The organism is Sulfitobacter sp. JL08 (assembly GCF_003352045.1).
Classification (GTDB): domain Bacteria; phylum Pseudomonadota; class Alphaproteobacteria; order Rhodobacterales; family Rhodobacteraceae; genus JL08.
The window spans coordinates 1,182,245-1,239,915 of the sequence record NZ_CP025815.1 but is presented as its reverse complement, the minus strand read 5'-3'; the positions used below and the strand labels follow the sequence as shown (position 1 = coordinate 1,239,915).

The following is a 57,671-nucleotide window of genomic DNA, read 5'->3' as shown; positions in this document are numbered from 1 at the left end:
TGATCATGATCAGCGGAATGTCCCGGCGCAGGCACATATCGGCAATTTTGACCGCCTCGTGGGCATAGGGCACCACCTCGATCATGATGACACAGGATGTCGTGGGGTTTTCGATAAACAATTCAGACCAGTTGCCGCTGCGCCCGTCGGCAAAGCGCACGCCGGGGCGCACGTATTTCAGGCGCGTGGCGAAATCCGTGGCCATGCCCTTGACCCCCTGAAAGCCGGTGACATTCACATGTTCCGCCGCCTCAACAACGTCCAGCGCGGCACGCCACTGATCCGTGACAGCCATCTGGTAGACTTCGATGATGGCATCCAGTTCCAGTTGCAACTGCGCATCCAGTTCTGATCCGGTGCCTTCGGGAATGGCGATCCGGCGGGCGCGCGGGCTGCTGGCGTCTTCGCCCGATTTGCGAAACTCGCTGTTTACGGCCGCTTTGAACGCCTTGAAATTCGCATAACCCAGGCGCCGCACGAACCGGCCCACCGTCATTTCGCTGACCCCTGCCCCGTTTGCCAGATCGGCAGCGGTTTCAAAGGGCAGGTTGTCAAAATTTCGTTCGACCCACAGGGCGACTTCGCTTTCCGCCTTGGACAGGTTGCGCGCGTTGGTGACACGTTCGCGGGCGGCCCCTTTGGGTTTGGTAATTCTGGCTGTCATGCCGCATCTCCCTGCAACCGCGGGATCGCATCAATCAGTTCGCGGGTATAGGCCTGTTCGGGCGCATCGAAAACGGCCCCTGTCGGACCCGCCTCGACGATTTCACCACGGCGCATCACTATCACCGAATTGCACAACCGCCGGATTACCGCCAGATCATGGCTGATAAAGATCATCGTCAGCCCCCGTTCCTTTTGCAGCTTTAACAGCAAATCCATGACCTGCGCCTGCAAGGTGACATCCAGCGCCGATGTGACCTCGTCCGCGATCAGTACGTGCGGATCAAAGGCCAGCGCCCGCGCGATTGCAACGCGCTGACATTGCCCGCCAGACAGTTGCGCCGGAAAGCGGCCGCCAAGATCGGGCGACAGATCGACCTGCAACATCAGATCCGCAACCCGGCCAGCCACGTCTTTGGGCGCGCACAAGCGATGGCGGCGCAGCGGTTCGGCGATGGCCGCCTGCACGGTCATGCGCGGGCTTAGCGCCTCATAGGGGTGCTGATAGATCAACTGAACCTTGCGCAGATATGCAACGCGCCCCGGCCCTGTGGGATGGGCCGGCTGGCCTTCGGACAGAACCGATCCGCGATAGGGTTTGACCAGTCCGACAAGCGAACGTACCAGCGTTGTCTTGCCCGATCCGCTTTCACCGACAATGCCAAGCGTTTCGCCGGTCCTGACCATGAAGTCGGCGTTCTTGACGGCGACGAACCCGCCTTCGCGCCCCGAAATCAAATCTGCCAGCGTCCGCCCGCCAAAGCGGATGCGGATATTGCGCGCCTCGATCAAGGGCGGGCCATCGGGCACCTGCACAGCCTCCTGCAACTGCAGACGGTCGGGATGCGAGGCGATCAGCTTTTTGGTATAGTCGTTTCGGGGCGCACGTATCACCTGCGCCACCGAACCACTTTCCATCAGCTTTGCGCGGCGCATGACCAGCACATCGTCACACACTTGCGCCACAGCCCCCAGATCATGGCTGACAAAGATCATCGACAGGTTCCTGTCGCGCCGCAGTTGCGCCAACAGGTCCAGCACGCTTTTCTGAACCGTTGCATCGAGCGCGGTTGTCGGTTCATCCGCCAGCAACAGATCGGGCTGGCAGGCCAGCGCGCCGGCGATCATCGCCCGCTGTTTCATGCCCCCCGACAACTGATGCGGATAGGCCCGCGCCCAGCGCTCGGGCTCGGGGATGCGCACCACATCCAGCAGGCGCAACACCTCCTGGCGAATGGCCTGCCCCTTCAGATCGGTATGCTTGTGCAAGGTTTCCGCCACCTGATCGCCGATCCGCATCAACGGATCCAGATGCGACGCCGGACTTTGAAAGATCATCGCGATACGTTTGCCGCGCACGGTGTTCAGTTCCGATTCGGGCAGGGTCAGTAAATCACGCCCTTCGAATGCGGCGCGCCCCGTGATGGTTGCCGTGGCGGGCAACAGCCGCAGCAATGCGCGGCACGTGACCGATTTGCCCGATCCGCTTTCGCCGACAATGCCCAGTGCCGCGCCGCGTTCCAGATCAAAGGAAACATTGTCCACCGCAACGGTCTGGCCAAAACGCACAGACAGGTCACGCACCTGCAACAACCGGGTCATCGTTCAATCCTTAACATGCGGGCCAACCCGTCACCGATCAGCGCAAAGCCGACACCGATCAGCACCATCGCCAGGCCGGGGAAAAAGCTGATCCACCATGCGGTCGAAATATAGGTCTGTCCTTCGGCGATCATGACACCCCATTCGGCCGCAGGGGGCGAAACGCCCATACCCAGAAATCCAAGGGCTGCCCCGAACAGAATTACCAGCGTTACGTCCGTCATCAGATAAACCACAATCGGTGAAAGGGAATTGGGCAGCACGTGGCGCAACAGGATATAGGGGTGCGAAAACCCCATCGTGCGCGCAGCCAGCACGAATTCCGCCTGCCGCAAAACCTGCGCTTCGGACCGGGCAAGGCGAGCATAGCCAACCCAACCAACCAGCGCCAGAGCGATGAAATAGTTCTCGATCCCCGGGCCCAGCACCGCCACGATTGACAGAACCAGAACGAAAAACGGGAACGGAACCGTGATGTCGACCACCCGCATCGCGATTGTATCGACCCAGCCGCCAAAATACCCCGCAACCAGCCCGATGGTCATGCCGATCAGCATCGGCGCGATGACCCCCAGCAGCCCGATATACAGCGCCAGCCGCGCGCCATAGACCACCCTGCTGTAGGTGTCGCGCCCCACATTGTCGGTGCCGAACCAGTGTTGCCCGTCCGGCGCTTTCAGGATCGCCTCGAAATTGATGGCGTAGGGATCATGGGTGGCCAGAAGCGGCGCGCTCAGCGCGATCAGGCACCAGACCAGCACAAGGATCACGCCGGTGACAAACATCGGTGACAGCCTCATGGCGTCACCCGCGGATCAATCAGGGCCGACAGCAGATCAACCGCCAGCATGACCAGAATGGTGGTCAGCGCGAATACCAAAGTGGCCCCCTGCACCACAAAATAGTCCCGCGCCAGAATGCTATCGACCATCAGTTTGCCCATGCCCGGCACGGCATAGACTGTTTCGACAATCACCGACCCACCCAGAAGATAGGCCACGATCACCGCAAACAGGTTCAGCGTGGGCAACAGGGAATTGGGAAATACATGGGTGCGGAAAAGCTGGCGATTGCCCAGCCCCTTGGACATGCCCGTTACCACGTAGTCGCGGTTCATTTCATCCAGCAGCGCCGATCGCAAGGTGCGCACCAGAATCGGCACAACCCAGATCATCGTCGACAGCGCAGGCAGGAACAGATGCAGGAAATGATCGGGGATCGTTTCGCCAAATCCGCTGACCGGAAACCAGCCCAGCGTAACACCAAAGAACCGCGCGAACAGCAAGGCCAGCCAGAACACCGGAATGGCAAGCCCCAGAACCCCCAACACGCGAATGATCTGATCGGCAAGCCCGTTCTGCCGCTTGGCCGACCAGACCGACAGCACGACAACCGGCGGCAGTGTCAGGACGATGGTGTAAAGAACCAGAAACAACGTCACCGGATAGTGTTGCGCAATCAGCTGCGACACCGGTACGCGGTAGCGCAGGGATGCGCCCAGATCACCGGTCAGCAGGTTCTTGAGATAAGTGAAATACTGCATCAGGATCGGTTCGTCCAAGCCGTATCTGTCGCGGATGATCGCGATGGTTTCGGGCGTTGCCCGGTCCCCCACCAGCAGCCGGATCGGATCGCCCGGCGTTGCCGCCATAAGCGTGAACGTAATGATGCTGACGCCCAGCAGAACCGGAATAGCCTGCACAAGTCTCAGGGCTATGAAACGCAAGGTATTCACTGGACATCCTCGGGGTGAAAGGTGTGGTACGGGCGGCCCGATCGACAGGGCCGCCCGGTGTCAGACGGGATCAGCCGTCTGTCAGTTCGGCCTCTTCCAGCGTCCATTGCAGCGCCGGCGTCAGGGTCAGACCCTTGACGCGATTCGAATAGGCGTTGGTGAAGGGCGAGTAATACAGCGGAATTTGCGACAATTCGCTGACCGAGATTTGCTGGATCTTGCTGTAAAGCTCGGCCCGCTTGGCTTCGTCGCGTTCGCGCAGTGCTAGATCGGTCAGCTTGTTCAGCTCTTCATTGTGATAGTTTGTATAATACGACTTACTACCACATGTGTCACACAGCGCCCAGCGCACGGCCAGATCGGGATCTTCGGTTTCGTTGTAATACCAAGATGTTGTGACCTGATAATCGCCTTCAGCCAGTTTGGACCACCACAGCCCCGCATCGACACGCTCCACCGTTGTCTTGAAACCGACCGCGTCCCACTGCGCCTTGAGCAAGGTCGCAATCTGTTCGGCAGAGGGCGTGATCATCATGGTGATTTCGGTGCCGACAAGACCCTCATCCTCCAGCAACTGGCGCGCTGCAGCGGGATCGTAGGCAGGGGGCTGCACGTTCGGGTCATAATAGTTCAGCGCATTGGACAAAGTGCTGTTGGCCACTTTTGCCTTGCCCAGTGTAACCGCCTTGGTGATCGCCTCTCGGTTCAGTGCCATTGCTGCGGCCTTGCGCACCGTCAGATTGTCAAACGGCGCCTTGTTGTGATTGGGCAGCACCAGATACAGCACGGTGGACGGTTCCAGCGGAACAGAAACGCCGTCTGTACTGTCAACTTCGTCAACCTGCGCCCACGGCACATAGCGGTTCACGTCGATCTCGCCCGCCATGATCATGGTGGCGCGCGCATTGTCGTCGCTGACTTCGATCAGTTCAGCGGCCTTGATCTTGGGCAGGCCTTCGCGCCAGTAGTTCGGGTTCGCGACCAGCGAAAGACGGTCATTCGGCTTCCATTCCTTGACCATATAGGGCCCCGATGCGACAGGATTGGCGGTGAACGCCTCTTCGCCACGCGCTTCCACGTCGTCCTTGCTGACGATGCCGGCATTGAAGATTTCAAGGTTCGACAGCATCGGCGCGCTGGGATGTTCCAGCGTCAGTTGCAGCGTGTCTTCGTCCAGCGCGACGAATTCCTTGACCGGCGCAAACCCTGCTGGATAGGCAGAGTTTTCATCCTTGCTGACACTGTTCAGGCTGAATGCCGCGTCTTCCGCGGTGATGTCGGTCCCGTCCGAAAACTTGGCATCGCGCAACTCGAACGTATAGGTCAGCCCGTCTTCGGAAATTTCCCAGTTTTCGGCAAGACCGGGTTGCAGTGTACCATCGGCCCCCTTGCGCAGCAGTCGGGTATAAAGCTGGCCATAGGCTTCGATATTGCCGGCCGCTGCCGAGATAATCGGATCAAGCACTGTGACCTTGTTGGGGGAAGCTATTCGGATGGCATCCTGAGCAGACAGTGCCGTTCCCGAAAGCATCAGCGCCATAGCGGCAGATATGATCTTTCTGGTGTTCATTTGTTTTTCTCCTGTTGGATTCCCTGATCGAGATGTTAGCAACCTATCATAATGTATGTGAAGTGTTATTTTTTCTACCAGAGCATTTTGCCGCCGTTCTGGCCAGTCCAAGCCAGACTGTTCCGGCAGGCTTGATGACCAAAAACGCAGTGTCAGGCGGATCAGTTTGCAAGGCGTCTGACGCAGCCGAAAAGCTCTGTGTTTTGGCAAACAGTAAGAGGCAATCTACCGACCTGCCCGCCACTGGCTGGCTTTCCAGAACAGCGAACGATAAGTCCGATACCGCATACATTGCCGAATTGACGCGTGACTTCCCGCCGAGTGTGCTATTTATGAAATTACTGTGGACAGGGTTCTTGAGGCGATCTGAATGTCGGTGATACGTCAGTTTTTGTTGGGCGCTCTGGTTCTGGGCGCCGCCCTGTTCATCTGGATCAGCTACGTCCCGGAAGCCCGGCCCTTTCTGGATCGCGTCGGGGTGCTTTCGCTTTTTGGGATCGAAGATGAACAGCCGCGCGGCGATCAGGCCGCTGACGCAATGCGCCCTGCTTTGGAGCCCGTTCGGGTAAAGGTATCGACGGTCACGGCAACGGTCAGCGCGGATGAAGTGACGGCCATCGGGGATGGCCGTGCCTTGCGCAGCGTGACGGTACGATCCGACACTGTGGGCAAGATAACAGACATTGCCCTGAAGGCAGGCAATCGCGTCGAGGAAGGCGCAGTGATGATCAGGCTGGAAAACGAAGCCGAGGCAATCGCGCTGGAACGCGCCCAGATCACTTTGGACAACGCGATTTCAGAAGCAGAACGCGTAAAGCAATTGCAACGAACCGGCGCCGTCACCGAAGTTCGGGCGCGCGAGGTTGAACTGGCCTTGCGGACGGCGGAACTGGCCCTCAGACAGGCCCAGTTCGATCTGGAACAACGCCGGATCGTCGCGCCAATTTCCGGTTGGGTCGGCCTGATCGACATAGAAGTCGGCGATCGGGTCACGGCGCAGGAAGCCCTGATATCGATCACCGATCGCTCTGAAATCCTGATCGACTTCAGAGTCCCGGAACGTGTGATCAGCGGCATCAAGATCGGGTTGCCGGTCAAAATCATGCCCTTGGGTTTGCGTGATGTGGTCTTGCAGGGCAAGATCAGCGCAATCGATACAATCGTAGATCGCGCCAGCCGGACCCTGCGCGTTCAGGCGCGTGTTGAAAACGCGGACGATCTGTTGCGGGTCGGTATGGCCTTCAAGGTCGGCCTGAGCTTTCCCGGAGAGACATTGTTGTCCGTTGATCCGCTTGCCCTGCAATGGTCCAGCGACGGCGCGTTTGTATGGGTTGTGCGTGACGGCAAGGCCCAGCCGGTGAATGTCACGATCCGGCAGCGTAACAGCGATCAGGTGCTGGTCGAGGGCCTGCTGACACCCGGTGAACCGGTGGTGACGGAAGGCGTGCAAAGCCTGCAACCGGGACGCGAGATTATTGTTAGCGACCAAAGCACTGCGCTTGGTGTCGCCTTGCCGTCCCAAACGCTTTAACGGGGGCGCGCCATGGCATCCTTTACCGGAAAAAGCACCGCCTTTGGTTCGGGAACCGCGCTTTTTGTGCGGCGTCCCATCCTTGCTTTCGTGTTGAACGCGCTGATTGTACTGGCCGGCGTCGCCGGGCTTTTTGGTGCCGAGATACGCGAACTTCCCAATGTTGGCCGACCCGTCGTAACCATAACAACGCCCTTCCCCGGCGCATCGCCTGAAACGGTGGATCAGGAACTGACCGGCCGCATTGAAGGGGCCGTCGGGCGGGTGTCCGGCGTGCGCACAATCTCGTCAAACTCCCGCTATGCCCGCAGCCGTGTTACGGTGGAGTTTGAAGAAAACGTTGAAATAGACGTGGCCGCCACCGACATTCGCGATGCCGTTTCGCGCATCGTGAACGATCTTCCCGACAATGCGGAAAACCCGCAGATCGTAAAGGCAGACGCCAACGCGGACCCGATCATGCGCATTGCCGTCACCTCGTCCGGGCGCTCACCGCAGGAACTGACGCAAATTGTCGAAGAACGGGTGCTGGACCGCCTGATCTCGATCAACGGGGTTGCCGACCTTCAGGTCTATGGTGATCGTCAGCCCATATTCCGCGTCGATATCGACCAGCTGGAAATGGCAAGCAGGGGCCTGACCCTTGCAGACATGCGAAATGCATTGTCGGACGTATCCTATGACGCGCCCGCCGGCGACCTGTCCAGCACGCAGCAATCGATCAACGTGCGGACCACGGCCACCGTCGCCACCGCCGAAGCATTCGAAGCGCTGAAGCTGGCCGAAGACGTCACGATTGGGGATGTTGCCCGCGTCACACTTGGCCCTGCGCCAAATGAAACGGTGCTGCGGGCAAATGGCAATCTGGGTCTGGGCATGGGTGTTATCAGACAGGCAACGTCAAACACGCTCGAAATCTCGGCAGCGGTGCGCAAGGTTGTTGCCGATCTGAACGAAACCCTGCCCGAGGACGTCAACATCTTCGTCACATCCGATGATGCGCTGTTTATCCAGGGGTCCATCGACGAGGTTTTGAAAACACTTGGCCTTGCGGTGCTGATTGTGGTTGCGGTGATCTTTGTGTTTCTTCGGGATGCGCGCGCCACGCTGATACCTGCCCTGACATTGCCTGTGGCCCTGATCGGAACTGTCGCTGCGATCTATCTGGTGGGTTTCTCGATCAACATCCTGACCCTGCTGGCTTTGGTTCTTGCCACTGGAATGGTGGTGGATGATGCCATTGTGGTTCTCGAAAACATCGTGCGTCGCCGTGCAGACGGGATGGGGCCGCGCGCCGCCGCCGTATTGGGGACACAGCAGGTGTTCTTCGCGGTTGTCACCACTACCGCGACCCTTGCGGCGGTTTTCATACCGTTATCTTTTCTTCCGGGGCAAGCCGGTGGCCTGTTCCGCGAATTCGGCTTTACCCTGGCGATTGCCGTCATGCTGTCTTCGGTTGTGGCCCTGTCGCTTTGCCCGGTACTGGCCAGCCGCCTGTTAACGCAGGACGCCGCCAAAAAACGCGGGCCACTGGTCTGGCTTGGTGACAGGCTGGTTGCGCTTTACGGGGCAAGCCTGCGCGCAGCGCTTGCAGCGCCTTTGGTCATTGTTCTTGTTGCCGCGCTGTTTGCGACCACTGCCGTTCTGGTTTCAAATGGCATCAAACAGGAACTTACCCCGGCAGAAGACCGCGCTGTGGCACTGTTGCGCGTGACTGCTCCACAGGGGGTATCCCTCGACTACACAACAAGAAAGATGCAGGAAATCGAAGACGCCGTGCAGCCGTTGCGCGCTTCGGGTGAAATTACCAATGTGTTCTCAATCACCGGTTTTGGCGCGGAAAACCGCGGCTTCATGGTGTTTACACTCGCAAAATGGGAAGAACGTGCCCGCGCCCAAAGCGAAATTGTCGCCGACATCAATGCAAAACTCCGCGAAATCATCGGCGTGCGGACATTCGCGATTCAGCCCAACAGTCTGGGCATCCGTGGCGCCGGGCGTGGCCTAAGCTTTGCGGTGACCGGTGACAGCTATGCCCAACTGGCCGAGGTGGCACAGCAACTGGTGAGCAGATTACAGCAGAACGAAGCCATGGGTCAGGTGCGGCTTGAGTACGAAACCACACAGCCGCAGATTTTCATCGAGATCAATCGCGCCCTCGCGTCGGATTTGGGAATCGACATTACCGGCCTGGGCGAGGCGTTGCGCGCGGTTCTGGATGGCAACAGCATCGGGTCGGTTTTTATCGATGACGCCAGCTTTGATGTGCAGATGCTTTCCACCAGCACACCGGTCAACGACCCCAATGATCTGGAGAACATATTCGTACAGACTGGCAGCGGCCTTATGGTTCCGATGTCCAGCTTTGTGAAACTGGAAGAACGTCCGGTGGCCCCAGAATTAAGCCGCGAAGGGCAAAACCGGTCGGTGGAAATATCTGCCGGGCTAACGCCGCGAATGTCGCTGGGCGATGCGATGGAAGAGGTGCGCCAAATCGCCGACGATCTCCTGGCCGAGGAAAACCGGATTGTGCCACTTGCCGAAGCCGCCACGCTGGACCAGACGAATTCGGGGCTTTTGCTGACATTCGGCTTTGCCATACTTGTCGTCCTGCTGGTTCTGGCGGCCCAGTTCGAAAGCTTTGTGTCAGCCGTTGTGGTCATGGCCACGGTGCCTATCGGGCTTGCCTGTGCGGCTTTTGCACTGCTGTTTACCGGCCTTAGCCTGAATGTCTACAGTCAGATCGGGCTTGTCATGCTGATCGGGATCATGGCCAAGAACGGCATCCTGATTGTCGAATTTGCCAACCAGTTGCGCGACAAGGGTCAGGATGTGCGCAGCGCGATCTATGATGCCTCTACGATCCGTCTTCGCCCCGTGATGATGACCATGACATCAACAGTTTTTGGCGGTGTCCCGTTGATCCTGTCATCCGGTGCGGGTGCGGAAGCGCGCGAGGCGCTGGGATGGGTCATCGTCGGTGGGCTGGGCCTGGCGACGATTTCAACCCTTTATCTGACACCGGTTGCCTATCTTTTGCTGGCCGGACTGTCCAAGCCGCGCAAGGCCGAAGAAGAGCGACTTGAAAGGGAACTGGGCGAAGCCGAGGCGATCTAGAGGGCGGCAAACTCGCGCATGTCCGATGCAATCCGCCGCATTGACGCAAAACCATGCCTGTCTGATGGTTTTGCTGCAGTTGACGCGGCGCATGACGCGGTCGGGAAATGCCCGTGCGTGCCGGACAATACACAGGAGCGGATATGAAAATTGCAAGTGTCACCTCGCCAGTGCGCGGCGGAACTGACGCGGTCCGGTTTGCCAACGTTTCAAGCCCCAGACATCTGTGTCGCGGACGACAGATCATCGATTTCATGCGCAACACCAGACGGGACGGGCGCGTTTGATGCGAACCGGAAAATCGTCGGGACCAGAGGATGTTTGGAACGCATTTTTGCGGATTTTTGCGCGCCCGATATCCGGCGTCATCGGTGCAGTTGCGCCGTTCAAATTGAAGACGCGATACCCGCCAAACTACTAACCTCTTGCAAATAAAGAAGTTTAAGAGCATCATTCAGAATCTGTATAAGACAACAAATTATTTTCGACCTGATATCGTTTTAGGGCTGGGGGGATCAGTTCTACTGACAACTCGGCCGCCTGCGAAAAAACCTGGGCACTTTCCTGCTTTAGGCGCAGATATACTGGAGTTTGTTGATGAAGAATTTTCGGCGTGTTTTTGGTTTGCTGTTTATCGGCGTCTTGAGTGCGGGCGCGGTACCCGTCTGGGCGCAGGCCATTGGAAAGGTGACAAGCGTTTCGCAGGGCGCGACCGTTACCCAGGCAAACGCAACCAAAAGGCTGGTGTCAAAGGCCGACATCATGGAAGGCGATTTGATCAGAACGGATGGCAGCGGCCAGGTGCAGATCGTTTTTGCAGACCGGACACGCGTTGTCGTCGGCCCCGCATCAGAACTTCAGATCGAAGAATTCACCCGATCCACCGGCGAAAAGGCCAGCCGGTTTGCTGTTCAGGCCGTGGGGGGTACATTTCGTTTTCTAACGGGTCGCAGCCCCAAGTCCGCTTATGAACTGCGCACACCGACCGCAACCATGGGTATTCGCGGGACCGAGTTCGATTTCGCAGTTGATAGCCGCCGTTTGACCAATCTGGTCACGTTTTCCGGCGAGGTCAGAATTTGCACCCGCACCAACTCGTGTGCACGGGTGTCCGGCGGGTGCGCGGTTGTAACCGCCAATCGTGGCCGCATTGTCCAGCCCGACACGCCAGAAAACAAAACCAGTTTGATAGTGGAAAACTTTCCGTTCATTCTTTCGCAGGAATCGCTGGCCAGCGATTACCGCGTACGCGTTGAATCCTGCGGCGAGGTCGGAAAAACAGTAACCACCCAGACAACCGTTCCACAAAAAAGCCGCGACCGTTTTGAAGGCGGCGGCGATCCGGATGCGCGCGGCGATACACGGGGCGGAGACGAACGAGGAGGCGGTTATGACGAGGGAGCCGACGAAAATTGACGCTTTCGGGTGGTTCTCTTTCGGTCGTTTTCTAGGTCATGAACAGAACGCCGTTTATCCTTGGGTTCGTGCTGCTGATTGGCCTGATGGTCATCCGGATTCTGGATCCCTATCCGGTCAAGGCCGGACGCGATTTCTACTTTGACAGCCTGCAACAGATAAAACCCCGAGCCTATCAGGATGTCGGAGTGCGCATTGTCGACATCGACGAAGCTTCCCTGCGCGAGTTGGGACAGTGGCCATGGCCACGCGATATGCTTGCCGATCTGGTCACGCAACTTCAATCCTACGGCGCTGCGGTTGTGGTGTTTGACGTGCTGTTTGTGGAAAAAGATCGGTACTCACCGTCCAATCTGCTTGAGCGGAACGCGTTTTCGGGGCTGACCTTGCCAGACGGGGCCCGCGAGAACCTGCTGCAAATTGATTTTGACGCGGTGTTTGCCGAAACCTTTGCGCACATTCCTGTCGTGTTGGGCACGGCGCAGACCCCCGAAACCGGAAAGCCAACCGAAACCGCAGTGGCCGAGGTGATCGAATTCGGCGAAAATCTGATTGATGTGCTGCCGCGGATGGGCGCATCAACTTCGATCATTCCGGTTCTGAAAGACGCCGCAGCCGGCATCGGCAGCGTCAGTGTGGAAGGCTATGGGCAGACCAGCGTTATTCGCACCGTCCCCCTGATCTGGAACGGCTCACAAGGCCCGATGCCCAGCCTCGCTTTGGAAGCGTTGCGTGTGGCGCTTGGTGAAACCTCCTATATTCTGTGGGGAACCGAAGGAACATTGGGCAGTGTTTCGGCCGTAGGTGTGGGCGAAATTGACATTCCGACACTGTTTGACGGCCAGATCTGGGTGAAATTCCGGCCATATCAACCCGACTTATATGTTTCAGCACATCAGGTGCTGGATGAAACATATGACCCCGCTCTTGCCGAAAAACTGCAAAATACGATTGTTTTTGTCGGGTCATCGGCGGCGGGTCTTCTCGATATCCGCGCCACTGCCCTTCGGCAAAGTGTTCCGGGTGTTTCGATCCACGCGCAGATCGTCGAACAGATTCTGCTGGGCACATATCTGAAACGCACCGACTGGATTCAGGGCGTCGAAATCCTCACCCTGATCCTGCTTGGCCTGATCGTTCTCTATCGCATGACATTGTCGGGGCCCATCTGGTCGTTTGTGACCGGTTTTTTCAGCGCCTTTATTGTGGTGATCGCCAGTTGGGTCGCTTACGCGACGCAGGGCATTCTGTTTGACGCGACATTTCCTCTGGTTGGGGGGTTCTTGGCGTTTGCCACCGTTGCGGGGTACCAGTTCGTAATCACGGACTATGACAAACGCCAGATCAGGCTCAGTTTCTCAAAATATGTTGCACCAACCGTTTTGGAGCAGATCGAAAAAAGCCGATACCAGCTTGAACTGGGGGGCATCACCAAGCCGGTGACTGTGATGTTTTGCGATATCCGTGATTTTACAACACTTTCGGAAACGGTAGAGGCATCGGACCTTGTTGCGCTGCTGAACGGCCTGTTTGACAAACTCAGCTTTGAAATCCTCGATCAGGAAGGCACGATCGACAAGTTCATCGGCGATTCCGTGATGGCCTTCTGGAACGCACCGATTGAAACGCCGGATCACGCTGCGCGCGCGTGCCGGGCGGCCATCCAGATGCGAACCGCGATCAAGGACTTCAATCAAAGCAAACCCGGTTCACCCATCCGGATCGCAATCGGCATCAACTCGGGGAACGCTTGTGTCGGCAACATCGGATCCCGCAAACGCTTTGATTATTCGGTCATTGGCGATACCGTGAACGTCGCCTCTCGTGTCGAAACCACGTGCCGTCATGTGGGCTTTGATATCGTGGCCACGGCCCGGACGGTGCAAATGGCACCCGACATCGCATGCCTTTATTCCGGCATTGTCGATCTGAAGGGAAAAACCGATCTGACCCGGATTTTCATCATTCTGGGGGACAGCACCTTCGCCCAGAGTGACCATTTCAAAAAGCTGAAAACCGACCATGACCTATTGGTGAAAGCCATATCTTCGGGTCTGGATCAGGCCACAATCGCGGACCGCCTTGATATCTGCATGTCGCACGCCAGGAACGCAGGTGTTGATCTGGTCGAATTCTATCAAAAAATTCCCGGCAGGTATGATGATTTCAGGGCTATCGAACAGGTTGAACCGCTACAGGAACGCGCCTGAATACGGCTGAATCAGGTAGAGATGCCTGAAAAACAATCGCGTTTTTTGTTTCCAAACCCGTGACGAACAGTTTCCGGCAAAGGGGAGCTACCGAGGCGCCTCGACAGCCAAAATCTCATTTTTCTATTTATATACAGATACTTGAATGGAAATCAAATGCACCAGACGGTTTCTGAGAATTCACTTTCGTTGTATCCAGACCTGCTATCTTTCCAATAACAGTAGAAAAACTCTGCATTTTCTGCTTAAGATTGTCCCGGACCTCTTGATAGCGTTCAGTGGTCCGAAACCCGTGGGGGCGGGCGATATGAAACGGATGTATTGGGTATTTTGTGCATGTTTGCTGCCAGCACCTTATGGTGTTTCGGCGGCTTTGCAGGTGTTCACGAACAAAGCTGACTTTCTTGCTGCGGCCGGACCGGATGCCGTGACCGAAGATTTTTCGACTGCGCCCTTGGGTACGATCTTTTCCGGCGAAACACCAATGCTTGGCACCCTTCGGTTCTCGTATGAGGGCGGGCCCGATGACGGCAACGGCGACCCGTTTAACGGGCAACCGCTGGTCAAGAACAACGGTGACGTCAACGGAACGCGCGAGTTCATGGGCGAAGTCAACGCAGACGGAACGCCATCAGGCCTGCATTATTTCATGTTTCCCGAAGCTATGTTCGCGTTCGGCGGCGATTTCGACGGTGCCGTCACCGGTTCTTTCCTGACGGTGTCCGCCGCAGGGCAGACGGTAAATCTTTCGACTTACCTGCCGCGGCCCGGCACAGGTTTTTTCGGGTTCACATCGTCAATACCTTTTGAATCGATCACGTTCGGAAGCCAAAAGTCGACAGGAAGCGAAGTGTTTCGCCTAGATGATGTTGTATACGCGCCACCAGAGCCTGAGCCCGAGGTATCGCCAGTGCCTTTGCCTGCAAGTTTCTGGTTCTTGTTCGCAGGCGCGGGATTGTTCGCGTCCATGCGCAAGTTTCGTTTGCAAAAAAATCCTTCAAGCCAGACCTGACGCTTCCAAAGCGATGGGCTTTGTCATGTAACACCGGCTTTGCTGTCGGGTGCCGCCCCCTGCCCGTTTCAACCCAACCTGCTATGACAGTGCCGCCCCGGCGGTTGCACGGACGGCAAGCGCCGTATTGATGCGCATCAAAATGTCCGTTCGCGGTTTGGATTAAACTTGCCGCATCACGAGAGGAGGACATCATGTTCAAAACTGTTCTTGTAGCAACCGACGGCTCTGACACGGCCAACCGCGCGCTTGACGCTGCCATTGATCAGGCGGTCAGGCAGGATGCACGACTTTACATCGTGCATGTACGACTGCACGGGCGCCCCGTTGAAGAGTTGGAGCATATGGCGGAAATCGAGCATATCGTTCCTGAATATGAGGCGCAGGCATCGTCGGGAACCGTTCCCTTTGGCGCGGCGTTGCGCAACCATATGTCGGATGCCGGGCATGAAGCACGCATTGTCGGGGAACTTGGCGAACTGATCCTCAAGCGGGCGAAACAGCGCGCCTTGGAAGCAGGTGTAAAGAAGGTCGATACGCTTTCCGAAGGGGGCGATTATGCCGATAGCATTCTTGACGCGATCGACGAAACCGGCGCAGATCTTGTCGTCCTCGGGCGGCGCGGCCTTGGAAAAGTCAGGCAATTTCTTATTGGCAGTGTGTCAAACAAGGTTGCACAACATGCCGGTTCGGCGGTTTTACTGATCCAGTGATCCGACGCCGCCCCCGGCGTTGTGACAGCGCAGGTGGTGAAAGGCAATGAAGGACCAAAAGGCAGCGTCAGAACAGACAACATTCTTTCACCGCGTGTTCGTGGATTTGGCGTTGCAAATGCGCTGGTCGTTTCTGCCGCCCCTGATGGTCTATTTTGCCGCTGGCGTTTCCGGCCTGACCTCGGTTGTGGGCGCCTTTTTCCTAAAGGAATACCTTGATCTTTCCGCGACCTTTGTCGCGGGTTTGACGTTCTGGGCGGGATTGCCATGGGTTCTGAAATTGCCGATGGGTCACGTCGTTGACCTGTTCTGGCGCTGGAAAGCGGTATTGATCCTGCTTGGTGCCGCGCTGATTGCGGCGTCCTTGCTGATCATGTTCGGGCTGGTATCACGCCCGGACGAGATGCGCGCGGTCTTTCCGCTTGAGACATGGTTTGTGATCGCCCTTTTGCTGGCTCCGTCAGGATATGCGATTCAGGATGTTGTTGCCGATGCCATGACGGTTGAGGCCGTGCCTTCGACCGACGGCAGCGGGCAGGCACATACCAAAACGCATCTGCGCGCGATGCATACAACGATGCAAACACTGGGCCGGATTGCGATCATCTCGGGTTTTGTTTCGGTGGCGGCAGTCAATATCTGGATCTTTTCGGACACCGAAACCCTGTCACGCGAAGCGCGGCTGGCACTTTATTCCAAGGTCTATCTGATTGCACTTGCGATTCCGGTCATATCGGTCAGCGGGATGTTTCTGCATATGCTGGTGCAACACAGACAGGCCGCGCGCGGATTACCTCAGGCCGGCCCCGAAGGCGAAACCGAAGCCAACTGGCAGATCCTTGGTGGTGGCCTTGCCTTTGTCGTTCTTAGCGTTCTGCTGGGCACTTCGGATTTTGCCTATGCGCAGGAAGCCATCTTTGTGACGTCGATGTCTGTCATTCTTTATCTTATCAGGCAACTGACCAAGGAACTCGAACCAGATGCCGCACGTGTTCTGATCGGCACCGCCACAATCATCTTCGTGTTCCGCGCCGTGCCCCTGCCCGGGCCGGGGCTTACGTGGTTCGAGATCGATGAGTTGGGTTTTGACGAACAGTTCCTGTCGATCCTGTCGCTGATCACCTCGCTGCTGGCACTGCTGGGTCTGCTGGTTCTGCGACCGCTGATGGCGGACCGGTCGATCGCCTATATCATTGTGTTGCTCACGATTGCGGCGGGGGTTCTTTCGTTGCCGAATATTGGCCTGTATTACGGAGTGCATGAATGGACGGCAGCGCACACCGGCGGGGTCGTGGATGCCCGGTTTATTGCAATCCTTGATACCGCGATTGAATCGCCACTGGGGCAAATCGCGATGGTGCCGATGCTGGCATGGATCGCGCGAAATGCACCACCGGAATTGAAGGCCACATTCTTTGCGGTCATAGCCTCGTTCACCAACATGGCATTGTCTGCATCCAGCCTTGGTACCAAGTATCTGAACAAGGTTTTTGTCGTTACACGCGCCTCGGTTGATCCTGTTACCGGCGCGCAGATTTCTGTGGCGGACTATTCCCAGTTGGGTCATCTGCTGATCGTTGTAGGGGTGATCACCGTCGCCGTGCCGCTGCTTGTCGTGCTGGTGGTGCAATCATCTGCGTACCGCACGTCGGAATAGAGACCTTGCATTCATCGTCGGCACTGGCAGCATAAAACCGGGGTTTGCGCTGGCATTCCTGGGCTAGGCTGCTCAGAAACTGGGCAGTGAAAAACGGTAGGTCAGGCCCAGTTCCACGCTTGTCGCACGAAACCCGTTTGCACCGTTGGTCTGGCTGATCTGGCCGCGCAGGGCATAATCCTTGTTCAGCCCATAATAAAGTCCCGCACCGGCCCTCAAAAGCGCACCCTCGACATTGGCGCCGGCCTGCAATTCACCAAAGAACTGAATTCTGTTTGTGCTGGAATACTTGCTTTGCAAACCGATACCCGCCAGCACCTCACCATATCCCGGATAGCCCCGGTAGGCCTCATAGGAAATGCTTGCTCTGATCGGCACATAGAAATGATCGCTCAGTATCCGGTCGGTCTGGATTGCGATCAGGTTAAGGTTACTGCGCGACGCGCCATTGACCGACATGTCGAACTTTGTCTCGTGTGACACACTGAACCGGTATCCTGCATACGTGCCCTCAACCGGATAGCTGGCGTTTTCAATCTGGTCCTCGGCGCGGAAATGATAATTCAGCGTTGCACCAAAAGTAAGGTTTTCCGAGGTGCCATCAGGCGCCATCAGATATCCGGCAGTCAGGCCGATGCCCCAGTTTTTGTTCAGCATATATTCGGCAGTTGCCTTTGGATAAACCAGCAACCCCGACCCAGTGTCGATCAGGGAAGGCGCATAGCCGCCAGACCCGATCCCGATCTGCCCATAAAGGTTCACGCGCGGAGAGATTGCAATACGGGTGCCAACCCCGCCGACAACCTGATTGTACAACGGCAACCCGTCATAGCCTACGCCGAAAGCAAAATACCAATAGCTGTTCTTTGTCACGAAACGCGAAAACTGCAGATCGACCGCGTGAATTCTGCCCTTGTAAGACCCTTCGGGATCGATCTGCGAATAATTGTCCAGCCCCATCGACAGCATGTGTTCAGGCGCGCGACCGGCAGCCTCGCTGCTGCCGGATGGCCCCGACTGAACGAATGTTTCACCTGAACGCGCATAAGGTCCGGTTCTGTAAGAGAACGGCATTTGCAGGAAGAAATTGATCTGGGTGTCATCGATAGAAGATTCAAAAAACTTCATCCGCGAAATGTTTGCACCGGCCGAGAATGTTTTGAAGTCATAGCCAAGCCCCAGATACCCCCGTGTGAACCCACCTGTTCCGGAAAGCTGCACGCTTTGATCAACACTCTTGCCGCCGCCCCCGCCCCCGAAGGACAGACCACCATTTACAAACAGATTGCCGAAAATCTTGCGCTGGCCATGTACAAGAACATCAAAGGCCATGAAGCCGCCATATTCGCCCTTTGACACCGGCGCATAGCCTCCTACGCCCAGGTAAAGCCAGTCGTTGATCGGTTTGAGGACATGATATCCGATCAAATCAATCGCTTCGTTATCAGGCAGATCGATATCCTGATAGTTAAGAACAAACAGACCACCTTGCCGGGTAAGATCGGCTTCGGCAGGACGCGCCTTGACCGGTTCCTGGTAGGCCGTTGTGGCAGAAGGGGCGGTTTCTGCTGATGCGTGGCAAGGGATGACAATGCTTGCCACGAGGGCATTCAGCACAAGTGCATAAAAGGTGGAGTACTTCTTTGCGATCAAAGCGTGCTCTGTCTATCAAGAGATATGTTCTGTTTTGATAACATCTGCCCCCGCCGCGGTCAGTAACAGTTTTTCGGAAGGCAGGTATCACACAGTCCCCGCCTGCCTGAAAACGCGAATGGCGCACCGGACGATGCAAGGGTACGTGCCCTTGAACGCGCGCCAAGGCTGCCGCCATGAAGCGGCAAAAACATGTACGAATTGTGAACCCGTTTGAGTAAAATCAATCTTGCCCGCCAGAGCGAAAGTAGAATTTCTGCCATGGAATTGGTGACACGGATATTTGCCGATCGCGCGGACGCAGGGCGGCGATTGGCCGAACTCTTGTCAGATATGGAACTGGATCATCCAGTGATCTATGCGCTGCCGCGGGGCGGTGTGCCCGTGGCTGTCGAGATCGCGAAAAGCATGAATGCGCCGCTTGATTTGCTGTTAGTCCGCAAGATCGGCGCACCGCGTAATCCCGAAGTTGCTCTTGGCGCGCTGGTAGAGGGCGGCGACGAACAGATTGTGATCAACGAAGATGTCCAGCGTTTGTCCGGTGCGGATGAAGCATACATCGCGCGGGCCGCGGCCGACCAGAGGGCCGAGCTTGAGCGGCGCAAGGCGCGGTATCTGCAAGGCCGCACGCGCCCGAATCCCAATGGCCGGACTGTTGTCGTCGTCGATGACGGTCTGGCAACCGGCGCCACCATGAAAGCGGCACTGATCGGGTTGAAGCGCTCTGATCCGACGCGGGTCGTGGTGGCCTTGCCGGTCGCGCCCAAACAGGCATTGGAAGACATTGAGGATAAGGCAGACGACATCATTTGCATTTATCCCGTTACATCTTTTCAGGGTGTCGGCGGTTACTATCGGGATTTTCACCAGTTGTCAGACGATGAAACCGTCAGGCTGTTGAATTCGGTTGAAACAAGCTGAACAGGGCATTGACGCCGATCAATCAGGCATCCGCGCCGGGGACTATTATCAGAGCAAGACGCATCCAGCAAAGGAGACACAGATGGAAATCTCGGACGCAATGCATGTAAACGCCGATTGGGTCGATGCGGACACACCGATCAGCGAAATCGCGAAAATGATGGAAAAAGGCGATATCGGCGCCGTTCCCGTCGGCAAGGACGACAAGCTGATTGGCATGGTCACGGACCGCGATATTACCCTGCGGGTTGTGGCTGCCGGGCGCGATCCGAAAAAGACCACGGCGCAAGACGTGATGACCAAGGGCATTGTCTATTGCCGGACCAAAGAAACCGTCGAAGACGCAATCCACCTGATGGATCAAAGGAAATTGCGCCGCCTGCCCGTGCTGGACGACAACAAACGGCTGGTCGGGATGCTTAGCCTTGGCGATATAGCACATGCCGTAAGCCGCGATCTGTCAGGTGAATTGTTGCAGGCCGTATCTGATCATCACGCCTGACATGTCAGGATCATCGGCTTGCACGCCTGAAAACTGTTTTTGACTGACGGACCCACTCATCCGGACGCTGCTGGTGCACATTGTCTTACCATCCGGTTGAAGCGCCATTTGGGTGTTTTCAGACCAATTCGAACCAGTCTCAGTTCTCTTCGGAATACGTGAACTTACCCAGAGCAAAGCTGACGCCACTCGGAAAGAGCGGCGCATCGATTGAGTTTGAAAGTGTTGCGATCACCCGTTGAAACCGCCCCGCATAGCGGACGTTGCATCCAACGCAAAGCGAATGACCGGTCCGAGCCCAGAGTGGATTGCGCAAATTACTTGCTCTTTGGAAAACATCCTGTAACGACTGGCAAAGATGGAATGATGGATCACGCAGATGCCAGAGGTCGCTCGAACTGCCTACCAAATGATCTCGGGCATGACTCCAGTTTTGCAACCCGGCAATTTCGTCTTTGTCACAACACAGGATCCCGCATTGGTCACGACGCTGTTTCCGCATGCCATTGCTACGGTGAAGGAAGACGAGGGAATGTCGATGGTGATCCCTGTTGAATTAGCAAAAAAATCAAACCTGAATGCCGATCACCCAATGAGATGCATTACGCTCAATGTGTACTCTTCATTGGAAGGGATCGGGCTTACGGCGGCGGTCTCTGCTGCTCTGGGAGACAACGGCATTCCGTGCAACATGGTGGCTGCGTTCCATCACGATCACGTGTTTTTACCCGCTGAACTGTGTGATCAGGCAATGATGACCCTGATCGCTTTGCAGAATTCGGTGGCTGGGCATGTGTCTTCAAAAGACGGTTGAAGCGCGATCCGGATTCATCGCGGAACAGCGGCTCCGTCCGCAAAGCAGCTATTGGTACAACCGCGGCGCGCGCCGTTTGCGCGCCCGTTGCGCACAAGCCGGTGGTGTCAGACTAATTCGAACCAGTCTCAGGTTGCCGCCAAATGCCGGAACCTATGCGGAACAAAGCTGGCGCCACTCGGCAAGAGCGGCGCTTCGGTTGATCTTGAAATGGTCTCTGCTGTAGAGGGCGCGCTCCTGATTGAAATGGTTGTAAACGGTAGAATGAACAGCAGCGAATTTTTGCAGACATCGCATCTGTCGAAAGCGGAGCATTGCGCGTTCTCGGCGTCGAAACGGCAGATGAGAGTTCTCCGCCCTGTTGTTCAGCCAGCGCCCCGTTTCCTGCTTATCTACTGCGCCAATTTCTTTTAGTGCAGCACCGTATGATCGCAGCCTGTCGGTTACGATCACTTCGGGACTACCGTGCTTACGCATTGCTTTCTTTAAGAATTTCAGAGCAGCCTTCTTGTCGCGGGTCTTCGTGACGTAGCTTTCGAGAACTTCGCCTTCGTGATCGACGGCTCGCCAAAGGTAGTGCCGCTCGCCGTTGATCTTCACAAACATCTCGTCCAGATGCCAACGCCAGTTGCTTGATTTCATGCCGGCAATTCGGCGTTTTCGGATCTCGGAAGCAAACATCGGGCCGAACCGATGCCACCAATATCTCACCGCTTCGTGGCTCACGTCGATGCCGCGTTCATGCAGCAAGTCTTCCACATTTCGAAGGGACAGAGGAAAACGGACGTACATCATCACAGCCAAGCGGATGATCTCGGGGCTAGTTTTAAAGTAACGAAATGGATCAGGTTTGGTCATGTCCGGAAGGTACGAAACCGCCCTGCCCGGCTCAAGCTAATTTGCTCTGACAGTACCATGTCGGGTGTCCCTAGGTCTGCAACGGAACTTGACCGTCAGTTCCGCAATGCAGAGGTCAAGTTTTCGTCGTGTTTGAAGTTTGCTCGAGATAGGTCAGACATAATCAATGTGATGAAGATCAGTGCCGAGCCAACCCATCCGTTGGCGCTAGGGGTGCCTTTCTTTCTGCTCCGGTCTCTGGAGCATGCGGGGCTTTTCATTGACAGAATGCAGCGGTCAAGAGCGCCTATCCCGGATCAGCATCGCCCCCTGACGGGCAAACTCATCGACGAGAATATCTAGATCCGCGCGCGTGGTGCGGTGATTGTTGATTGCAGCGCGCAGGCAGTGACGACTTTGCACCGTCGTGTCCGAAACAGCCGCGACACCGGACTCCTGCATTCGCACCATGATTTCGGTGTTCAACATCTTAAGTGCCGCCTCGTCCAACCCACTTGGGTCATACCGAAAGCAGACGATGTTGATTTCTGTTGGAAAGCAAATGCTTAGATTGGTAGTCGCCTCGATCCGCTCTGTCAGATATCGAGCGTGGCCGAGATCCTGTTCAATAAGGCGACCGAACTTGGCGACCCCATGTTCCTCCAGCGCCATCCATACCTTAAGTGCTCGAAACCCGCGTGACGTCTGGAGGCCGAAGTCGTGCAACCAAGCCCCTGACGCAATGCCGCGTGGTGCATTTTCTAGATATTCCGGTGTAACCGTAAAGCTGCCGAAATGCGCGTCGGCATCCCGCACCAGAGCGCAGCCCACCTCGAAGGGCGCATGCAGCCACTTGTGCGGATCAAGGGCGATGGAGTCTGCCCGCGCGATCCCGCGTACGAGCGCCTTGCCTTTGGGCGCGATGGTCAGCAGCGCGCCAATGCAGCCGTCCACATGCAGCCACAGGCCCTCTTCGGCACAGAGGTCGGCGATGGCTTCCAGATCGTCGATGGCACCGGTATTGACCGTGCCAGCCGTCGCGATCACGCACGCGGGCTGGAACCCCGCCGCCCTGTCCGCGATGATCGCATCGCGCAGGGCCGCAATGTCCATCCGGCAAGCACCGTCGGAAGGCACGCGGCGCAACGCTTGGTTGCCCAGTCCCATCGCTTCCACCGCGATCTGGTGGCACGAATGGATCTGGTCAGAGCCGTAGAACCGCATCGGGGCCTTGAGCGCCCCCACGCCCAACTCGCGCATGTCGATGCCGGACATCTGGTTACGCGCCACGGTCAATCCAATGAGGTTTGCCATCGACCCGCCAGAAACGAGCGTACCACTCGCCGTCGCCGGGTAGCCCATCATCTCTTTCATCCAGTTGACGACCTGTTTGTCGATCTCGGCAGCGGCATGGTCACCACCCCCAAGGTTCGAGCCAAGGATTGCGGCGAGGAAATCACCCAATGCGCCAGTGAAATTGCTTGCCCCCATGTACCACATCCAGAAGCGCGGATGGATATTGCCCATCGGATAAGGCAACATGTTGGTGACAAGGTCCTGATAAACGTCCGCCAGTGGTCTGCCCTTTTGCGGCATAGCACAACGGAACCTGGCGCGGACCTCGGGCGGCATGTCCTGCCATAATGGGCGGTCGCGCAGGTCACGCGTATAGTCAACCGCATCCCCAACAATACGCAGGGCAAGACCCCTGAGCGTTTCCCAATCGGCAGGGTCGAGGGTTTCCTCTCGGGGGTTGTTCACTTCTTTCACAATTGTCCCCTTGGTCCAATTGCCCGAACTTAATGGCCGTCAGCCATGACTGTCAGGACGCTTTGGGATCGGGTCGCACGACGACGGTTGCCGCAATTGGCAAGAAGTCGTCGCCTGGCATTCCGACCCGCCGGGCGTGTTCGCGGATCGCGTCGCCGTCGACCGCTTCGTAGATACAGCAGGTGCCCAGTCGCCCGTCAGCTTCGTTGACGACATAGGACCGGATCCAGCGCACCTTGTCGGACATTTCCTCGTCGCCGATCTTGCCCGAGATTGCGGCGGTCTTTTCAAGTTCTGCGGTGTCGGCCCAGGCGCTGCTGCGCCGGATCATGTAAAGTTGCATCACGTTTCTCCTTCTTAGGGTGTGCTTGGATTGCAGATCAATTCATCGGATCCTGTGCCTCGATTGGGGCCATGACGTGCCACAGCGGCGTGTCGCCCCACATAATGTAGGGGCCACCCGCGTAGGGGTCATTCGACAGATTTGCCACCATTTCCTTGGTGGGAAACAACAGCATTAGGTGCGGGCCTTCCTCGATCCACATGCCGCCATCGTTCTGATCCGTGGCCATGGGATTATCGTTGTTGACCATCGCATCTCCAGCCAGCATGTAAGACACCCCGACAACGTCAGTGGAGAAATCTCCACCGGTCGATACGGCATCCATCCAAGCCATCCAAACGGCGTCGTTGCACATCGGGTGCGTGTCATCAGGGATCAGTGGAACGCCAGGAAAACAGACCCAGCCGTTTGTGCCTTCCTGTAACAGTGTCCCGTCGAGGTCCCGGAAAGTGGCTTGTTCGGAAATGTTGGTCGGCGCGGCTGTCATGGCCCGCGCAATTTTGTCTGCAGTCGTTTCTGCCTGTACGGCGGGTGCCATAACGGAGGCGACTGCGGCCAAGAGCGCGCTTTTCATGGAAAATTGGTTCATTCGAAACATGGTAAGTACTCCTTTTTGCGATACGATTGAAAAAGATGTCATTGCGCTGCCAACTGATAACCGGGCGTCGAACGCGATAGCGCATTCTCCTCATCTGTCATGTCCTCGGGGATCGCGTCGAACAGCGGTGTCGTGATGTAGCGTTCGCCCGTGTCGGGCAGCATGCACAGGATCACGGTGCCCGGCGCCGCCCGTTCAGCGATTTGCATGGCTACGGCGAAGGTTGATCCGCCAGAGATGCCGGTCAGGATACCTTCGCGCTGCGCAAGTTTCTGCGCCCATGCGACGCCGTCGGGACCGGCCACGGGGATCAATTCGTCATAAAGCTTGTCGTCCACCGCTTCTTGCAAGACATGAGGAATGAAGTCTGGAGTCCATCCCTGAATTGGGTGTGGCTCAAATGCCGGATGGCTTGCCGCTGGTGAGTTGTCGGAATTTCGCGCCTGCGCTTGGCCACTGCCCAAAAGCTGTGCATTGGCAGGTTCAGACAGAACGATTTTTGTCTCTGGCCGTTCGCAGCGCAGAACGCGCCCCACGCCCGTCAGGGTGCCGCCTGTACCATATCCGCTGACCCAATAGTCCAACCGCTGGCCGTCAAAATCGGCAATGATCTCGCGAGCGGTCGTGTTTTCGTGGATGCGGGCATTTGCCCCGGTTTCGAATTGGCGGGCGAGGAACCAGCCGTTCGCATCAGCAAGTTCGACAGCCTTGCGATACATGCCGAAGCCCTTCTCGCCGCGCGGGGTCAGCACGACCTTCGCACCCATCATCCGCATCAGCTTGCGGCGCTCAACCGAAAAGCTGTCGGCCATAGTCACCACCAGCGGATAGCCCTTTGCCGCGCAAACCATAGCCAACCCGATACCGGTATTTCCCGACGTTGCCTCGACCACAGTCTGGCCCGGTTTCAGGCTTCCGTCCTTCTCGGCCTCTTCAATGATACTCAGAGCCAGGCGGTCCTTGATTGATCCCGCCGGGTTAAAGGCCTCTGCCTTGACGTAGAGGTCGACCCAGTTTGGCGCGAGCGAATTTATGCGGATCACAGGTGTATCACCGATGGTTTCTAAGACTGACGCGTAGAGCCTGCCGCGCCCTTGCGTTGTCCGGTTGGTCATTGAATCCATTGTCTTCTCCGTTCTGCTTTTATCGATTGCGGTGATGCCGCCTGGCGCAATTCAGTTCATTTCGCGCTTCGACAGCTGCCGACCTGCGCAAGTGGATCATTTGATCCTGAGGCAATCTTTTTGGCCAAGCTTGACGGATATCTGAAGAATTCCTGTAGAAAGCGCCAATTTTGCTGTATGACTAGCCATGACTTGGACATTTGGAGATTTCAAAATTGATCCTGAGCGATTTGAGCTCAGCTTGTCAGGACAGCCGGTAGCGCTTGAACCGCAGGTGCTGTCGTTGGTGATCCACCTTGTCCGGCACCGCGATCGGCTGGTGACAAAGGACGAGATTGTTGCCGCTATTTGGCAAGGCCGGGCGGTCTCGGACGCAAGTATTTCCAGCCGTATCCGCTCGGCTCGTCAGGCCCTAGGTGACAGCGGTGAAAACCAGGCTGTGATCCGCACCGTGCATGGTCGTGGGTTCCGCTTCGTCGCCGATGTCATCGTCACGCGGCCCGCAACTGTGGCATCCGATGTCCCAGCCTCCCATACGCCGGTTCATCCGGGCGGGCGTCCCTCAATCGCGGTGCTGCCATTCAAGCCGCTCGGCATGTTACCGGAACTTGCTATCTTGGGCGATGCGATCCCGCACGAGATTATCGATGCGCTGTCGCGGCTGCGTTGGCTGGCGGTTATTGCTCGCGGGTCGTCCTTCCGCTTCCGGCAGGACAACGCGGATATGGATCTGGTGTCAACCGCGCTTACGGCACGCTATGTCCTGTCAGGCATCATCGAAAATGCGAACCAAAACGTTACAGTTACTCTGGAACTGACGGACACCAGCTCCCGCGAGATTGTCTGGGCCGACCGGCTGGTGGCGCCCGTCGATGAAATCGGCGACCTGAGGGCGCGTATCGTGGCGCATCTCGTTGCTGCGCTCGAGACGTACATTCCCTTGAACGAGGCGCGACTGGCGGGGCTGCGTGATCTTGAAAGCCTGGATGCCTGGGCCAGCTATCATGTGGGCCTCGGTCATCTCTACCGCTTCACAGCCGCCGATACGGCGCTTGCGCAGTCCTGTTTCGAACGGGCAGTCAAAGCGGATCCGCAATTTGCCCGCGCGCACGCCGGCCTGTCCTTCACCAGCTTTCTTGACGCTTTCTTGCGCCTGATCCCTGATACGTCGTCGGCGGCCCGCAACGCGCGGCTCCACGCGGAGCGTAGTTTGGAACTGGACGCCCTTGACCCGTTCGCGAACTTCACGATGGGCCGCTCCTTCTGGCTGACGGACGAGCCAGAAGTCGCTGCAGACTGGCTGTCGCGGGCAACGACGCTCAATCCCAACTATGCACAAGGCTTCTACGCCGCGGCGTTTACAGCGATGCTGACGGGCAATGCGCCAGTGACGTTCGCAGCTCTGGACACCTCGTTGGAACTAAGTCCGCTTGATCCACTGCTCTACGGCATCCACGGCGTCCGCGCGCAAATGCTGATACAGAAGGAAGACCATCAGGCCGCGGCTCATTGGGCCGACCGCGCGGCCACTACGCCCGGTGCGCACTACCTGATCGCCATGATCGCACTTTCTGCGAACAGCTTGGCTGGCCGTCATGACCAGGCGGCCCGATGGCGACAGAAGGTCCGCCAACTGAAACCCGACGCGACTGCCGAAGACTATTTTTCGGCCTTCCCGACGCGCGATACAGCATCACGTACGCGTGTCGCAGCCGAATTGAGCCGACAAGGTTTCTGAATGCCGCCATCATCCTGCGATCTACTTCCAAGTAATTGATATTACTGAAAACTATTGCCGCCCTCAGCCAAAGCGCAAGCCTTCCCAAGTCCGTTTCTGACCGCCATCGCGGTCGTTAGTGCACCACGCAGAATCAAGGCTGTTACTTCCCGCATTGTCCAATTCATGTGCAATCCTTAGTGAAGGTCTCCAAAGGGGAGCAAAGCTGCCCTGTGTGCACTTTTGGCGAATGGGCGCTATGTCCGCAACTCAGTCATAGCACCATTTTCCGCGAGCGTCTGATCTCGCGCGAAGCGGCCGTCCGAGGCTGAAACTTTGGTTTTTCTTGTCCGAACGGCTGCTCAAAGGCGGTTAGCTGTCATCTGAGAGAAACTCTCGAAGGACCGTTCCGAGCCCGAAGCCGCCGGATTGAAATCGTGTGCTTCGCCGGTGCAGCAAGCTGAGTTCCTTGATCGATCCGAGAGCTTCGCAGCAAAGTAATCACAGAAGCGGACGTTCGTCACTAACGCAGTGAAGATCCAAATGCCTACAATCGAGTTGCAGACTATGCATGAATGCCTCTGTGTCGCTTGGCTTTGCCAATATTGAGGGGGTGCCACCGGCATATCCGGGAAATCCCTGCTCTTGCGAAAGGTATTGTGAAAGCAGAGGCCCCAAGTTTCACGCTTGCAGGACCATAAGACGCACAGCTTCCGGCCCGATGGCTTCCAATGTGTGGGTGGAGCTTGCAGCCTGCGGAAGTCGGAAAATTTCTCCAGGTCCAAGAAGTGTCTCTTCGTTTTCTGGCGCCGATATACGCAATGAGCCGCTCAGAACCACGGCTAACTGATCTTGATCGGGTGTCTATTGCACACAATTGGCTGGTTTGTGCGCATGTAACCCATTGGATATTGGTTATGCCTTAGTTTCGTGCACTGTGAGTTCTCTCAGCAACTCAAACTTCACGCGGTTCGCACTAACCTGCCGATAGAAAGATATTAGATATGCGGTTGGCCCGTGAAGCCTGCTTAATCCCGTGGTTGCCGCAACCACCGTGCCAACGTCTGTGCGCCCATTCAACACGAGAACCCCCCCGATGGTGTTTTCAGACCAATTCGAACCAGTCTCAGTTCACTTCGGAATGCGTGAACTTACCCAGAGCAAAGCTGACGCCACTCGGTAAGAGCGGCGCATCGATTGAGTTTGAAATTGTTGCGTGAAAAAAGGTGTCGCTCCTGGTTGAAGTGGTTGTGGACGGAAGAATGAACTGCGGCGAATTTCTGTAGACATCGGGCCAAATCTGTTCCACCAGAACCGAACCGTTTCGTGGCTGATCTCGATCCCGCGCTCATGCAGGAGGTCTTCGACGTTGCGGAGTGAGAGCGGAAATCGAACGTACATCATGACCGCCAGGCGGATGATCTCAGGGCTGGTCTTGAAGTAGCGGAATGGGGAGCGTTTTGTCATCCCACGAAGCTACGGAACCACCCTGCCCGCCTCAAGCCAGTTTCTTCTGACAATGCCTCACGAACATCTCGTCAAGATGCCAGCGCCACTTGCTCGATTTCATCCCCTCAATCCGTCGCTTTCGGATCTCGGACGCAAACATCGGGCCGAACCGGTGCCACCAGTATCTCACCGCTTCGTGACTGACATCGACGCCGCGTTCATGGAGCAGATCTTCCACGTTGCGAAGGGACAGCGGGAAACGGACGTACAGCATTACCGCCAGGCGGATAATCTCACGGCTCGTTTTGAAGTACCGAAATGGATCAGGTTTGGTTATCCGACGAGGCTACAAAACCGCCCTGCCCGTCTCAAGCGATTTTGCTCTGACAATGCCTTCGACAGACAGGCGGCACAGCTGGATGGCGTTGAGTTGTTGGTCGGGGACCGCCGGCAATAATGCGGCAAGGCCAATATGTGGACAGCATGCCACGGACGTTCGGGGTGACGCGAGATATTTAGGGTATCGCGCCGACTGGGCGTTATCGGGCATTTGCCAATGCGAGCCGCGCTTAAGCCGCTGGCAGACGCCGCCGCTCCCACAGGAAGGCCATCATGGCGAGCAGTGAGCCCAAGGCTGCCAGTGCGCCGGCGGCGGACACTTCGGGGACGGCGGCCACCACATAGTTGACGCCACCAACGGCATCGAGATCAAAGCCAGTACAGCAGCCACCCGCGAGGCCTTCTCCATTGCCGTCTATCTTAATGAAACGGGCCTCCGAAAGAGAAGATCCGCTCAGATCATATGACCGAGCAAACGAAAAGTCGGTTCCCCAAGATTCATCCCCATTAAGATCTACGACAGCCGCCGCCTCACTAGCAGTTACATCGTAGTAATTTTCCCCATCCAGACTTACGAATACGCTAATCAAACTGAACTCAGCCCCGCCCCAATTCGCTTCATAAACATTGAAATCACCACCATCTCCATCGATGATCCTGTTGTCACCAAAGTCATATTCGACAATTTGGCCACCAATACCTACCATGCCAACAAAGTCTTGATTAACCACAGAATTTGGTTCCCCAGTGAATAAACTGTCAACAAACCCGGTGGTGTTATAATTCAGTGTATCTGTAAATAAAAGTGAATCGGGCGAAGTTGCTGTTTGAGCAACCGCCACCCCCGCGCCCAACCAGATACTTACCGCCAACGACGCGCTGAAAATTCCAAACTTCTTCAATGTTCTGACTCAATAATTCTGACTTACTCTAACACTTAAAACTATGGTCTTCCTAACCCTATTTGGAAAACCTAGCCAATCAAAGAGATATCCCGTGAATTCAGCATTGTAGCGGGCAGCTATATGTTTTTAGCGGCGGGTCACCCTAAAACTCGCGCCAATGCAGGCATTGATTTAATGAGTAGTAACTCCGGAGGCAGCAGCGAGGTAGAGCAGCGCAATCTTGGTATTCGAGCTAAGCTCAGACAGCGACCCGCCGACGCTCCCACAGGAAAGCCATCAGAGTCAATAGCGTGCCAAGGGCGGCGAAGCTACCTGCTGAACTAACCTCGGGAACCGATTGCGCAAGTGCCCAATTTCCGGATTGTAGTACATTAGCCTGTGTTTCAGCCTCTTCCCCCGAAATTTCATCATAAGTGTAGAAATAAACTTCATCCTGGGGGACGCCACCAAGTGGGGCAGAAGATGAATATAAGTAATTTTGAGTTGAACTGGTGTTAGGTATGTTGGGGGAAACCCCGAACGGCAAAGTGCTCTCGAGATAAATCTCCCATTCGTCGATATTACCGCCAGCCGTTCCAACCGAGAAGGTTAAAACATCCGAGTCCGATGACGTAAAACTACTCTCACCGACGCTGAAGGAGTAACTCGTTATAGCAGAACTGATATCTGTTAGACCACTCGTTTCATCCAACGGGTTAGCCATGGTAAAACTACCGGACAGGTAATCGCTAAAAGAATAACCCACGTCGATATCAGGGTCGTTGACGATGTTAGTTAAAGGGAGACCGGTGTATTCATATGTGGAAGCATGCGCTTCACTGGTCAGACCGGTAGTTGCCGCTGCAAAGACTGTGAATAAAATATATTTCATGAACTGTGATGCCCCGCTGAAGATCTTACGCTAAAATGCTCGATCTGCGTTTCATACAACAACCACCGATACTGGAGATAGGATCAGGCACTGCCTTCACGCGGAAAAATCGTTCACTTGTCCGCCTACAGTATCAGAAAAAATAGTATCTGGAAACAATCTCGTTTGGAGCATCAAATATGCGCCGAAAGGTGGAGGAGCCATTCATCCGATCCGCACAACCGCAGATCTTATTCGCTCTTAGTGCTGCTCTGAAGCGATCGGTTGTAAAGTCTGCAACCGGTCCATAGTTAGGTTTTCAGGCAGGGTCTGCTCAGGTTCGAAGCCGCGTTTCATGCCGTTACTAATTTGCAGGTCTCGAGCCTTGCGGAAACTGCCGGTGTGGGAGGCTCAAACCGGCTACTCACTTGGACCGCGTGTGTTCATAACTTCGAAGCACGGCTCAGAGATGCGACCGTCAGGGCCTGGGCAAACCCGCTTGCGCCATGCAGGCTTGAGCAGCAGGCACTGCCACTTCGGAGATTTTCCCCGCCATCGCCATGCCCGTCAGACAGGGTAGCGTGGCTCGAAACTCTATCGCCGGACAGCCCATGTTGTTGTAGCGCATAACGGCGTTGTTCAGGGTGGTCATCGCTGCTCGGTTTGCCTCGCGGTCACCCCTGTTCGCATTCTCCAGGAGATCAAACCACGCAGACTCTGCCCGTGGATTTTCAGCGCCGCTAGATAATCCGTGCGTTGAAAACTTGCGGGTGTCGTTTATCAAAAAACTTTTTGCGTCCGTCGCCGCTCCCAAAGGAACGCCATCAAGGCCAGCAGAGAGCCGAAAGCTCCCAGTGCGCCAGTCGCGCTAACTTCCGGGACAGACACCAACTCACTGGCCAACGTATAATTCACGCCGCCAACGGCATCGAGATCGAAGCCATTATTATTATCAACACCTCCCGCAGGAGTGTTCGAATTTCCGTCTACAACGTTTCCGTCTATCCGAATGTAGCGAGCCTCTAGCAGGCCACTCAAATCATATGACCTCGCATTATTTGGGTCACCGTGATCTTCATCACCAACGATTTCTACGGCAGCGGCTTCGGTCGAAGTGAGATCAACGTAGCTTATACCATCAAGGCTCGCAGAGACTTTAATGTAGGTATTTGTATTGCTGAACTCTGGATATCCAAGCCTCACTTCGTACACATTAAAGTCGCCACCAGGGCCATTGACAATCCTGTTCAAACCGAAATCATACACAACGATTTCACTGCCAATGCCTACATAACCAGAAACGCCGCCTTCGGCTGTAGTAGCGTCAGGTGCTCCGGTGAACAAGCTATCAACAAATCCGGTGGTGTTTAAACTCAGCGTATCTGTCGTTAAAAGATTTACACCGCTCGTTAAATTCGTTTGGGACGAAGCTGCTGTTCCGATCAAAAACGGACAAAGGAAAAGCGCAGCTAAATGGAATTTTCTTGGCATAGAAATTCTACGATTCCAAACGGTTCTAATTAGTAAAATAAATGAAACACTCGATCGATGAGCTGGAACTCTCAGATACCAACAAATTTGCGCATTCACTCAAAAGCTAGCAGTTGCAACACGGTTCCACAATGGCTCTCTGCATTAAGGCGGTGAAAGATCTCGGCCTTCCGTGATGTCTGGCACCGCAATCTTGGTGTTCGAGCATCAGTTCTGACCACGATCCACCGCCGCGCCTACACGAACGCCGGCTGTCTTGAGCGGGCGGACTGACTGCGCCCGGATCTCTGTTAGGCGTTATCGGGCATTTGCAGCTGACGCCGTGCCTCGGAGCAGGTGCTTTATCAGTTGCGGTTGCCGACACAACGGTCGCCCGAGCAGTTAGGGCTCCTTCTTTAACACCAGAGGCCGAAAAAAATTCGGGGCTTGCGGCGAGCACAGCGCCTGGCTCCTCAAGCGAAAGCCCGCCAGATCGACCCCTGCAGGACCCCCGGGATCCCAGGGCCAGCGCCGATATACCGCCTCCCCACGCCTCTCAGTCCCGCGTGCCGGTGTGCGATGCCTCGCATCAGGTCGCAGCTTTGACAAAAGTTGTCTCAACAGGTATCATTTTTTCTGCCCTAAGGCGGGCTTCAGTCAAGGGGGGCTTTTCATTAAATTACTTCTTCTACCGCTGACCGCCTGCGTGATCTGCGCGGCATCACTGGCTTCAGCGCAGTCTTATTCTCTAACCGTGACACTCGATAATCCGGACCCCGATGCTGATGACCGCTTCGGACACAGTGTCGCGATTGACGGCGGTATAGCGGTGGTCGGGGCGGATCTCGACGACACGATCGTTCCGGACGCGGGATCTGTTTATGTCTTTGATGTGACGAACGGCAATCTGCTCAACACGCTGAATGACCCGAATCCAAGCCCCTCAAAAGACTATTTTGGCTCAAGCGTCGCCGTGTATGGCGACACCGTCGTGGTCGGCGCATATGCGGACGACGCTGGACAGACTTTTACGAGCAACGACATAATCTTCCCCAATAGCAGCTACGATTCCGGCGCGGCTTATCTTTATGACCTCAACACCGAAGGGACCACCGAACCCACCACAGAACTGGAGCATCCGGACCCGCAGGCCTCTGACCGTTTCGGTAGCAGCGTCGCAACAACGGACACCTACGCTGTAATCGGGGATTGGCAAGATGACATCAATATCCCAGGTGTAGGTGATTACAACGACGGGTCTGCCTATGTCTTTGACGTGGCGACCGGAAACCGTTTGTTCAGGCTGGACAACCCGACCCCTGAGAGCGGAGACTTCTTTGGCGCCTCTGTAGCCATCTCAGGCAATATTGCCGTGGTGGGCGCCTATAGTGATGACACTGGCGCGACCAACGCAGGATCTGCCTACATTTTCGACGTGACGACCGGGGTTCTTTTACAAACACTCAGTAATCCTACCCCGGGCGCATTTGATGGATTTGGGGGCAGCGTCTCGATCTCCGGAAACACGGTCCTTATCGGCGCACGCGGCGCCGGAGAAGCCTATGTTTACGAACTCGATCCGAATAACCTCACGCAGAGTACACTCATCGCAACTCTCATCAATCCTGGTGCAGACGAAACTGACTTGTTCGGGTCCACTGTCGCGGTGTCTGGCGACATCGCGGTTGTCGGCGCAGAAGGAGACGACACGGGAGCGCTTGATGCCGGATCAGTGTATATTTTCGACGTCGCAACTGGAGATCTTTTGCAAACACTCAACAACCCGGATCCGGATGTAGCAGACTTGTTTGGAACCAGTGTTGCGGCCTCCGGAGACACAATAATTGTCGGCGCTCAGACGGACATCTCCCGTTCAGACGGTGCCGGTACTGCCTACATTTACTCGTCGGCGGTCGTCAGCGTCCCAGAAGTCAGCGCCACCGGAGCACTGGCGGCTTTTGGTTCTCTGCTGGCAATGATGGCATTTCTCTGGGAGAGGCGCAGGTTGGCCGATCTTGTTGGCTGATCTCCACTTGTACAGCAAGCGGTAGACACCTCGAACATAGCGCCCTGCAGAACTTACTTTCGGGCATCTATTCACTTGCTGAACACAAACCACCCTGTTTTACGCCAAAAACAGAGTGCGCAGCGTCCAAAACGCGTTCTGCTGCATCAAAGTCTCATCTGAAAATTCTGAACAGTTGTATAATATGCCCTGAAACTGCCTCGTCCGGCGCGGGATTTACCACCTGACAGCTCCGGGATATCTCGCATCCGTCGCTTTATCTCTTTTTTCTTTGAGCCTGACCAAAATTTACGGCTTTGTGGACCGAGGGGGATAAAAATGAAACATTGGCAAATGGTCATGGCTGCGGTCGCGGTTGCATCTTCCACCTGACGGTGTGCTGCTCAGACCTACTCCCTCGACGAAACGCCTGTCCAAACCTCACCGTCATCACAGAAGTTTTCGGGCGTTTGCCAATGTTGTGATCACTCATTACGTTGATTGCAGACGCCGCCGTTCCCACAGGAATGCCATCATCGCGAGCAGTGAGGCAATTGCAGCAAGACTGCCTGTTGTAGTGACTTCGGGGACGGCCGTCACGCCCTGTTGGCTTACGGTAACAGCGCCAGAAACATAAGAAGTTTGGTACCCAAGAAACGGATGGGCAATCCCGTCTCTCGAGAGGTTATCAAGAGAGGGATTAGCTGTCGTGAAGTCGTTAATTTCGATGTAGAAATCTTGAGTGACTGATAAACCCGGATCCCCCGCGAAAATCGCCAGAGTATCAATTGTGGCACCATATTGATAATTGATTGCAGTAAACGAAGGAATGAAAGGATCGCCTCCAACCCCCGTGGACGTCAAAGTGTTTATTAAAAGACCGCTACTGGTTAAACCGATGTCTCCCGTGAAATCGTTGGTTATCGAAAAATCAAAATTCACATTAAGCAACTGTCCGCCGGACCAGTTGCCAAAAACATCATAAGTACTTGCCTGAGCATTCACAGGTGCGCCTAAAACCATAGCGCACAGCACGTGTCCAATAATATTTTTCATAGCCCGCCCCCCCCCGGGGGGAATAAATAGCCAAAAATAGGCTCCGCATTAGCCCTAACAGAGATGTGATGATTGAGCGAGTGAATTCGTGACCGTTTAGTAAGTTGGGTAAACAGTAAATTTGCTGCGCTGAAAGAAATCTTGTCGCGGAAAAGGCGTGATAGCGCATCCGCCTGAGCGGAACTGGGGGCGGTGGGTCAAATGACAGCCATTTGTGCCTAGTCTGGGCAAGAAAGCCGCCCTTCAATGCCCATTAGAGCTAAGCTAAAAGTCCGCACCCCGGTCATCGCAGCAATTTTCGCCACAGGCTGCTCTGAGCCGAAGCTTCCGTTGATGTCATTCCTGTTTAAAGGTCCAGAGTCGGGCGAAAACTGTCTATGTGGGATGCGCAAACCGGCTACTCAATTGGATCATGTCTGTCTGTCACTTCGCAGCACGGCTCAGAAATACAGCCGTCAGGGCCTTGGCAGACCCGCCTGAGCCATGCAGGCTTGCGCAGCAGGCCCTGCCCCTTCAGTGATTTCCCCCGCCATCGCCATGCCCGTCAGACAGTCAAGCGTGGCTTCAAGCTCGGTCGATGGACACCCCATGTTGTTGTAGAGCGTAACCGCATTGTTCAGGGTGGTCATCGCCTCACGGTTCGCCTCGCGGTCCCCTTTGTTTGCATTCTCAAGCAGACCGAACCAGGCAGAGACGGTCATGGGGCCAAGAATGGCGCAACGCGTACGATCGCCCGCATTTTGTGCGGAGGCTTGAAGAGTTGCAGCCATAAGCGCCGCAGAAGACGCGAGAACAAGAAATTGAAGGGTACGCATGTGTAAGGACCTCGTAATGAATGGTGTGAACATCCTGCTAACAGATATGCCTTGAAACCTGAACGTTTGGAAGAGATCGTGTGCTTTCAATTGCATTTCTTCAGGTACCCGGAGTTTGCCCAAGCACCAAATCGCGACACAAAGCCTCAAATGACGGCCCAGTTGTCCATGACCAGCGCATAGAGGCCAATCAAACCGTTTGCGACAGCATGGGCGACGACAGCGTCCCAGACACGTCCGCTGCGCAGCACCAGAGCGCCAAAAACCAGCCCGGCGACAAAGGCCAGAACAATATTTCCATGCAGCATCGCAAAGAGAGCGGATGACGCGATCAGCGCAATCGCTGTTCCGTATCTGCCGCCAAAATTCAGACGGTTCAGCAGATACCCCCTGAAAAACACCTCCTCGATCACCGGCACAAGGATCGTGGTCCCAAAGAGACGCGCGACGATCCACACGAGCAGCGCCGTGCCCGTCAGCCCCGGCACGATGTCCGCCAGAGCGGCACTCTCGCCCCATTGCCCGGCGAGCCACATAGCTGCAATGGCGGCACCTGCAAACACAGCCAGCGGATCGAGACGCCAGGACACACCCGCCGGTATGCAACGCGCAAAGGCAAGCAGCACGGCAAGCGTGACCAGCACCCTGTAAGGATACCCCACAGCAGGCACCTCGAACAAAGCACCCACAACCAGAGACGAAAACAGAAAGACCGTAAACGGCAGGATCTGTGCGGAAATCTGATCTTCAAAGAGGGACGGCTTACGGATTGCAGTCTTGCGCGCCCCGCCCTTCTGAAACCATGGAATGCGATCCACGGCGAATATCAGGGCGCCCGTGAGCAAGGTGAAACTGATCCAGCCCGCATAACTGTGGAACCCGTCGACCGCCAGGTCCGGAGAGATGTATTCGCCAATCATCATGAGAATGGCAATTCTGAGCGCATTGAACGTCCAGCTCAGCGCGGCAACCAACGGGAGCACGGCGATCGCACGTTTTACATTCAGCTCCTTGCGCATCCAGATGATGTACGCGGCCATCGCGCTTGAGGAAAAGGCGATCCCTGAAACACCAGCGCAGGAGGACGCGATACTGACAACGAATTTATCAATTCCAAGAATAATCCCGCCGTCCCAGAGCACCGGCTGACCAAACAGTCTCAGGAAGGTTGACGTCAGCCGGATCGTGGCATCCTGCAGAAAGGACTCAACCCAGAGCGTTTCGCCCACGAAGACGTCGAGTTGCGGCAAAGCACTGAGACCAAGAATAACCGCAATCACCTTCCAGTTAAGAAGGTTCCGAATTTCGCGGGCGGGCAGCAACCACAGCAAAAGCCCGGACACAAAAGCGATGGTTCCCGTGAGCCAGGAGAGAAGGACAACAACCGACACCGCGCCAGATGAGATGTCCGTCCGTGTTAGAAAATAGGGCAGCAGGATCAGGGCAAACCCAAGAACATTGAAAACCAGCCAGGCATTGGGCTGTTCAAAACTGGAGACTTTTGCTGCAAACTCGGAAACGGAAACACGCTCCGGTGCCAGAAGTCGCACAAAACCTGCAATAATCGCAAAGAGCAGGATCATCCCCGGAGCCTTGGAAAGCGACGTACATGCCGGCTGTGAGCCGAGGGCCGCCAGGCAAAAACTCGTATCGGCCGGCCGTTCGATCAGGCCGGCCAGGTCAAACCGATAGACGAACACGAGCAGTATGGCTTCGATCAACAGGAGCGCCGCAGCAAAAGCCAGGCGGCTATGGGGCCACAAGCGATCTGTCGTAGCTTTTTTATCTGCAGAAACTTTCATAACCATAGCTACGGGTACAGCATCACACAGCGAAACTGTACTAAAAAACAAGGCTGTGATGTGACCGATACATCGATCAAAACGGCTATGCCGCCTTATATGGCCGCCAGCGGCGCCCTGCTTTGGGAAATTTCAATGCCGTAACCACCAAGGCGTGACGGGGCCTGCTCACAAGCAAACAGGATCTCGTGAAAACAAGACGTTCCCAGAACGTCATGCAATCAGCAGGCATCGCCGCAGTTGATTTTGGCGGCCAAATTTTGGGCAAAGGCAAGCAGTTCGTCAGAATGTCGTAAAAATTCGTTTTGGATCAGGGGAGTGACGTGCTAGCGTTCAAAATTGAACAGTCATGTTAAGTCGATTGTGGATATTCAGAAGCAGTGACCAAGTGCCGCTCGCGGGCAGCATTCATGCGGTAGCCGTGCTCCGGACCATATCAGGTGTCTGAACGGCAAGACCTGCTGCGCGAAGAAATGCGCTTCCGCATCCTGCGCCACGTTGAAACCAATCCAGAAATCTCTCAACGTGAATTGGCAAAACTGATCGGCGTGAGCTTGGGTAGCCTCAATTATACGCTCGGCGCCCTCATTGATGTGGGGTTCGTGAAACTGGCAAACTTCAGCGCCTCCAACAACAAGCGCGGCTATGCCTATATGCTGACGCCGAGGGGTCTGTCGGAAAAAACCACCCTCACCCGTCGCTTTCTGCGCCGCAAGCGGGAAGAATACGCGGCTTTGAGGGCGGAGATCGAAGCTCTGCAACAGGAAGTCTCGGACGACCATGCCAGCGCGCCACGACGTGGTTGAAGGTTTGCGTTATCGGGCGTTTGCGTCGCCGGGCGATGTTCCCGTCTATAAAAAGCAACGGGAAACCGGTTTGCGTTTTCGGGCGCTCGATAGCGACATTATTTACTACTTGGCAGGTGTGCCATTATTCCGGACACCTTATACGCCGCAAGACCGGTGGGCCAAAAATAATGCATATGTTCGATAATGGTTCTGTACCTGACCTCAGAGGCGTTTTTTACGATACGTCGAAAAAAGACGCCCTGATTGCGGCGCGTAAAGAACCTCTGAGCAGAATAGAATGAAATATAATATGAAACGGACCGTTCTTGTGACTGGCGGCGGGGGATACATAGGCGCGCACGCCTGCAAGGCTCTGGCTGAAGCTGGATATGAGCCCGTTACCTATGACAATCTTTCATATGGCCATCGAGAGCATGTTCTCTGGGGACCTTTTGAATACGGGGACATTTTGGATCGTGAACGACTGGATGCCGTGTTTGAGAAGCATAAACCTGACGCTGTAATGCACTTTGCAGCCTTCGCATATGTAGGTGAATCGGTCACGAACCCGGAGAAGTACTACCGAAACAATGTGGCAGGCAGCCTTTCAATTCTTGAAGCGATGATCCGCCACGGTGTGAAGGACATCGTGTTTTCCAGTACCTGTGCGACCTATGGTATCCCTGAAAACCTACCTATTTCGGAAGACAGCCCGCAAAAGCCGATCAATCCCTATGGGCGATCAAAACTGATGGTCGAAGAGATGCTCGCAGACTTTGGGCGGGCGCACAGACTTCGATGGATTGCACTGCGGTATTTCAACGCGGCGGGCGCGGATGAGGAGGGCGACATTGGAGAGGCTCACGACCCTGAAACGCACCTAATTCCACTGGTCCTCGACGCTGCATCCGGCAAACGGCCCTCGGTCACTGTCTTTGGCACCGATTACGACACGCCGGATGGCACCTGCGTGCGGGATTACAAACATGTCGCTGACCTGGCCTCAGCGCATGTCCTAGCGCTTAAGGCTATCCAAGAAGGGATGGCGCCGCGTGCATTCAACCTTGGGAACGGATCTGGCTATTCTGTGCGCGAAGTGATTGAAGAGGCAGAACGGATCACAGGTCGAGCAATTTCCACCGAGTGGGGTGCGCGGCGGGAGGGAGATCCGGCACGTCTAATCGCCAGTGCAACAGATGCGCGAGAAATCCTTGGCTGGGTATCTGCGCGCCCCGGGCTGAATCAGATGGTTGGGACTGCGTGGACTTGGCATTGTAAGAACAACTTGAGTGCGGCGGCTCATTTGTCAAAAGACACCGCGTCGTGAAGACTTACGCGCTTTTGGCGGATGCCTGGGGAGGCCACGGTGGGATAGCTGTGTTCAATCGAGATCTCGTGACCGCCCTACTTGATGAAAATCCGGAAGCCTCGGTGACGGCGGCGCCCCGCGTTATTAGTCACAGTATTGGAGATCTTCCAGACCGTCTTTCCTATCGGGTGGGTGCTGCAAGCGGTACCGCAGCTTTTGTGCGTACTCTCCTCACGGACATGCCTGCGATCGTGCGATCTGACATGATCTACTGCGCACATGTCAACCTCGCACCAATCGCTTGGGTCTTGGGGCGTTTGTCACGACGCCCGGTACTTTGTGCGCTCTATGGTTATGAAGCCTGGAGTTCTCCCAGTCGAAAAATCGCTGATTGGGCCGTCAGAAGGATGGACCGCTATTACGCCATCAGTTCCTTTACACGCGATCGCTTCGTTGCATGGTCTGGTGTTCCACTAGACAGGATTGAACTCTTGCCGAATGCGATCCACCTCGATCATTACGCGCCCGGTCCTAAAGACAAGGGACTTGCCACGAAACTGGGGCTCGAGGGCGCCAGTCCTGTCTTGATGACCTTCGGACGACTTGTCTCACGCGAGCGGGCGAAAGGCTTCGACGAGGTTCTCGACATCTTGCCTCGTCTGCTAAAGCGCTTCCCGCAATTAATATATGTCATTGCGGGAGATGGGGATGATCGTGAGCGACTTGAAGCGCGCGTGGTCGACGAGGAGCTTGTGAGCCACGTCGTGTTCACGGGTCTGGTGGACGAGCAAGATAAAGCCGATCTCTACAGGTTGGCGGATCTCTATGTAATGCCAAGCCGCGGCGAAGGGTTCGGCTTCGTTTTTCTCGAAGCGCTCGCTAGTGGTATCCCGGTGATCGCAAGCACTATTGACGGCAGCCGAGACGCCGTACGCAATGGAGAACTCGGCAGGATGGTGGACCCCGACGACCCCGATGCGCTCTTTGCGTCCATTTCCGATGCCCTCGCGGAAAACCGGCGGGGAGACGTCCCCGAAGGCCTATCCCATTTTTCCTTTCATCGTTTTGTCGAACGTGTGCACGCTCTCGCAGGGAGAACCTTGGCAGGATGAGCCAAAAAACGGCTTTGATTTGCGGAATTTCAGGTCAGGACGGAGCCTACCTTGCACAGCTTCTTCTGCAACGTGGGTATCGCGTGGTGGGAACGTCTCGAGATGCCTCGAACAATCGGTTCTCAAATCTTCATGCACTGGGTATTTCAGACCAAGTTGAAACGATTTCAATGAGCCATGTGGACTTCCGCTCCGTTGCGCAGGCGATCAAAACTGCGGAGCCCGATGAAGTCTACAATCTCGCAGGCCAAAGTTCTGTCGGTTTATCTTTCCAACAACCCGTTGAAACTCTCGACAGCATTGCCGTCGGAACGATCAATCTTCTCGAAGCATTGCGTTTCACCAACTCAAGCGCACGGATCTATCAAGCTAGTTCCAGCGAATGCTTCGGAAACACGGAAGGCCAAGCTGCAGACGAGGATACACCTTTCCACCCTCGGAGCCCCTACGCCACGGCAAAGGCGGCGGCGCACTGGACGGTCGCGAACTATCGTGACGCGTACGGACTGCATGCATGTTCCGGCATCCTGTTCAATCACGAGTCGCCACTCCGACCTGAACGTTTCGTGACACGCAAAATTATTTGCGGTGTTGTCCGAATTGCACGAGATGGCGGGGGCGAACTGCATCTCGGGGCGCTTTCCATCGCGCGCGACTGGGGCTGGGCGCCAGAATACGTTGAAGCCATGTGGCGCATGCTTCAAAGCGACACACCCCGCGACTACGTGATTGCAACGGGCCAAAGTCACAGCCTACGCGACTTCTGTCATGCGGCCTTCGCCGAGCTCGATCTTGAGATGGAAAATCACGTTGTGAGCGACGCAAGCCTGCTGCGCCCCTCAGAGATTTCCGTAAGCACGGGCAATCCCGATCGTGCGACCCGAGAATTAGGTTGGACTGCTAAAACCGACATGGCAGGTGTCATCCAAAAATTGATCGCGGCAGAGCGGACAATCCCATCCTGATGGCCAAAGAAGACGAAGTAGAATCTGTGGTTGATATACCTTTGGCACCGTCCGACGCTTCGTCCGACCACCAAGTGACTTGGACGAGGATCATCGAGCCTGATCGCGCTTTTCTCGCGATCCCTTTTCGAGAAATCTGGCAGTATCGCGATCTACTTTTGTTGCTGGTGCGCCGCGACTTTGTCGCGCTCTACAAACAGACGATCCTCGGACCAATTTGGTTTGTTTTGCAGCCAGTGATGATGACGATTGTCTTCACGATCGTTTTCGGAAATATCGCTCAGATATCTACGGACGGACTGCCTCAGGTTTTGTTCTACTTGGCAGGCGTCACCATGTGGACCTATTTTCAGGACAGCCTCATCAAAACTTCTGAGACTTTTACTTTAAACGCAAACATCTTTGGCAAGGTCTATTTCCCGCGCATTATTGTGCCGCTCTCAGTCGTTGTTTCGGGGCTTTTGAAGTTCGCAGTCCAGTTCACAATCTTCCTCGCCTTCGCTGTTTACTATACCGTTTCGGTTCCGGAGGTGGCACCAAATGCCGCCATACTTCTACTCCCACTTCTTCTTCTTCTGATGGGCGTCTTGGGCCTGAGTATTGGGATGATCATCTCTGCTTTGACCACCAAGTACCGCGATCTGCGGTTTCTCATGACCTTTGGGGTGCAACTCCTCATGTATGCTACTCCAGTAATCTACCCTGTCTCGGCAATCCCCGAGGCTTATCGTTCATATATTCTTGCGAACCCGATTACTCCCATCATCGAGACGTTCCGCTACGCGTTCACAGGAGCCGGCACGGTCGATGTTATGCATCTGACTTATTCTTGCTCCTTTGCAGTGGTCGCTCTCTGCGTCGCTTTGGTGATTTTCAATCAGGTCGAGAAGAATTTCATGGATACCGTTTGATGCCCACTCCGGCTCTACGTGTCGAGAATGTCTCGAAAATGTACCGCCTTGGGGAGGTAGGGACAGGCACCCTGTCGCACGACTTAAACCGGCTTTGGGCCAGAATTCGGGGTCAAGAGGACCCTCTTTCCAAGATTGGTGCAGTGAATGACCGCACGGCGGCCGGGACGCAGGACTCCATCTGGGCACTTCGCAACATCGACTTCGAGGTCAAACAGGGTGAAATCGTTGGTATCATCGGGCGAAACGGCGCAGGAAAGTCGACGCTCTTGAAACTCCTTTCTCGTGTCACAGCTCCCACAGAGGGGCGCATATATATCAACGGACGCATAGCCAGCCTGTTGGAAGTTGGAACAGGCTTCCATCCCGAACTTACTGGACGGGAGAACATTTTCCTGAACGGTGCGATCTTGGGAATGACTAAGGCTGAGATCCGGCTCCGCTTCGATGAGATTGTCGAATTCTCGGGCTGTGCTAAGTATATAGATACACCTGTGAAGCGCTACTCCTCTGGTATGCATGTGCGCCTTGCCTTTGCTGTAGCAGCTCATCTGGAGACGGATATCCTGATCGTGGACGAAGTCCTGGCCGTGGGGGATGCGGAGTTTCAGTCGAAGTGCCTTGGCAAAATGAGAGATCTCAGTTCGTCTGGACACCGCACCGTGTTCTTTGTGAGCCACAATATGGCCGCAGTCCGTCAGCTTTGTCCAAGGTCCATCCTGATGGACAAGGGCACCGTGGTGAATATCGGCGAGACGAACGCGATCATCGAGCAATACATGACGATGGGCAGTGAGGCGGATCGGTCGGTGACGTGGCCGCAAGACAAGGCCCCAAGCGGGGATGGTATCCGCCTCAACGGTATTTTCGTGAAGAACTCCAAGGGCCGGACCGAAGGCGCACTCCCAAGCGACGAAGATATCTTCATCGAGATCAAATACACCCTCACCAAGGAAGTGCGCGACCTGCGGGTGGGTGTGAGCCTCTACAACGCAGAAGGCACGCTGATCTTTGTTTCCAGCGACTACACCGCAGGCGGCAGCGGTTCAGCTCGCGCTCCGGGTCAATACCTGAGCCGAATGCGTTTGCCCGGCAGCTTGCTGATCGAGGGGCGGTATGTAGCAGAAATCAACGCTGAAATTCCGAGGTTGGCTGATTTGGTCAACGGCCCGAGTTGTTCATTCGAGATCGACGAAATGGTCCACGATGGATGGGGCCCTAAGCGCGCCGCACGGCTTCCGGGGATCATACACCCGAAACTCGAATGGACCGTGGCAGGAAACTGACTTGTCCGCAGCCCGCAATAAATTCGGCCCTCGACCTGTTAGAGCCGCTCGCAAAGCCATCCGCATGGTCCGATCGGCACTGTACAGCCTGATCAAACGCATCCCCGCATTCCATTTCCTTGGAGCATACGAACCCAAGCAGGCGCCGATCACCCTTTCCGTTTGGTTTTTCCAGAAGGTGCTCGGGTTCAATCGCAAGGCTTATTGGGGAGTTCATTTCTCAAGCAAGGTTGTACAACCACAGAACATCGTTGTCGGATGCGATAGCAATCCAGGCATTGAGCCGGGGTGCTACATTCAGGGCATCGGACCGCTCGTAATCGGGGACTACACTCAAATCGCCGCGAATACGTCGATCATTACAAGCAACCATGATGTCTATAACCTTGACGCGGCCGTGCAGGGTTCCGTGGCAATCGGATCCTACTGCTGGATTGGTTCGAATTGCGTGATACTTCCGGATGTCACGCTGGGGGATTTCACCATCGTGGGAGCAGGAGCGGTGGTTACCAAGTCCTTCCCCGAAGGGCACTGTATCATCGCCGGCAACCCCGCCCGAAAGCTCCGCGATCTCGACCCTGCTCTGTGCGTCCCTAAGACCTCCGAAAATGCCTATATCGGCTATCTACGGGCGCAAGACTTCGACCAATATCGCCGCGACTGCCTTTGGATCTAACCCAATGACCCAAACCCAGTCCCAGTCCGCCTGCACCCGTTGTATCATGACGATGGTGGACGATCCGCAGACAACCTTCAACGAAGAAGGGCTGTGCAACCATTGCCAATCCTTCGATGTGGCCTTCGCCCGCGTTCCCAAGACAACGGAGGAAAGCGCGGTTCTCCTTGCGCCGATCATTGCAGAAATGAAGGCGGCGGGCCAAGGAAAGCCCTATGATTGCCTCCTCGGTATCTCCGGCGGCGTGGACAGCACTTATATAGCGCTCTTGCTCAAGCGCCTCGGCCTCCGCCCCCTTTGTGTCCATTTCGACAATGGCTGGAACACGGAACTGGCAGTTCAGAACATCGATCGAGTCGTGACCACGCTGGATTACGATCTCGAAACCTATGTCATCGATTGGGACGATTTTCGCGAGTTGCAACTGGCCTATCTCCGCGCAGGCGTCATCGACATTGAGGCGCTCTCGGATCATGCAATCTATGGCGCGCTCTACGAATTGGCGATCCGCAACGGAATCGGGCACATCATTAGCGGTGTGAACGTGGCTACGGAGCAGTTCCTACCCGGCCACTGGATCTACGACAAGATGGACGATGCAAACATCCGCGACATTTACCGCAAGCACGGGGGTGGCAGACCTCTGCGCAATTATCCATTCCTCGACGCGCGCCAGCGCCGCCGCATTCGATCCGCCGGGATCAAGATCGTCGAGATCCTTAATGTGATACCCTTTGATGTCCAAGAGGCCCGTGCCGATATAATCCGCGAATTAGGCTGGGTGCCTTATGATGGCAAACATCACGAGAGCATCTTCACCCGCTTCTATCAAGGCTACATCCTACCTAGGAAGTTTGGCGTAGATAAGCGCAAGGCGCATCTTTCGAACCTGGTTTGCTCCGGTATGTTGACCCGCGAAGAAGCGCTCTTCGAATTCCAGCAGGACATCTATCCACCCGATCAGGCCCGTGACGATCTGGAGTTTGTGTGCAAGAAACTACGTCTGTCGGTCGAAGAGTTTGAAGTGTTGATGAAAGAGCCACCGCGCCGCCACCTCGATTTCGAAAACTACCGCTGGTTCTTCTCCCGCTACCCACTCGCCAAACCGCTCCTGCCTCTGTGGCGTCGCTACAAGGCATGGAAGTCGGCGTGACCATGCCCTCCACCGTAGCCCTCTGCATGCCCGCTTTCAACCGCGAGCACCTTGTCGCCGAAACGCTCGACAGCGTCCTTGCGCAGACATGGCCCCACTGGGAATTGCGGGTGGTGGACGATGGTTCCACTGATCGCACCAAGGACATCATCGCGGAATATGCCGCTCGTGATCCCCGCATCATCCTGACCGACCGCACGACCCAGCCCAAAGGGGCCTGCACCTGCCGCAACGAAGGGGTGATCGCGACCAGCGCCGAATATGTGATGTTCCTCGACACCGACGACATCATCGAGCCATTCTGTCTGGAAAACCGAGTCCGCGTGATGGACGCTTCGCCAGACCTGACATTCGGGATTTTCCCCAGCCTGATGTTTGAGAAAATCCCCGGCGATCTGCGAGTGTGGTGGAACATCGACAAGCCCGATACTGACGAGTTGACCCGGCAGTTCCGCCAGGACGCTATCGCCCAAGGCACCGGCATCCTCTTCCGCCGCCAAGCCTTCATTGATATCGGAATGTGGGACCCCGAACTGCTGATGTGGCAGGACATAGACCTCTTCTTCCGCGCCTACATTCAAGGCTATGCATACGGAAAATTCTTCGATCTGCCGCCTGATCTGCACAACCGAACGAACCATGGTAGCTTGAGCCGCAAGGACTTCTTTACCCCCGCCAAACAAGAGAGCCGCGCCACCGTGCTGCGCCGCGCTGTGGCTCTCCTGCGCGAGAACGGGATGAATGCGCGCATCCCCCAAGCTCGTTTCATGGCGGCTGAAGTAATCTCTGGCGCGGCGCGGTCAGGTCAGATGCCACTTGCACGTCAAATGCTCGACTGGGCCAGCCGCGAAGGCGTCCTGACCGCCCGCGAAGCTAGCAACCTGCGCATCGTCGTGCTGGCCCACTGGACCCGCGCCACGCGTCTTGGTCCTGTGCGGAGACGCGTCGAAGCCCTGCTGCGGCCATTCGACACCAAAGCCACACTCGGCCGCCTACCCTACACACCAACAGCCTGAACCGGACCTCCCTATGACTGACCGTATCGCCGCCATTGTTCCCGCCGCCGGACAAGGCTCCCGTCTTTTCCCCTTCCCCTGCCCCAAGGAACTCTTCCCCGTTGGCTATCAGGACCTCAACGTCGATGGCACGATAGAAAAGCGCCCCAAGGTGGTGAGCCAGTATCTCCTCGAACACCTCGTTGAAGCGGGCGCACAACAGGTGTTCTTCATCCTCGGGAACGGTAAATGGGACTTGATGCGCTACTATGGTGACGGCTCGCGGTTTGACACTAACATCAGCTATCTCTTTCAGGAAGAGCTGCACGGAATGCCGTATGCTATCGACCTCGCACGCGCGTGGCTCGACGGGCAAACAGTGCTCTTTGGAATGCCCGACACGATCATCGAACCCTCCGATTGCTTCAAGCGTCTCCACGCCTTCCACGCCGAGCAGATGGCGGACCTTACGCTCGCGCTCTTCCCCACCAACAACCCGTCCAAATTTGGAATGGTCGAGATGGATACAGAGGCTAACGTAATCCGAACCATCGACAAGCCCAAAGCTTCCAAATTGCGCTACATGTGGGGAGCATGCTGCTGGTCCCCGGCTTTCACAGGACTGATAGGGGACTACCTCCATGCGACCGAATACAGCGGCAAGGAGGTGGTTCTGGGCGATATCTTCAACTACGCGCTTGAATTGAAACTGACCGTAAAGGGGCTAATATTCGAGGATGGAAAATATATCGACATCGGCACATCGACAGATTTGAACTCAGCGCTCAAGAAATTCCAACTCTGACCAGATGACACCCCCTACAATATCGGTCGTGATCCCAGTCCGCAATGAAGCGGCCAAATTAGCGATGTGCCTAGAGGGCATCCTCTCCCAGACGGTGCCCGTGCTCGAAATCCTCGTGATCGACAGCGGTTCAACCGATGGCACTCAGGACATCGTGCGCAGTTACACTAGGACCCGGCTGATCGAAATCCCCGGCTCCGAGTTCAATCACGGCGATACCCGCAACCTCGGGGTGCGCGAAGCCAAAGGCGAATTTATCCTCTTTACCGTCGGCGATGCATGGGCTGTTGATGAGCGCTGGATTGAAAGGCTGCTCAGCGGTTTTGTAGCGGATGATATCGCGGTGGTATCGGGGGCGCAGGTCGTGGCTCACCGTGCCGACACAAGTCCGCTGGAGTGGTTTCGCCCTGTCTCGACTCCCAAGCTCTCCATTGCCCGTTTTGACACCCCCGCAGCCTATGACGCGGCTACTCCCAACCAAAAGCATGCAGCCTGCGCGATTGACGATGTGAACGCTCTGTACCGGCGCGGAGTCCTTGAAAAGATTCCCTTTCGACGAGTGGTGTATGGCGAGGATGTGCTCTTCGCAATCGACGCATTTCGTTCCGGTTATGCGATTGCGCGGCATCCGGGCGCCCGTGTCTACCACTGGCACTTGGACAACTACGACACCACGCTCAAGCGCACTGTTACCGTGGGCATCCTGCGCCACGCGCTCTTCGGCACCCTGCCCGAGCACACTGAAGAGAAACCGCTGCGGATCGGCGCACGCCTCTTGCGCGAGCGGTCCGTGCCGATGGCGGCCAAGCTGAGATGGTGGCGGCATCGCCGCGAATTGGATCGCGCCATAACCGAGGGAGTGGCCCTTGTCCGACGCGCAGCCGCAGACGGCCCGGACGCCCTTGCAGCACTCCATGATCGCTTTGGCGGCACCCCCCCGGTCCCACTCAAACGCCAAGCAGGGGCCGCCCCGTGATCGCTCCAGCCCCAATCGTCAGCGTGCTGATGACCGTCTACAACCGAGAAGAGTTCATTGCTGATGCGATCGAAAGTGTCCTCGCTTCAGATTTCACGGACTTCGAGTTGATCATTGTGGATGATTGCTCTGAGGACCGCTCCGTTCGGGTCGCCCAAAGCTATGCGGAGAAAGACGACCGCTTGAAAGTATTTGTAAATACTCAAAACAACGGAGACTATCCGAATCGGAACAAGGCTGCATCCCTAGCTACAGGTACGTACCTCAAATATGTTGATAGCGATGACATGATATATCCTTGGGGCCTATCTGTGATGGTTAGGTGTATGGAAAAATTCCCTGATGCGGGATTTGGTCTATCAGCGCGTGCAGAATATGACCGTCCCCACCCAATCCAATTTGAGCCGGAGGCGACCTATCGGGAAAATTTCCTGGGTCGTGAGTTGTTCGGTCGTGCCCCAGGCTCCGCCATCATACGCCGGTCAGCCTTCGAGGCTGTTGGCGGGTTTTCCGGAGTGCGCGATGTGGGTGATATGGAGTTTTGGCTAAAAATTGGTGCGCGCTATCCGCTCGTATTGCTTACCCCCGCGCTGGTTTGGGATCGGATCCATCCTGGTCAAGAAAAAAACGTCAATAGTGCAGGAGAACGGGCCGCGTTGCGGGTCAAAGTAATAATTGCTGCTCTATCGCACCCACACTGCCCGCTCACTCAGGAAGAGCGCGTCCGTGCGCTCGACATCATCCGCCAGCGCGAAACCAAATTCGCCCTCCGCACGGTTCTGCGTCAGGGCCGGATGTTCGCAGCATTGCGCCATATTCGAACCGTTATTTCTCCTCTGGCTGCGGCTCGAACAGGAAGCTGAATTTATGTCCAAACCCGGAAAACATCGCCCTTGAGAACGCCTTTCGACGCAGAGCACTATTGGGAGAGCAGACTTTCCAAGCGCTACGATTCACAAGGAGTTGGTGACATTGGCTTGCCAGTTTCATATAATAATGATCTCTATCGTATTAGAGGCGATGCGTTTTCCTTAGCGCTCGCGAAGACTAAGGCCAAAACACGGGGCGCTCGAGTTCTCGACATCGGCTCTGGTACTGGATTTTATGTTCGCCAGTGGATTGATTGCGAGCCCGATATTCTGGTTGGTTCCGACATTACAAATACAGCAGTGGAAGCCCTGAGTCAGGCCGTCCCCTCCGCCAGCTTCCTTCGCTGTGACATTGGAGGAGAACTGCCAGACACAATCACAGGGCAAAAATTCGACTTTGTTTCTGCAATGGATATACTTTTTCATATCATTGATGATGCTGCATATGCTCGAGCCATCAGTAATATTGGTGAAATGGTACACAAGGGCGGACATTTCATTTTCTCAGATAACCTTTCCGACCGTACGATAGTTCATGGTCCGCATCAGGTTTCGCGGGCGGAGAATTGGACCCGGGAGTTGCTTGCTCAATATGGGTTCACGGTGATTGGAACTGTTCCAATGTTTGTTTTTATGAATGATCCTGTTCGTTCGAAAAGCCGCATTTTGCGCAAACTCTTCAAACTTACTTATCGGCTCGCTGCGCGTGGAGAGGGCTGGGGAAGAGTAATTGGGGCACTCTGGTTACCCCTGGAAAGGCTCTCAATTCGGACACTTACCCGTGGCCCCTCTACCGAGCTCTTTATATGCCGCAAGGTCTGACGCTTATACGCTAATGCACATCCTAGTTTTACCCAGCGAAGAGTACGTGCCGTCATATGCCCCAATGGCCGGGATTTTTCAACGGCATCAGATAGAAGCACTGCGCGCCACTGGGAGGGGCGAACGCATCGGCGTTCTCTCGGTTCGTTTGCGCCATTCCTTGCCGATGTATCTCAAGACGATAGCATTGCGGTTGGTTGGCAAGCGCGCGGGCAATGCGCTTGATCAGGTTGGAACCTTAACCCTCGCCTCATGTCTCTTAAAACGCCTTACATCTTCGCACAGCATGGTATCCTGTGAGGAGATTGCCGAAACACCGGTCGTGCGGATCGAAGGGCTATACCTCACACCACCATCTGATCGCTGCGATCACTTATGGTGGTGTCGAGCGGGACGGGCAGGGTTTCGTTTCTATGTATCTAAGTACGGGCAACCTGACATAATCCATGCCCATAACTCCCTTCCAGCAGGCTTCCTCGCGCAGTGGATCGAAGCGAAGTATGGTGTCCCCTATGTGCTGAGCGAGCATTCGTCATACTACCATCAGGGTTTGATTCCATCGGCACTATTCCCCGCTATCACTCAGGTTCTAGCAAAGAGCTCTGCCATTCTGCCTGTGAGCGACGCTTTGACGAACAGTTTAGAAACACGCCTCGGGACATTGCCGCATCCTCCGATTGTTATTGGCAACGTTATACCCCCGTTTTTTCTTCAAGAGGTCGCCCAGACCAACAAAGCCGACCGCGTGACCCTCCTGACGGTTGGAAGTCTTTTACCAATCAAAAACCAAGCAAGCCTGTTGGATGCATTGGCAGAGATTGATGGGCCGAACTTGCGAATTGTTGGTGACGGTCCGCTACTTGAAGAGCTTAAGGCAAGAGCCGCAAGACTGGGGCTGGAAGACCGTGTAACTTTCCTTGGGCAACTCGATCAGGATGGAGTAAGGTCAGAGATGCTCGCAGCGGATGCGCTAGTTTTTCCGAGTAGTTTTGAAACTTTTGGAGTGGTGTTGATTGAGGCGATGTCATGTGGCTTGCCCGTTCTTGCGATAGCTTCTGGAGGTCCGGAGGAGATTGTAACTCCGAAAAGTGGCTTCTTAGTCAATCCCGGAGACCACGCCGGTTTGGTAAGCGCAATAACTGAGTTCATGTCGCAACCCGATCTCTTTGATTCCGGAGCCATTAGAGCGGAGGCGCTTGCTCGATTTGGGCCGGATGTCTTCTGCACGCAGTTGCGTGAAACCTACCAGAGGGCTCTTGCACTTAATCTACAGAAATCCCTCTAGGATGAACCAACTGTCCAACTATCGCCAATGCAGTGTCGGAGTGCTCGATACGCGTGACGACCCAACCATGACCTTCGATTCGAAGGGTCGCTGCAACTATTATAACGCCTACAAAGCCGCTGAAGACGAGCATGTGCCGTCGCCCGAACAGGGTGAAGTCCGCCTTCAGGCACTCGCGGCGCAAATCAAGGAGGAAGGTAAAGGCAAGCCCTATGATTGCATCATGGGGCTGTCTGGAGGGGTAGATAGCACTTATGTCGCCCTACAGGCGCGACGTCTGGGTTTGCGACCTCTTGCAGTCCATCTCGACAACGGATGGAACTCCGAGCTTGCAGTGATGAATATCGAGCAAATTGTCAGCCGACTTGATATCGATCTTCACACACTGGTAATCGACTGGCAGGAGTTTCGTGACTTACAGCGCGCCTACCTGTTGTCTAACGTTATAGACATCGAGGTGATTTCGGATCACGCAATTTTCGCGACACTCTACAAGCTCGCTGCAAAATATGGCCTCAAACATATTTTGAGTGGCACAAACATAGTGACGGAGTTTGTTATGCCGCCGCACTGGATTTACAACAAGACGGACCATGTAAACATCCGCGCAATTCATCGCGAGTTTGGAAAGGTTCCGCTTAAGACCTATCCCTTCATCAATTTGAAGGTCAAGAAGTGGGACTTGATGGTATTGAATGTCAGATCACATTCAATTCTAAACTGGGTTCCTTATGACAAAGCTGCTGTCAAGGCACAGATACAAGATGAGTTGGGCTGGCGAGATTATGGCGGAAAACATCATGAAAGTATTTTCACCCGCTTCTACCAAGGATATATCTTACCTAAGAAATTTTTTGCCGATAAGCGCAAAGCGCATTTATCCAATCTTATATATGCGGGCCAAATTACAAAAGAGGCCGCGCTGGCAGAGCTTGAAATGCCACCATATCCACTTGAGCACCAAGAAGAAGACCGCTTATTTGTGACCAAGAAGCTCGGTTTCACACTGGCTGAGTTCGATGCAATTATGGCCTCAGATCCTATTCCTCATAGTCATTACGCCGTTGAGCAGTCATTATATGACACTTATCCGGCTCTAAAACCGCTACGGGACACTGCAAACCTATTTAAGCGTGCGATAAAGGCAACCTAGACGATGCCCGGCCCACTCATCATTGACTATGGCTGCGGCAATCCGGCTTCTATTGGAAACATGCTGAAGAAAATCGGTATTCGGTCGGAAATTTCAGCAGATGCAGATGCGATACGCACGGCGGATAGCGTTATCTTCCCCGGAGTTGGTGCGTTCGATTATGGGGCGGAGCGTATCATGTCTCTGGGGATCGCAGAGGCGCTCGAGGAGCGAGTGCGCGGGGCCGGCATTCCATTGCTCGGGATCTGTGTTGGTATGCAACTCCTTGCGCGCAAAAGCGAAGAGGGAGCATTGCCCGGCCTTGGTTGGATTGAGGCGGATGTCGTTGCTTTTGACAAGTCACGCCTCGGGAAAAGTGACAAAGTTCCACACATGGGGTGGGCAGATCTTTCTGTGCGGAAGCCGTCGGGCTTGCTTCATGACTTCCATGAAGACCCAAGATTTTATTTTGTTCATTCCTTCCACTTCAGCTGCGATCATGAGGAGGACGTGGCGGCTACAGCACATCACGGTTATGATTTCTGCGCCGCGATCGCTCGGGACAACATCTGGGGTGTGCAATTTCACCCCGAGAAAAGTCATCGTTTCGGGATGGCCCTGTTTCGTAACTTTATCGAGGCGACCGAGAGATGAAGCGCATCCGCGTTATTCCTACTCTGACGATGGAGGAACGCCGCCTTGTCAAAACGCTCAAGTTTGGAAAACGCACTTATGTTGGTGATCCAATCAATACTGTGAAGCTCTTCAATGACAAAGAAGTCGATGAGATCCTACTGCTTGATATTGGCAAGGACCGTGGCCCCAAAGGACCCGACATCGAATACCTGCGTGAGCTAACGTCTGAATGCTTCGTTCCGCTGGGGTATGGAGGTGGTATACGCACGCTCGATCACGCAAAGGCCGTATTCGCTGCAGGTGTCGAAAAAGTTTCTCTAAATACTGCACTATTCGACACAGAGAAACTCGTCGGCGAAATCGCTCAAGTCTACGGGTCGCAAGCCGTACTTGCGAGTATTGACGTGAGACTTGGCGGGTTCCTCCTAGGCAGAGATCACGTGCTGACCGATGCTGGACAACGCAAGGTCAAATCTGACCCCGTGGAAGTCGCTAAACGTGCTGTTGAATTGGGTGCCGGTGAAATCTTAATTACCGCTGTCGATCGCGATGGAACAATGGAAGGGTACGATACGGCCCTGATAAGACGTATTTCCGAAGCGGTATCGGTTCCTGTAATTGCAAATGGTGGAGCGTCCAGTATATCTGACCTCCTTCTTGCCGTTCGCGACGGAGGCGCCTCTGCTGTTGCAGCAGGGGCATTTTTTGTTTTCAAAGGACCTCATCGCGCTGTGCTAGTTAATTACCCTCGGCAGGAAGCACTTCGAAGCCAGCTCTTCGAACCAGCGTCTACGCTGTGAACATATTTTAAGACAGGATATTGATAACCGTGCAAACCAACAGCCCAGGATACGCAATCGTTGGCTGCGGCCGCATTGGCAAGCGCCACGCTGGTCATGCGGTTAAGTTCGGTCGCCTTACCAGCGTTTGCGATGTCGACCCCGAAAAAGCCGCCCAAGCCGCAACGGCAGATGGCGCGACGGTTTTCACTGACTACGACGACATGCTAACGGCGATGCAGGACAAAACCGACCTGATCGCTGTTTGTACGCCAAACGGTCTTCACGCAGAGCACGTGATCAAGGCATTCAAGGCCGGCTATCATGTGCTTTGCGAAAAACCGATGGCGCTCTCAGTTCATGACTGTGGGGAGATGATAAAAGCGGGCGAGGCTGCAAACCGCCGGCTTTTCGTCGTTAAACAAAACCGTTATAATCCACCCGTCGAGCATCTGAAAAGCCTGATAGAAAGTGGAAAGCTGGGACGTATATACTCGGTCCATCTCAACTGTTTCTGGAACCGGAACGACGCCTACTACACGGACACCTGGAAGGGTACCACCGCCATGGATGGGGGCACGCTCTACACGCAGTTCAGCCACTTCATAGACCTGCTGTACTGGCTCGTTGGCGATGTGCAGGACGTGGCGTCCTTCACCGATAACTTCGCACACCAGCATTCGGTCGAATTCGAGGACACGGGAGCTGCGATCCTGCGATTCTACAACGGGGCCATCGGATCGGTGAATTTCACGATCAACAGCTACGGCAAGAACATGGAGGGCTCGCTGACGCTCTTCTGCGAGAAGGGTACCATCAAGATCGGCGGCCAGTATCTCAACGAGATCGAATACGAAAACATCGAAGGGATGGACCAGGCCCAACTGCGTGAGGGCCGCTCGGCGAATGAATACGGCCAGTATCAGGGCTCCATGTCGAACCATGAGGATGTCTACGAGAACATCCACAAAGTGCTGACCGATAAGGGCACCATCGGCACCATCGGATTTGAAGGCCTCAAGACGGTGGAGATTATCGACAAAATCTATCGGGCGGCCAACCGTGTCACCCACATATAAGTCCGTAGTCATCCGAGATGTGACGTGTGGTTCGGATGTAACCATTGTCGAGCCCGCAAATGTCTACGACTGCACTCTCGGTGACGGCGTTTTCGTCGGCCCCTTCGTGGAAATTCAGGCCGGTGTAACCGTGGGTGCGCGCACCCGCGTGCAATCCCACGCCTTTATCTGCGAGTTGGTAACAATAGGCGAAGATTGCTTCATTTCCCACGGCGCAATGTTCATCAACGACAGCTTCGCCGCTGGAGGCCCCGCCCGTGGGGACCGCACCAAATGGGGTAAAACCACCTTGGGGAACAACGTCAGCATCGGCACCAATGCGACCGTTATGCCAGTCACAATCTGTGATGATGTCGTGGTGGGAGCCGGGGCCGTCGTAACAAAAGACATAACCGAACCCGGCTTCTATGTCGGAAATCCTGCTAGACGGATCAGTAGACAGGAAAACTGAAAAAATATCTCTAAATACTTTCGCACCGAGTGCACTGAAGTCGCGGATCAAACGTTTCCTGGACTTCGTGTATGCCGCCAATGCATCCCCCTTACGTAAATCACAGGCCTGGTAATTCAGATGCACTTCGTAGACCTCAAAGCCCAGCACGATAGTCTCCAGCCCCTCTTGGGGCAGGAGATCCAGCGAGTCATCGACACATCCAGCTTCATTCGCGGGGCCGATGTGGATGCGTTCGAGACCAATTTCGCGGCCCTCACAGGTTCCGCACATTGTGTCTCTGTCGCCAACGGCACGGATGCGCTCTATGTTGCCCTCCGTGCTCTTGGGGCTGGTCCCGGAGATGAGGTGATCACTACTGCGCATTCGTGGATTTCCACTTCCGAGACGATCACCCAGAGCGGAGCGCGTGTTGTCTTCACCGACACCGAAGACGCCTATTTCTGCCTTGACCCAGACCAGATCGAGAGCAAAATCACCGAGAAAACCCGTGGCATCATCGCCGTCCACCTCTATGGCCAACCCGCGGCCATGGACCGAGTCAAGGCGATTGCCGACAAGCACAACCTCTGGATCATTGAGGACAGCGCGCAGGCCCATCTCGCCGCTCTTGACGGAACCATGATCGGCCGCTTCGGCGATGTCGCCACCTATTCCTTCTATCCGGGCAAGAATCTCGGCGCGATGGGCGATGCCGGATGCCTGACCACCGACCGCGCCGATATCGCCGAATTTGCCACGCTATTTGCGCGCCACGGTGGCAAGAACAATCACCAGATGGAGGGGATCTGCAGCCGGATGGACGGGCTGCAGGCCGCTCTCCTCAACGTGAAAATGCCCCAACTACCCGCCTGGAACGCGACGCGGCGCGAAGCGGCTGCCCGCTATGACAGTCTCCTGTCCGGTCTGGGCGATCTGACCCTGCCCGCCGTGCGCCCTGGTGCGACCCATGTCTACCACCTTTACGTGATCCGCACCGCTCAGCGCGATGCCCTGCGCAGCTTTCTGACGGAGCGCCATATTCCAACGGTAGTGAACTACCCTCGCGCCCTGCCATTCTACTCCGCCTACGACTACCTTGGGCACAGGCCGGAGGATTTCCCAATCGCCCACGCCCATGCGTCCCAGATCTTGTCCCTCCCTCTCCACCCATTTATCGCCGAAGCGGAACAACATGAGGTCACGAACACAATTCGTGCTTTTTTCGCTGCCAACATATGACACTATCGGATGACACATCGCTGAAATGGCTGACCGGCAGATGCATACTTCTCGTTTCCCCTCAGCCTTGGGATCACCTGCCGATTTCGAAGCACCACTATGCAGAAGCACTTGCGGAGAGGAATACCGTCGCGTTTCTGCAGCCCCCAGTATCAACGCTGAAACCCGGCACTGTGGTTGCCACCGAAAGTGGCATAAACGGGATTTCGCTCATCTCATGGACCC

Annotated in this window: 52 protein-coding genes and 2 pseudogenes (2 of these 54 running past the window's edge); 34 read left to right on the top strand and 20 right to left on the bottom strand. The window is 55.5% G+C overall.

All coding sequences use genetic code 11. From position 1 onward, the window contains the following. The 5 genes from C1J05_RS06290 to C1J05_RS06270 form a co-directional block, all read right to left on the bottom strand. Window positions 1-664: the 5' portion of a MurR/RpiR family transcriptional regulator gene (locus C1J05_RS06290; RefSeq protein ID WP_114869501.1), read on the bottom strand. The gene continues 269 nt to the left of window position 1, outside the view; 664 of the gene's 933 nt are visible here — the first part of the coding sequence; the start codon lies at window positions 662-664; its stop codon lies off the left edge, out of view. Further along, a complete protein-coding gene (locus C1J05_RS06285) occupies window positions 661-2,265 on the bottom strand; it encodes a dipeptide ABC transporter ATP-binding protein (protein WP_114869500.1) in 1,605 nt (534 codons plus the stop codon). The genes C1J05_RS06290 and C1J05_RS06285 overlap by 4 nt, the downstream gene beginning before the upstream one ends. After that, window positions 2,262-3,065, bottom strand: a complete 804-nt coding sequence (locus C1J05_RS06280) for an ABC transporter permease (RefSeq protein WP_254684718.1) — start codon at window positions 3,063-3,065, stop codon at window positions 2,262-2,264. Before C1J05_RS06280 ends, C1J05_RS06285 begins: the two co-directional genes overlap by 4 nt. After that, window positions 3,062-4,000, bottom strand: coding sequence for an ABC transporter permease (locus C1J05_RS06275; RefSeq protein ID WP_114869499.1), 939 nt, complete (start codon window positions 3,998-4,000; stop codon window positions 3,062-3,064). Before C1J05_RS06275 ends, C1J05_RS06280 begins: the two co-directional genes overlap by 4 nt. A 70-nt stretch (window positions 4,001-4,070) precedes the next feature. Next, the gene (locus tag C1J05_RS06270) at window positions 4,071-5,570 is read right to left on the bottom strand and encodes an ABC transporter substrate-binding protein (protein WP_114869498.1); all 1,500 of its coding nucleotides are present in this window, start codon (window positions 5,568-5,570) and stop codon (window positions 4,071-4,073) included. A gap of 370 nt (window positions 5,571-5,940) precedes the next feature. Here C1J05_RS06270 and C1J05_RS06265 point away from each other — a divergent pair, with 370 nt between their 5' ends. The 8 genes from C1J05_RS06265 to C1J05_RS06235 all read left to right on the top strand — a co-directional run bounded on the left by C1J05_RS06265 (window position 5,941) and on the right by C1J05_RS06235 (window position 17,226). After that, complete coding sequence (locus C1J05_RS06265; RefSeq protein WP_114869497.1) at window positions 5,941-7,101, top strand: efflux RND transporter periplasmic adaptor subunit; 1,161 nt, start codon at window positions 5,941-5,943, stop codon at window positions 7,099-7,101. Window positions 7,102-7,113: 12 nt separating this feature from the next. Then, window positions 7,114-10,218 (top strand): efflux RND transporter permease subunit, encoded by a 3,105-nt coding sequence (locus C1J05_RS06260; protein ID WP_114869496.1) that lies wholly within the window; start codon window positions 7,114-7,116, stop codon window positions 10,216-10,218. Window positions 10,219-10,361: 143 nt separating this feature from the next. Continuing rightward, window positions 10,362-10,505 (top strand): hypothetical protein, encoded by a 144-nt coding sequence (locus C1J05_RS21335; RefSeq protein ID WP_162797941.1) that lies wholly within the window; start codon window positions 10,362-10,364, stop codon window positions 10,503-10,505. Between the two features lie 310 nt (window positions 10,506-10,815). Next, on the top strand, window positions 10,816-11,634 hold the full coding sequence (locus C1J05_RS06255) for a FecR family protein (protein ID WP_114869495.1): 819 nt from the start codon (window positions 10,816-10,818) through the stop codon (window positions 11,632-11,634). Between the two features lie 38 nt (window positions 11,635-11,672). Then, the gene (locus C1J05_RS06250) at window positions 11,673-13,844 is read left to right on the top strand and encodes a CHASE2 domain-containing protein (protein ID WP_114869494.1); all 2,172 of its coding nucleotides are present in this window, start codon (window positions 11,673-11,675) and stop codon (window positions 13,842-13,844) included. Window positions 13,845-14,151: 307 nt separating this feature from the next. Beyond that, window positions 14,152-14,856: a hypothetical protein gene (locus tag C1J05_RS06245; RefSeq protein ID WP_205389117.1), complete on the top strand. Its 705-nt coding sequence runs from the start codon at window positions 14,152-14,154 to the stop codon at window positions 14,854-14,856. A 194-nt stretch (window positions 14,857-15,050) separates the two neighbouring features. Next, the gene (locus C1J05_RS06240) at window positions 15,051-15,569 is read left to right on the top strand and encodes a universal stress protein (protein ID WP_114869492.1); all 519 of its coding nucleotides are present in this window, start codon (window positions 15,051-15,053) and stop codon (window positions 15,567-15,569) included. A gap of 46 nt (window positions 15,570-15,615) precedes the next feature. Next, entirely contained in the window at window positions 15,616-17,226 is a 1,611-nt protein-coding gene (locus C1J05_RS06235) for a hypothetical protein (RefSeq protein ID WP_114869491.1), read from the top strand. A gap of 72 nt (window positions 17,227-17,298) precedes the next feature. Here the strand turns inward: C1J05_RS06235 and C1J05_RS06230 are convergent, their stop codons facing one another. Further along, window positions 17,299-18,879 (bottom strand): hypothetical protein, encoded by a 1,581-nt coding sequence (locus tag C1J05_RS06230; protein WP_114869490.1) that lies wholly within the window; start codon window positions 18,877-18,879, stop codon window positions 17,299-17,301. Between the two features lie 261 nt (window positions 18,880-19,140). Between C1J05_RS06230 and C1J05_RS06225 the strand changes: the two genes are divergently transcribed. From C1J05_RS06225 to C1J05_RS06215, 3 genes are all read left to right on the top strand, one after another. Beyond that, a complete protein-coding gene (locus C1J05_RS06225) occupies window positions 19,141-19,800 on the top strand; it encodes a phosphoribosyltransferase (RefSeq protein WP_114869489.1) in 660 nt (219 codons plus the stop codon). 82 nt (window positions 19,801-19,882) lie between these two features. Then, window positions 19,883-20,302, top strand: coding sequence for a CBS domain-containing protein (locus C1J05_RS06220; protein ID WP_114872156.1), 420 nt, complete (start codon window positions 19,883-19,885; stop codon window positions 20,300-20,302). A gap of 379 nt (window positions 20,303-20,681) precedes the next feature. Beyond that, window positions 20,682-21,116: an ACT domain-containing protein gene (locus C1J05_RS06215; protein ID WP_114869488.1), complete on the top strand. Its 435-nt coding sequence runs from the start codon at window positions 20,682-20,684 to the stop codon at window positions 21,114-21,116. A 153-nt stretch (window positions 21,117-21,269) separates the two neighbouring features. Here C1J05_RS06215 and C1J05_RS06210 read toward each other — a convergent pair whose 3' ends face one another. From C1J05_RS06210 to C1J05_RS06190, 5 genes are all read right to left on the bottom strand, one after another. Continuing rightward, on the bottom strand, window positions 21,270-21,974 hold the full coding sequence (locus tag C1J05_RS06210; RefSeq protein ID WP_114869487.1) for an IS6 family transposase: 705 nt from the start codon (window positions 21,972-21,974) through the stop codon (window positions 21,270-21,272). A gap of 276 nt (window positions 21,975-22,250) precedes the next feature. Continuing rightward, window positions 22,251-23,723, bottom strand: coding sequence for a pyridoxal phosphate-dependent decarboxylase family protein (locus C1J05_RS06205; RefSeq protein WP_254684717.1), 1,473 nt, complete (start codon window positions 23,721-23,723; stop codon window positions 22,251-22,253). 52 nt (window positions 23,724-23,775) lie between these two features. Beyond that, window positions 23,776-24,066, bottom strand: a complete 291-nt coding sequence (locus C1J05_RS06200) for a nickel-binding protein (RefSeq protein ID WP_114869485.1) — start codon at window positions 24,064-24,066, stop codon at window positions 23,776-23,778. Between the two features lie 37 nt (window positions 24,067-24,103). Next, window positions 24,104-24,664: a hypothetical protein gene (locus C1J05_RS06195; RefSeq protein ID WP_114872155.1), complete on the bottom strand. Its 561-nt coding sequence runs from the start codon at window positions 24,662-24,664 to the stop codon at window positions 24,104-24,106. Window positions 24,665-24,702: 38 nt separating this feature from the next. After that, entirely contained in the window at window positions 24,703-25,788 is a 1,086-nt protein-coding gene (locus C1J05_RS06190) for a PLP-dependent cysteine synthase family protein (protein ID WP_114869484.1), read from the bottom strand. A 187-nt stretch (window positions 25,789-25,975) separates the two neighbouring features. On the opposite strand from C1J05_RS06190, the gene C1J05_RS06185 reads away from it, so the two are divergent. After that, complete coding sequence (locus tag C1J05_RS06185; RefSeq protein WP_114869483.1) at window positions 25,976-27,526, top strand: winged helix-turn-helix domain-containing tetratricopeptide repeat protein; 1,551 nt, start codon at window positions 25,976-25,978, stop codon at window positions 27,524-27,526. A gap of 1,272 nt (window positions 27,527-28,798) precedes the next feature. Here the strand turns inward: C1J05_RS06185 and C1J05_RS21820 are convergent. The 6 genes and pseudogenes from C1J05_RS21820 to C1J05_RS06145 form a co-directional block, all read right to left on the bottom strand. Further along, a pseudogene (locus C1J05_RS21820) lies at window positions 28,799-28,972 on the bottom strand (IS6 family transposase); the annotation flags it as partial. A 55-nt stretch (window positions 28,973-29,027) separates the two neighbouring features. After that, a pseudogene (locus tag C1J05_RS22240) lies at window positions 29,028-29,291 on the bottom strand (IS6 family transposase); the annotation flags it as partial. A 232-nt stretch (window positions 29,292-29,523) separates the two neighbouring features. Continuing rightward, entirely contained in the window at window positions 29,524-30,195 is a 672-nt protein-coding gene (locus tag C1J05_RS06160; RefSeq protein WP_162797939.1) for a hypothetical protein, read from the bottom strand. Between the two features lie 241 nt (window positions 30,196-30,436). Then, window positions 30,437-31,069, bottom strand: coding sequence for a hypothetical protein (locus C1J05_RS06155; RefSeq protein WP_114869480.1), 633 nt, complete (start codon window positions 31,067-31,069; stop codon window positions 30,437-30,439). 457 nt (window positions 31,070-31,526) lie between these two features. After that, on the bottom strand, window positions 31,527-31,700 hold the full coding sequence (locus C1J05_RS21675; RefSeq protein ID WP_205389113.1) for a hypothetical protein: 174 nt from the start codon (window positions 31,698-31,700) through the stop codon (window positions 31,527-31,529). A 128-nt stretch (window positions 31,701-31,828) separates the two neighbouring features. Further along, window positions 31,829-32,539 (bottom strand): hypothetical protein, encoded by a 711-nt coding sequence (locus C1J05_RS06145; protein WP_114869478.1) that lies wholly within the window; start codon window positions 32,537-32,539, stop codon window positions 31,829-31,831. A gap of 733 nt (window positions 32,540-33,272) precedes the next feature. On the opposite strand from C1J05_RS06145, the gene C1J05_RS06140 reads away from it, so the two are divergent. Continuing rightward, entirely contained in the window at window positions 33,273-34,544 is a 1,272-nt protein-coding gene (locus C1J05_RS06140; RefSeq protein WP_162797938.1) for a hypothetical protein, read from the top strand. Window positions 34,545-35,015: 471 nt separating this feature from the next. On the opposite strand, the gene C1J05_RS06135 is transcribed toward C1J05_RS06140, so the two are convergent. The 3 genes from C1J05_RS06135 to xrtE form a co-directional block, all read right to left on the bottom strand. After that, window positions 35,016-35,579 carry a hypothetical protein gene (locus tag C1J05_RS06135; protein WP_114869476.1) on the bottom strand — a complete coding sequence of 188 codons (564 nt, stop codon included), beginning with the start codon at window positions 35,577-35,579 and terminating at the stop codon, window positions 35,016-35,018. Window positions 35,580-36,034: 455 nt separating this feature from the next. Continuing rightward, window positions 36,035-36,394: a hypothetical protein gene (locus tag C1J05_RS21330; RefSeq protein ID WP_205389111.1), complete on the bottom strand. Its 360-nt coding sequence runs from the start codon at window positions 36,392-36,394 to the stop codon at window positions 36,035-36,037. A gap of 146 nt (window positions 36,395-36,540) precedes the next feature. Further along, on the bottom strand, window positions 36,541-38,196 hold the full coding sequence (gene xrtE, locus C1J05_RS06125; protein WP_162797936.1) for an exosortase E/protease, VPEID-CTERM system: 1,656 nt from the start codon (window positions 38,194-38,196) through the stop codon (window positions 36,541-36,543). 440 nt (window positions 38,197-38,636) lie between these two features. Here xrtE and C1J05_RS06120 point away from each other — a divergent pair, with 440 nt between their 5' ends. The 21 genes from C1J05_RS06120 to C1J05_RS06020 all read left to right on the top strand — a co-directional run. Further along, the gene (locus C1J05_RS06120; protein WP_205389096.1) at window positions 38,637-39,002 is read left to right on the top strand and encodes a MarR family EPS-associated transcriptional regulator; all 366 of its coding nucleotides are present in this window, start codon (window positions 38,637-38,639) and stop codon (window positions 39,000-39,002) included. Between the two features lie 280 nt (window positions 39,003-39,282). After that, window positions 39,283-40,311, top strand: coding sequence for a UDP-glucose 4-epimerase GalE (gene galE, locus C1J05_RS06115; protein ID WP_254684716.1), 1,029 nt, complete (start codon window positions 39,283-39,285; stop codon window positions 40,309-40,311). Beyond that, window positions 40,308-41,405, top strand: coding sequence for a glycosyltransferase family 4 protein (locus tag C1J05_RS06110; RefSeq protein WP_114869473.1), 1,098 nt, complete (start codon window positions 40,308-40,310; stop codon window positions 41,403-41,405). The genes galE and C1J05_RS06110 overlap by 4 nt, the downstream gene beginning before the upstream one ends. After that, window positions 41,402-42,370, top strand: coding sequence for a GDP-mannose 4,6-dehydratase (locus C1J05_RS06105; protein ID WP_114869472.1), 969 nt, complete (start codon window positions 41,402-41,404; stop codon window positions 42,368-42,370). Before C1J05_RS06110 ends, C1J05_RS06105 begins: the two co-directional genes overlap by 4 nt. Further along, window positions 42,370-43,281, top strand: a complete 912-nt coding sequence (locus tag C1J05_RS06100; protein ID WP_114869471.1) for an ABC transporter permease — start codon at window positions 42,370-42,372, stop codon at window positions 43,279-43,281. The genes C1J05_RS06105 and C1J05_RS06100 overlap by 1 nt, the downstream gene beginning before the upstream one ends. Window positions 43,282-43,424: 143 nt before the next feature. Then, window positions 43,425-44,567 carry an ABC transporter ATP-binding protein gene (locus C1J05_RS06095; RefSeq protein ID WP_205389094.1) on the top strand — a complete coding sequence of 381 codons (1,143 nt, stop codon included), beginning with the start codon at window positions 43,425-43,427 and terminating at the stop codon, window positions 44,565-44,567. A gap of 1 nt (window position 44,568) precedes the next feature. Further along, window positions 44,569-45,243: an acyltransferase gene (locus C1J05_RS06090; protein ID WP_254684715.1), complete on the top strand. Its 675-nt coding sequence runs from the start codon at window positions 44,569-44,571 to the stop codon at window positions 45,241-45,243. Between the two features lie 4 nt (window positions 45,244-45,247). Further along, a complete protein-coding gene (locus tag C1J05_RS06085) occupies window positions 45,248-46,396 on the top strand; it encodes an N-acetyl sugar amidotransferase (RefSeq protein ID WP_114869468.1) in 1,149 nt (382 codons plus the stop codon). 2 nt (window positions 46,397-46,398) lie between these two features. Beyond that, the gene (locus C1J05_RS06080) at window positions 46,399-47,412 is read left to right on the top strand and encodes a glycosyltransferase family A protein (RefSeq protein WP_254684782.1); all 1,014 of its coding nucleotides are present in this window, start codon (window positions 46,399-46,401) and stop codon (window positions 47,410-47,412) included. A 13-nt stretch (window positions 47,413-47,425) separates the two neighbouring features. Further along, window positions 47,426-48,196 carry a nucleotidyltransferase family protein gene (locus C1J05_RS06075; RefSeq protein ID WP_114869466.1) on the top strand — a complete coding sequence of 257 codons (771 nt, stop codon included), beginning with the start codon at window positions 47,426-47,428 and terminating at the stop codon, window positions 48,194-48,196. Between the two features lie 4 nt (window positions 48,197-48,200). Further along, window positions 48,201-49,172, top strand: coding sequence for a glycosyltransferase family 2 protein (locus C1J05_RS06070; RefSeq protein WP_114869465.1), 972 nt, complete (start codon window positions 48,201-48,203; stop codon window positions 49,170-49,172). Further along, a complete protein-coding gene (locus tag C1J05_RS06065; RefSeq protein ID WP_162797935.1) occupies window positions 49,169-50,035 on the top strand; it encodes a glycosyltransferase family 2 protein in 867 nt (288 codons plus the stop codon). The genes C1J05_RS06070 and C1J05_RS06065 overlap by 4 nt, the downstream gene beginning before the upstream one ends. A gap of 30 nt (window positions 50,036-50,065) precedes the next feature. Continuing rightward, window positions 50,066-50,863, top strand: a complete 798-nt coding sequence (locus tag C1J05_RS06060) for a methyltransferase domain-containing protein (protein WP_162797934.1) — start codon at window positions 50,066-50,068, stop codon at window positions 50,861-50,863. A gap of 64 nt (window positions 50,864-50,927) precedes the next feature. After that, a complete protein-coding gene (locus tag C1J05_RS06055) occupies window positions 50,928-52,148 on the top strand; it encodes a glycosyltransferase (RefSeq protein WP_162797933.1) in 1,221 nt (406 codons plus the stop codon). Window position 52,149: 1 nt separating this feature from the next. After that, window positions 52,150-53,301, top strand: coding sequence for an N-acetyl sugar amidotransferase (locus C1J05_RS06050; protein WP_114869461.1), 1,152 nt, complete (start codon window positions 52,150-52,152; stop codon window positions 53,299-53,301). Between the two features lie 3 nt (window positions 53,302-53,304). After that, on the top strand, window positions 53,305-53,934 hold the full coding sequence (hisH, locus tag C1J05_RS06045) for an imidazole glycerol phosphate synthase subunit HisH (protein WP_114869460.1): 630 nt from the start codon (window positions 53,305-53,307) through the stop codon (window positions 53,932-53,934). After that, on the top strand, window positions 53,931-54,716 hold the full coding sequence (locus C1J05_RS06040; RefSeq protein WP_114869459.1) for an AglZ/HisF2 family acetamidino modification protein: 786 nt from the start codon (window positions 53,931-53,933) through the stop codon (window positions 54,714-54,716). Before hisH ends, C1J05_RS06040 begins: the two co-directional genes overlap by 4 nt. A 29-nt stretch (window positions 54,717-54,745) precedes the next feature. Next, window positions 54,746-55,774 carry a Gfo/Idh/MocA family protein gene (locus C1J05_RS06035; protein ID WP_114872152.1) on the top strand — a complete coding sequence of 343 codons (1,029 nt, stop codon included), beginning with the start codon at window positions 54,746-54,748 and terminating at the stop codon, window positions 55,772-55,774. After that, window positions 55,758-56,225, top strand: coding sequence for a DapH/DapD/GlmU-related protein (locus tag C1J05_RS22095; protein WP_114869458.1), 468 nt, complete (start codon window positions 55,758-55,760; stop codon window positions 56,223-56,225). Before C1J05_RS06035 ends, C1J05_RS22095 begins: the two co-directional genes overlap by 17 nt. Before the next feature lie 120 nt (window positions 56,226-56,345). After that, window positions 56,346-57,446: a DegT/DnrJ/EryC1/StrS family aminotransferase gene (locus C1J05_RS06025; protein ID WP_114869457.1), complete on the top strand. Its 1,101-nt coding sequence runs from the start codon at window positions 56,346-56,348 to the stop codon at window positions 57,444-57,446. Continuing rightward, a protein-coding gene (locus C1J05_RS06020) for a glycosyltransferase family protein (RefSeq protein WP_114869456.1) crosses the window boundary here: on the top strand, window positions 57,443-57,671 show its 5' end (the start). The gene runs 911 nt beyond the window's last position; the window shows 229 of its 1,140 coding nt (coding positions 1-229); its start codon is at window positions 57,443-57,445; its stop codon lies beyond the right edge, outside the window. Before C1J05_RS06025 ends, C1J05_RS06020 begins: the two co-directional genes overlap by 4 nt.

Coding starts and splice junctions, on each gene's coding strand:
- C1J05_RS06195 (WP_114872155.1), bottom strand. CDS start 24,664: ATGTTTCGAATGAACCAATTTTCCATGAAAAGCGCGCTCTTGGCCGCA.
- C1J05_RS06080 (WP_254684782.1), top strand. CDS start 46,399: ATGCCCTCCACCGTAGCCCTCTGCATGCCCGCTTTCAACCGCGAGCAC.
- C1J05_RS21335 (WP_162797941.1), top strand. CDS start 10,362: ATGAAAATTGCAAGTGTCACCTCGCCAGTGCGCGGCGGAACTGACGCG.
- C1J05_RS06240 (WP_114869492.1), top strand. CDS start 15,051: ATGTTCAAAACTGTTCTTGTAGCAACCGACGGCTCTGACACGGCCAAC.
- C1J05_RS06210 (WP_114869487.1), bottom strand. CDS start 21,974: ATGACCAAACCTGATCCATTTCGTTACTTTAAAACTAGCCCCGAGATC.
- C1J05_RS06185 (WP_114869483.1), top strand. CDS start 25,976: ATGACTTGGACATTTGGAGATTTCAAAATTGATCCTGAGCGATTTGAG.
- C1J05_RS06055 (WP_162797933.1), top strand. CDS start 50,928: ATGGCCGGGATTTTTCAACGGCATCAGATAGAAGCACTGCGCGCCACT.
- C1J05_RS06075 (WP_114869466.1), top strand. CDS start 47,426: ATGACTGACCGTATCGCCGCCATTGTTCCCGCCGCCGGACAAGGCTCC.
- C1J05_RS06050 (WP_114869461.1), top strand. CDS start 52,150: ATGAACCAACTGTCCAACTATCGCCAATGCAGTGTCGGAGTGCTCGAT.
- C1J05_RS06155 (WP_114869480.1), bottom strand. CDS start 31,069: ATGAAATATATTTTATTCACAGTCTTTGCAGCGGCAACTACCGGTCTG.
- C1J05_RS06270 (WP_114869498.1), bottom strand. CDS start 5,570: ATGAACACCAGAAAGATCATATCTGCCGCTATGGCGCTGATGCTTTCG.
- galE (WP_254684716.1), top strand. CDS start 39,283: ATGAAATATAATATGAAACGGACCGTTCTTGTGACTGGCGGCGGGGGA.
- C1J05_RS21675 (WP_205389113.1), bottom strand. CDS start 31,700: ATGACCACCCTGAACAACGCCGTTATGCGCTACAACAACATGGGCTGT.
- C1J05_RS06040 (WP_114869459.1), top strand. CDS start 53,931: ATGAAGCGCATCCGCGTTATTCCTACTCTGACGATGGAGGAACGCCGC.
- C1J05_RS06280 (WP_254684718.1), bottom strand. CDS start 3,065: ATGAGGCTGTCACCGATGTTTGTCACCGGCGTGATCCTTGTGCTGGTC.
- C1J05_RS06070 (WP_114869465.1), top strand. CDS start 48,201: ATGACACCCCCTACAATATCGGTCGTGATCCCAGTCCGCAATGAAGCG.
- C1J05_RS06225 (WP_114869489.1), top strand. CDS start 19,141: ATGGAATTGGTGACACGGATATTTGCCGATCGCGCGGACGCAGGGCGG.
- C1J05_RS06215 (WP_114869488.1), top strand. CDS start 20,682: ATGCCAGAGGTCGCTCGAACTGCCTACCAAATGATCTCGGGCATGACT.
- C1J05_RS06250 (WP_114869494.1), top strand. CDS start 11,673: ATGAACAGAACGCCGTTTATCCTTGGGTTCGTGCTGCTGATTGGCCTG.
- C1J05_RS06025 (WP_114869457.1), top strand. CDS start 56,346: ATGCACTTCGTAGACCTCAAAGCCCAGCACGATAGTCTCCAGCCCCTC.
- hisH (WP_114869460.1), top strand. CDS start 53,305: ATGCCCGGCCCACTCATCATTGACTATGGCTGCGGCAATCCGGCTTCT.
- C1J05_RS06200 (WP_114869485.1), bottom strand. CDS start 24,066: ATGCAACTTTACATGATCCGGCGCAGCAGCGCCTGGGCCGACACCGCA.
- C1J05_RS06255 (WP_114869495.1), top strand. CDS start 10,816: ATGAAGAATTTTCGGCGTGTTTTTGGTTTGCTGTTTATCGGCGTCTTG.
- C1J05_RS06190 (WP_114869484.1), bottom strand. CDS start 25,788: ATGGATTCAATGACCAACCGGACAACGCAAGGGCGCGGCAGGCTCTAC.
- C1J05_RS21330 (WP_205389111.1), bottom strand. CDS start 36,394: ATGCGTACCCTTCAATTTCTTGTTCTCGCGTCTTCTGCGGCGCTTATG.
- C1J05_RS06265 (WP_114869497.1), top strand. CDS start 5,941: ATGTCGGTGATACGTCAGTTTTTGTTGGGCGCTCTGGTTCTGGGCGCC.
- C1J05_RS06220 (WP_114872156.1), top strand. CDS start 19,883: ATGGAAATCTCGGACGCAATGCATGTAAACGCCGATTGGGTCGATGCG.
- C1J05_RS06100 (WP_114869471.1), top strand. CDS start 42,370: ATGGCCAAAGAAGACGAAGTAGAATCTGTGGTTGATATACCTTTGGCA.
- C1J05_RS06245 (WP_205389117.1), top strand. CDS start 14,152: ATGAAACGGATGTATTGGGTATTTTGTGCATGTTTGCTGCCAGCACCT.
- C1J05_RS06235 (WP_114869491.1), top strand. CDS start 15,616: ATGAAGGACCAAAAGGCAGCGTCAGAACAGACAACATTCTTTCACCGC.
- C1J05_RS06285 (WP_114869500.1), bottom strand. CDS start 2,265: ATGACCCGGTTGTTGCAGGTGCGTGACCTGTCTGTGCGTTTTGGCCAG.
- C1J05_RS06135 (WP_114869476.1), bottom strand. CDS start 35,579: ATGAAAAATATTATTGGACACGTGCTGTGCGCTATGGTTTTAGGCGCA.
- C1J05_RS06105 (WP_114869472.1), top strand. CDS start 41,402: ATGAGCCAAAAAACGGCTTTGATTTGCGGAATTTCAGGTCAGGACGGA.
- C1J05_RS06260 (WP_114869496.1), top strand. CDS start 7,114: ATGGCATCCTTTACCGGAAAAAGCACCGCCTTTGGTTCGGGAACCGCG.
- C1J05_RS06085 (WP_114869468.1), top strand. CDS start 45,248: ATGACCCAAACCCAGTCCCAGTCCGCCTGCACCCGTTGTATCATGACG.
- C1J05_RS06145 (WP_114869478.1), bottom strand. CDS start 32,539: ATGCCAAGAAAATTCCATTTAGCTGCGCTTTTCCTTTGTCCGTTTTTG.
- xrtE (WP_162797936.1), bottom strand. CDS start 38,196: ATGAAAGTTTCTGCAGATAAAAAAGCTACGACAGATCGCTTGTGGCCC.